Here is a 57,671-nt window from a genome sequence, read left to right as displayed (position 1 = left end):
TTTTGTATTTTTGAACATCAATCGTGTCAATGGTCTGTGGAATGTCCTTTTTCTTTAAACCATTCCGTGTGACACTGGCCTGATCATAGTCAATATAGCTTTTAACTGGGTCAAGCTCACTCATGGCTTCAATTTTGATGGTTGGCATAACAGCGGTTTGACTATTATTTTCGTCATTTGCAACAGCATACTGGGCCTGAAGCAGCATCATGCTGAGCAAGCTAAACTTAAAAATAGGTGTATGGCTTGCACCAAGGTTTAAAGATTTCATGGAATTTCCAAAAATAACTCAGATAAAAATTTAACAAAGCTTAAAAACAACAAATCAATATAAATTTTAATAAAAATAATTCTCATTTGCATCTTTTTTTACATATTTATTCTGATTTTCTGATCAAATAAATAAAAATAATTTAAATGTAAAAATTCAGGTCTTTCCCTGCTTAATATTCGATTTTTCTACACAATTTTACATTAGTCTATATTCAAAATAATTTGATCATCAATGTTTTGGGGTAATTTCAATGAAGCATCCATTCCGCTATGGAAAGCTGACCGTACTCAGCTCGGCTTTACTCAGCCTAAGTTCTTCAGTTTTAGCAAATGATGTTGAATCCACCACAGCGCCAGCCTCATCTCCTGCTGAACAGACAGCACAAGTGCTCCCTACACTGTCATTCAAGGCATCAGCAGAACCACAAAAACCAAAAGATGATGATATTAGTGCAGTGCCTAAAACCATCATTACCCGTGATGAAATGCTCCAGTATGGCGACCAGACTGTTATGGATGCCTTGCGTCGCGCCGCTGGTTTCCAGTTACCAGGTGGCCCAGGCCCACGTGGTGGAAATGGTGCTTCTGGCATGCGTTTCCGTGGTGGTGGCGCACCGACATTCCTGATCAATGGTGAACCTGTGCAAGGTGGCCCACGTGGCGGTATGTCCATTGTTGATACCATTACCCCAGACATGATCGAACGGATTGAGGTGGTCAAGCAGCCAAGTGTCGCTCAGGCATCTGTCGCATCTTCCGCAGTCATCAATATTATTTTAAAGGAACCGCTGGATACCCGTTTAAATGGTTCAGTAAAGCTCGGCTATGGTTTACGCGACAGTGGCAAGCAGGAAGCCGAACGCAAACAGGTCAGCGTACAGGCCGATGGTCGTGACAATCAGTGGGTTTACAGCCTGTCTGCCAACCAGATGTGGAATTACACCACCTCCATTACCAAGACAGAAACAGCCACAGACACACGTGAACAGCTACGCACCACCAACCGTACCAGCCAAATGTTCTCCCCTCGTCTGCAATATGAACTGGATGACCAGCAAAAACTCATCGCTGAACTGTTTTATCGCAATAATAAAAGCACAGGGGTACGTGGCGACCAGATTCAGGATGATAAAAATGACAGTATTCGCCTGAATACACGTTATGAACGTAAGGATAAAGACCTCAGTGACAAGGTTCGCTTAACAGTTGAACATCAGACTGAAACGCAATTGACCCGCTCTCCACTCAACAGCATTTATACTGATGAAACCGTGGACGAATATGGTTTGGCCTATGATGGTGTGCGTAAGTTTGATCAAACCCGCCAGATTAAGTTTGGGGTCAGTGCAAACAAAAGTCAGTTGGACAGCAATGTCAGCCAAAGTCTGGATGAACAACGCTATGCCCTCTACAGTGAGGGAAGCTGGCGCTTTACTGACCGCCAGACTGTCACCTTGGGGGCACGTCAGGAATGGCTGGACCGTTCAGGTCTGGTGGATTATCAGGACCATCATTTAAGCCCTGTACTTGCCTACCGTTTTGACCTCACCAACCAATGGTCGATTCAAACCAATTTAAGTCAGGCATTCCGCAGTCCAAACACTGATCGACTGATTCCAAACGTAACGGTTTCCACAGACAGCGATGCGGGTTCGCTCAACAATCCTGACCGTGGGGGTAATCCAAACCTAAAACCTGAAAAGATCAAGGCATTTGAGTCAACCTTGGCATTTGATTCTGCCAGTGGTGGCGTGAACTTAACCGCCTATCACCGTGAAATCAAGAACTATATTGAACGGGTGATTGCGCTTGAGGGTAGCCGTTATGTTGAACGTCCACAAAACCAGAATGAAGCCACCACCTACGGTGTGGAATTCTCTGGCCGTTATGCACTGAAACAGACTGAAGCTGGACATGCCTTTATGCTCAATGGGCAGGTCTCAACTGTACGGGCAACCATTGAAGATGCCCAACACAATGACCGTCTGGTTAGTGATGTTGCACCTTATACCGCGAGTTCAGGCATTTCATACAGCTACAAGCCTTGGCAGCTCTCCACCAGTATCAATGTCAATTACACACCTGAATTTACCCGTGCCCTGGATGGTCAGCCTTATAACCGTACCACCAACCAGCGTTTCAATGTTGACATTGCAGCAACCAAACGCTTTCCCAAAAACTGGTCAGCAAGCCTAAACCTGAACAACATTTTAAGCACTGACTATAAAGAGCGTTTAACCAACCAGTCTGATGGCAGCCTTTATCAGGCCCGTAATAACGAAGCTATTCCGAGTTTCCAGTTTACGCTTGAAAAGAAATTTTAATACTAATCTCTAATTTTAGACATTTAATTAAAATCAACAGTGGCTATCGTGGTAGGCGGCATGGATGCCGCCTGTTGGACTGCGGTAGCAAGGACGTACCGTCAGTCCAACAAATGGTTTTGCCTACTTTGTCCGAAAACAAAGTAGGAAATCGCCTATACAAAAAGCCTTGGCTGACTTTAAACTTATGAGGCTGTGCCATATTGATTGATCTATATATAGTTTTTAACTTAGTTAAAAGAATTCTATAATTCAAACACCTAAGTAAAAGACCATTAAGCTCAACCCTACCCGCTTCTTTCTTGGTCAATTTTTTAATAAACATCCCGTTGATAACGCTGCTCATGCTTCAACTGTTCAACCAGCTCATCACCTAGAATTTCTTTTAGAACCCGATCCACGCCACCAGCCATACCATTCAAGCTACCGCAAACATAAACTGCCGCACCTTGTTCGATCCATTGTTTTAAACGTGTAGACTGCTGTTTTAGAATATCCTGCACATAGATTTTTTCAGCTTGATCACGTGAGAATGCATAGTCAACATGCTGTAAAAAGCCATGCTGTTGCCAATACTGAATTTCCGCATGATATAAATGGTCAAACTGCTGCTGTCTTTCCCCAAAAATCAGCCAGTTTTGCCCATAGCCCCACTGTTCCCGTTGCTTTAAATGCGCAACCAGACCTGCAATCCCTGTCCCATTACCAATTAAAATTAAAGGCTGTGGACAATGTTGTAGATGGAAACTTGGGTTATTGCGCATATAAGCCTGAATAGGCTGGTTGTGCTGCAAACCTATCGTCAACCAGCCAGAACCCAGTCCAAGACCTGTTTCCGTCTGTTGCTGTCTCACCACCAGTTCAATCAAGCCATTTTCAGGCAAGCTGGCAATTGAATACTCACGCTTGGGTAATCGATCAAAATGTTCCAGCCATGCGGCAAATGAATAGTGCTCACGATTTGGCAATATTCTTAAATTCAGCGTTTTTAATGCATCTATATCATTAAAATCATCCTGCTGATGCGTAACCAGAAACTGTTGAATCTCAGTGATGTTGTTTTCACACTGAATTTCCAGAATATCACCTGATGACCAAACCAGTTCCTGCTCAGCAACCAACTGAATCTTGTAAATCAATTCGCCAGCACTGCCCACATTTAAACATTGACGATGGGCAAACTTGAGTTCAATATTTTCCCGCTCATTGTCCAGTGCTCTCAGCTTGGTTGCCGTCAACTGTTCTAACCCTGTTAGCCATTGTTCCAGATCACGGCTATTGAGTTGATCCACCAGAACTGTGGAAAATAAAGGCTGGGCTTGTTGCTGTAACAACCACTTTTCAATAGTTTGCCCAAACTGGCAGAAGTTTGTATAGCGTTTATCACCCAATGCCAAGATCGCAAAAGACAAATGTGATAAATCTACAGGCTGTGACAATATTTTATGCACAAAATGCTGGGCATCATCAGGTGCATCACCCTCGCCATAGGTACTGACCACCCACAAAATCCGTTGATACTGGGTCAAGTCAGTGGCTGTCAATTTTTGAATGTTCTTGAGCGTGACGTGCTGATGAATAAGCTGTAATTGCTCAGTGGTATGCTTTGCCCACGATTCAGCATGACCTGACTGGCTGGCATAAACCACTAAATAAGCATGATCAGTCTGAACCAACGATTTCTTACCATGCTGCTGCCATAGCAACCACACGATGATAAAAATATGCAGACTCAATAATATTGCGAGTATCACAATAATTGTCATGACAGCTTGAGTCATTGTTTCACCTTAGATGGCAGACCAAATGAGCAGAATGATTGCGAATAAACTGCATGCGGTTAACAGTAAATGTGTGACCAAACGCGTTTTGATGGTCAGGAAAAGGATATAACCTGCCAACGACAACAGGATGATGATGATGGCACTGACATCAATCAACCAGCTCCAGGCTCTACCCACATTTTTGCCACGGTGCAGGTCATTGAGCAGGGATACTGTGGTTGCAGGTTTTTGGGTGATCTCAACCTCACCTGTATCGAGCAACGCCCACACATCGGTTGAGCCTGCTGGACTTTCCAGACGAATCATCACCTCGCCATCCAGTACCTCACTACTCTTATAGCGACCAACCAGTGAATGTTTTTCACGAACATAGTCAAGGATACTTTGACTTGGGTTTTCCTGCTGTTGAACTGTCTCAACAAAACTTTCAGGCAAGCTAAGCTTGACTGTCTGTTCCTGATTGGAGGCACTAAACCACTCAGGATGGTTCAGCAGCAACCCCGTGGCGGCAAAAAAAAGCAGGACAATAAAGGCAAAGGCAGAAAGCCAGCCATGCACATAACGTGCATGGCGGTAAAAATCACGGCGTTGATACAAGAGACAAGCCTCTCATGGATTCAGGAAGAAATTAAATTAAGCACCACGTTGGAAGTTCAATTTAACAATACCAATTTCTGCCTGTGCAGGAAGCGTTTGGGTGGCGGCTTTTGGTGCAACATCCAATTCAATGGTTTGATAAGAGTGATCACCATGCTCACGTGAGGTTTCGATATGGATCAGATATTTACCCGCATTCACTGCCTTGCCCTCTTCATCCTTGCCATCCCAGGCCAATTTATATTGACCAGGTTGACGTGATGGCTTCGCCACTGCATCCAGATTTGGCATTTGACGGCCATAACGGCGCCACCAGACATAGTTGGAGTTGATCCATTTTTCATCCTTACCCCAAACCGCAATGGTACGGACCAGTTTCTTATTGGCATCTGTCACCCATACCGATACATACGGCGCACGATAGTTGTCTACCGCAATTTTTGGAATATTGACTTCAATCTGTGCCTGATAGCCTTTTGGCCATGCGGTTGCCGCTCCACCTGCCGCAACATGGCGCATGATGGCTGGCTGATTGGCATCTAACAGTGTTGACCAGCCAGAGCTTTGATACTGTGTTCCATCAGTGCTGACCAGTTGCGCCTCATATCCCACCAGTTGTTCAATCAACTGAATCCCCTCATGCGCAGGCATTGCAGTTAAAGCGGTTGCCAAGGCATCGGCATCGGCGGCGCATTGCCCCACAACCACACACTGTTCCACTGTTTGCACAGGCTTACCTGTATGTGGGTTAAGTAGATGAGATTGTCCCGCAAGATCACGATAACCCTGACCACTGAACGCCACAGCCTGATCCTTAACATTGAGGACCTGTGCTGGTGCCGCATTATCAAAACGTTCATTTGGGTTCTGGATACCAATTTTCCAGCCTGCCTGTTGTGGAGACTGTCCCCAAACACGCATATCACCACCAATATCAATCAGGACACCCTGCAAATGCGGAACAGCCTGCTGTGCCGCAACCAAGGCACGGTCAATCACATAGCCTTTTGCATAGGCATCTGGAGCAACCTTAATGGCTGGAGCCAGCGTAATTTGTTTGGTCTGTGGATTTAACTCAATACTTTGTGTTTTTAGCTGTTGTAGCAATGCTTCCTGAGTCTGATCATCCAGCTTTTGAACATGATTGCTGTTTTCCCACAGGCTGATCAGTTGACCTAAACGCGCGTCAAAGCCACCACAGGTTGCACTGCGCCATTGCTCACAGGCTGCAATCACATCATACAGCTCTGATGAAGCCGAAATTTTTTGTTCACGGTTCAGTTGGCTAATTTCACTGTCATCACGCCAAACCGATAAAATCTGGTCAAGTCGGGCAATTTCGGTCTGGATTGCCTGTAAGGCCTTTTCTGCATCTTTCTGGTTTGCTGTGGTCACCACAACATCTAAAGAGGTTCCTAAAACATGGTCCTGATGAAAACGATAGCTTGGTAACTGAACAGGTGCTTCCAGCTTATTTATAGTTGAGGTTGTTTCATTTGCTTGAACTGCCGTGATTGGCGAGATAAATACAGCCAAGGCTGCCATCAACGGTGATAAACGGAAGATTATCTGAACTGGGCGAAAAAGTTGAGTTGATGACATACGCAGGGTTCCATTCTCTAGGATTTGCCTAAATCAACGTACTGGAAAGATTTATGGCAAATGACTAACTTTATCTGAATTCCTGTTCAGGTTCACTATTTAAGGCTATGCAAAGAAATAATGGTGATTTTTAAGTAAAATCAATAATTTCTTCATAGTTTTAAATAATAATAAACAGGCGAAATATTTTTAAGTCAGAATGCCTGAGCAGGCGGCACAATGACTAAAAATTTATCGAAATAATATTGCAACTGATACTCGTTATCAAGTAAATTGTAGCAATTCTTTTGCATTTTGTTTAATTATTTAGGAAATCTTTATATGCGCCATTTGCTTAGCCTCGCCTTGCTTTCTGCCCTGCCGACCCTTGGCTTTGCCCATACCGCCAGCCCTTTTGTATTACCAGAAGTATTTGACAGCAAATCTGACAATGTAAGTTTCCAAAGTGGCATTACCGTAGAAAAATTTTTCGTTGCAAGCCGTAACTTTAAAACGACTTATCAAATCACAGCCCCTGATGGCAAGACTGAAACAGTCAACCCAGCGGCAGAGTTAAAAAAATTCAACATTGGTGAGTTTAATTTGGCGAATGAAGGGACTTACCGTATTCGTACTCAGGATGCGGCTGGTATGCCAAGCAAATATGCGTTGATTGATGGTCGCTGGTTACGTGTCCGTGCACCTCGTCCTGCAAATGCAAATCCAATGCCGCCACAAGCTGCCAACGCAGAGAAACGGGACAATCCAGAACAAAAGGCACCTCAGCAGGCGCCAGCAAATCAGCCACCACGCTTCATTGCTGAAGACCAGATTCCAGCCAATGCGAAAACGGCACAGACTATCAATACCTATATTGCTGAAAGTTTTGTGACCAAAGGCAAGCCAAGCCCTGTTCCAGCAGTGACCAATAAAGGTTTTGAGTTCAAGTTCCTGACCCATCCAAATGAGCTTTATTCTGGTGAATCATTAAAAGCCCAGGTTCTGCTCGATGGCAAACCAGTTCCAAACCTGGAAGTTGATGTATTTAAAGGTGCAAGCAGCTACCAGCCAAATGTAAAACGTGAACAGCCGCATGTAAAAACCAATGCCAAAGGTGAAGTTGAAGTTAAATTCAATGAAGCAGGTATCTATTTAATCACAACAGCTTATCCAGAAGCTGGCAATGACAATACCAAGCCACCTGTTGCTCAAAGCTATACCTACAGCGTTACCGTTGAAGTGACGGAGTAAGCCATTCAGGCACTTACATTTACATTTTTTGTAAGTGCCTTTGATTCCTTTATTCCAATTACAATCAGTTCCTATCATAAAAATAACATAGTATATTGTTTTAAAATCCATATTTATCCCGTTTTATGAGCTCAGAAAACACCAGTGATGCAGGCGTCTTTTTATGGATGGTGTACCAGACCATGCAAAAAATGAATCTTGATGCTGCCGCAATCTTTGCCAGTGTGCACTTACCCGACCAGCCACCAGACAAATTTGTTCGCCGTGATAATTCAACCCAGCAACGTTTTTGGTTGGCTGCTGAAGAAATTAGTCGGGATCAGGATATTGGCCTGCATGTCGGTGCAAATGTACCCCCATTTCGTGGTCAGGTGATTGAATATCTATTTCTCAGTAGCCCAACCTTTGGTGAGGGCCTGCAAAGGACAATGCGCTATCAAGCCCTACTCACCAACGCCATGTCTTTTACACTGAAACTTGATGGGAACACTGTTTCAATTTCTGGACTAAATCATTCTGTTCGGCATTATCTGGAATGTGCGATTGGCATCTTGCTAAATTTTTTTAAATATATCAGTGAAAACAATTTTGCTCCCACAGAAATCTGGCTGCCGTATCAGCATGGTGCAGAGCTGGAAGAATATAAAAAGATATGGGGATGTGATGTCAGGCTGGGACAAACGGATGGTTGTATTTGTTTTCATTCAACACTGCTATCTTACCCATCTCCTGCCCATGAGCCTGAATTGCTCAAAATCCATGAATCGCTTGCCGAAACACAACTTGAGCTGCTTAATAAACACCAGCTCATCCATGACATTGAAAAGATTCTGGCCAGTGGAATACTTGAGTCAGGTGAGTTCGACCAGAATATTGTGGCTAAACGTTTAAACCGTAGCGCACGCAGTTTAAGGGCCGATTTACAACTACTGAACACAACCTATGAAAAAGTGATTGCACATTATCGGGAACGCCTTGCCCGACGATTACTTTCACATACACAGGAATCGATTGACCAGATTGTCTATTTAACAGGCTTTTCAGAACCCTCCGCATTTTCCAGGGCATTCAAACGCTGGACTGGAGAAACACCAAGCGCCTATCGACAAAGAAAACAGGCTTGACTTGATTTTATAGGCAGGAAAAAACCTGCAATTCAGTCAAACAATTTCAGCCTATTGTTTTTAGACTCTAATTCATGTTTTAAGAGGTAATCTAGCATGATCGGTTTTCCAGCAGGTATTTTTGTTGCAAATGGCATGGAGTGGTATTTTCACAAGGTTTGGCTACATGAATTTCCAAGCAAGAATAGAAACAGCCCATTCTTTACCCATATCGCCCATCATAAACGTGCCCGTTTAAATGGCTTTCATGATGAGGGTTATGCTGAATCCATGTTTAAAAACGCTGAGATTTATAATGAGAAAACGGCTTTGATTGGCTTAACGGCAGCAGCCACCATTTTTCTTCCAGTTGCGCCTTTCTTTACTGCGGGTTTGTATTACGGCATCTGGAACTACTGGAAAGTTCATGCAAAGTCACACCTGGATCCCGAATACGCAAAGAAACGTATCCCCTGGCATTATGACCATCACATGACCAGCAACCAGAATGCTAATTGGTGTGTAACGAAACCCTGGTTTGACTACATTATGGGAACACGGGTAATGACCGATGTATCCGTGACAGAAACCAATCCTTTGGCAATAAAAATACCAAAATGGTTAGAAAAAAGAGTTAATCGAGCTGCACGCCGTTTATTACCCAAAGCCTATGCGAAGATTGATGCAAACACCCAGCTTGATCAGTTGAATCTACGTCAGGGAATTGAGGTGGCGTTATAAATTAAGATGTATTCGCTTGTATCATATCTTCTAAAACTAGGCTGGCACTTGGACTCGGTTTTAGAAGATTAGTGGGAACTTGTTTTCGACAACAAATTCAGGACAAGAACACCGCTCATAATCAATGCAATGCCAACAATTCCCCAGATATCCAGCTTCTGGCCAAATACAATCCACGCTATTGTCGTCACCAGAACAATACCTACCCCTGACCAAATGGCATAGGCAATCCCAACAGGAATAGTTTTCAGCGTAAGTGACAAACAATAAAATGCAATGATATAGCCCAGCACCACAATGATTGAGGCAATTGGTTTGGTAAAACCCTCACTACTTTTTAAAGCTGAGGTTGCAATGACTTCCGCTATAATTGCAACAAATAAAAATATCAAGTTTTTCATCTAAATATACCTAAGCCACATACTAAAGATTTAAATAAGCCAATAAAAAAACACCCTTTTCATTAAAGGGTGTTTTCAATATTGATCTTATATCGCTTATAGTCAGAAATTATGCTGACTTTTTCGCCATATTGTTTTTACGGATTGTAATCATCACCAACTGAACCGCGGCAGGTGTTACGCCAGGAATACGACTGGCCTGTGCCAACGTTTCTGGACGTACGGTTTTCAACTTCTGTGTAATTTCACGGGACAGACCTGAAACACCATCATATTCAAAATCATCAGGAATCCTGGTTTCCTCAAGACGCTTCATTTGTGCAACATCATCATGCTGACGGTTAATATAACCCTCATACTTCACCGCAATCTCGATTTGCTCACCCACCTGCTCAGACACTTCCGAACCCGTCAATTCAGCAATTTGACTGAAATTGATATTTGGACGTTTCAGCAAATCAATCGCACTACATTCCTTGCTCAGGTCAGCACCCGTCATTTCAACAAATTTTTTGCCCATTGGATTGTTTGGTGCAGCCCATAAATGCTGCAAACGGGAAGTTTCACGCTCAACCGCTTCCATTTTCTCGCTATAGGCAGCCCAACGCTCATCATCCACCAAGCCAAGTTCACGGCCAATTGGGGTTAAACGCTGATCGGCATTATCTTCACGCAACATCAAACGATATTCTGCACGAGAGGTAAACATACGATACGGTTCTTTGGTTCCCAACGTAATCAGGTCATCCACCAACACGCCCATATAGGCTTGATCACGTTTTGGTGTCCATTCTTCCTGCTCCCATGCACGGCGGGCAGCGTTCAGTCCAGCAAGCAAACCTTGGGCACCCGCTTCCTCATATCCTGTCGTACCATTAATCTGACCCGCAAAATACAGGTTTTGAATAGCTTTAGTTTCAAGCGTGAACTTCAATGCCTGTGGATTGAAATAGTCATATTCAATCGCATAGCCAGGACGCAAAATGTGCGCATTTTCCATACCACGAATTGAACGAACCAAGTTGAACTGAACATCAAACGGCAATGAAGTCGAAATACCATTTGGATAAAGCTCATGGGTATCCAGCCCCTCAGGCTCAAGAAATACCTGATGTGAGTCTTTATCAGCAAAACGATGAATTTTATCTTCAATTGATGGGCAATAACGTGGGCCAACACCCTCAATTACACCTGTATACATCGGTGAACGATCCAGACCACCACGAATAATATCATGGGTTTTTTCACTGGTATGCGTGATATAGCAATTCACCTGTTCAGGGTGCATCGACACATCCCCCATAAATGACATCACTGGCGATGGGAAATCACCTGGTTGAGGCGTCATTACTGAGAAATCAACGCTACGAGCATCAATACGGGGCGGTGTCCCTGTTTTTAGGCGACCCACTGGAAGTTTAAGTTCACGTAGGCGATGTGCTAAGGCAATCGATGGAGGATCGCCCGCACGGCCACCACTTGAGTTTTGCAAACCAATATGGATTACGCCACCAAGGAATGTTCCTGTTGTAAGCACCACCGTTTTGGTGTCAAAACGGATACCCATCTGTGTCACGACACCTTTTACGGTATCTCCCTCAACAATCAGGTCATCCGCCGCTTGCTGGAAAATATCAAGGTTTGCCTGATTTTCCAGCGTATAACGAATTGCAGCCTTATAACGGACACGGTCAGCCTGTGCACGTGTTGCACGTACAGCCGCACCCTTGCGCGAATTCAGAATACGGAACTGAATACCACCTTTATCCGCCGCAAGCGCCATTGCACCACCAAGCGCATCAATCTCACGAACAAGATGTGATTTACCAATACCACCAATCGCTGGGTTACAGCTCATCTGCCCCAAAGTTTCAATATTATGCGTCAACAATAAGGTTTGTCGTCCCATACGCGCAGCAGCCAGTGCCGCTTCCGTACCAGCGTGACCGCCACCAATCACGATAACGTCGTAAACTTTAGGATAGTGCATAGTGGTAAATGTGTATTCAAAAAATGACAGAGTATTATACAGGACTTTTCTAGTAAGTTGACAAAAACTGTCGATATTCTTGCCGCTCGCAAGAATTTGATATCGCTGTTAAATACACAAAAAGAAACGTTATGTTGCATTTTCATCGCACTTTTAACACATCGCCCCATAATTATTAACTTGATCACCACTGTTTTATTTGATGAATTTCTTATTCTAAAACATGCATAACAAATACTTAGGACAATGATATGAACACGAAGCTTATACTTTCATCACTGATTTGTGGTCTGTGTTTTACCGTTGCAGCTCAGGCGAATGCCAAAACCACTCAAGACCCACAAACACAGAAGTATCAACAGGTATGTAAAGGTAAAAAACAGGGCGATGCCGTTTCATTTGCCTATAAGGGTGTTGTTTTCAACGGTGTTTGTGAAAATGATGATGCTGGCAAACTAGCTTTCCAGCCACCTGCTCCACCAGCGGGTACAACGCCTGAAACCCAGAGCCGCATGTCGCAAACCCAGTCTGAGCCACGTCCTGTCAGTGCCCCTATGCCTGTAGATGTTCCTCCAATGCAACCAGCGCCGCCTGTTTCAGATTCAGATGTTGAACAGACTGCCCCTTAATTTAAAGCACTAGACTAAAGGATACCCATTTCGGGTATCCTTTAATTAGCTAAAAATATAAAAAACACAATAAAATAGGTAGAATTGGCCACGACATATTTCATCTTAAAATTGTAATCTGTTTATTTTATAATCCCTTTAACGGGTTTGAATCCATTACAATAACTGCAAATACATTAATTTAGGTTTTCCTGTGAACTGGCTACAAATTCATATTACTGTTGATCAACATCAAGTTGAACTTACCGAAACCCTGTTACTCTCTTTGGGAGCGGTCAGCGTAACGCTGGATGATGCAGAAGATCAGGCATTGCTTGAGCCTTTACCAGGAGAAACCCCTCTCTGGAATAAAGTTATTGTAACGGGTATTTATCAACAGGAAGAAGATGATCCAATTGATGTTGATACCCTGGAGGCTTTTCTCAGGGCCCAACTTCCAGATGTGCCAATGCGCCATGAATATCTGGAAAATCAGGTCTGGGAACGTGCCTGGATGGATTACTATGAACCAATTCAGATTGGTGAGAAATATTGGATTGTGCCTGAATGGCTGGAACCACCTGAAGCGGATGCCACTAACATTAAGCTGGACCCAGGTTTAGCGTTTGGTACAGGCAACCACGCCAGTACCTTTTTATGCTTACAGTGGTTGGGCAAAACCGATGTAAAAGATAAAGTTGTAATCGACTATGGCTGTGGTTCAGGCATTTTAGGGGTTGCGGCATTGTTACTGGGTGCAAAAAAGGTTTATGCAACAGATATTGACCCTCAGGCTGTTTTGGCAACCAAACAAAACGCTGAACTGAATGGTGTACTGGAACGTCTTTATGTGGGCTTGCCAGAAGAGTTTGATCAGGAATTCAAACCACAACAGGCAGACGTCCTGGTTGCGAATATTCTGGCTGCACCGCTCATGGCACTCGCGCCTGAATTCGCAACTTTGCTTAAAAATGAGGGTGAGTTCGCACTTGCTGGTGTAATCGAAGAGCAAGTTGCTGATGTTTCTAGTGTTTACTCTGAGTTTTTTGATATATTAGAGATCGAAAAGCGTGAAGAGAACTGGTGCCGCATTTCTGGAAAACGTAAAACAACAATTTGAGAATATTGTTACTTATGAGTGAAAAACAAACCCGCTGCCCTAAATGTTCGACCGTGTACAAAGTGACCCTTTCACAGCTCAGTGTTGCACAGGGTATGGTTTGTTGTCCAAAATGCGTGATTAACTTTAACGCACTGACGAATTTACTGGAATCCGAGACAAGCGAAGTTGTGCCAACACCCAGTAGCCGCTCACTGTTTTCGTCGATTCAGCCAGACAGTTCATTTGCAGAAAAGCAAATGCAGATTTTAAGTATTTTTGACCAGAAAATTGAAAACTCCAATATTGATCTGCTCACCTATCTCAACAACCTAAATTATTTCAATACAGAGCCAGTGACCGCCTTGCCTAACTTGAATTTGTCTGAAGATGTTTTACTTAATAATAATGATGATCACAGCACCAAACAGCATGGGTGGCTTTATTACACGCTTTGGGGAATTGGCAATATCGCGCTGATTCTGGTGTTTGCGTTCCAGATTTTATGGTTCAATCCAAAACTGATGCACGATAGCCCTGCCTTAAACAAAATGTTTAACTATGCCTGCGGCATGCTGACCTGCAAAACCCAGAATGACCAATATAAATATCTCAGTTTTGAAAAGGTTAAACTCAAACAAACCAGCAAGAATGAAACCCAGTTTGCAGGGGTGCTGATCAACCGCCACGAAAACAGCATATTGCTCCCTTCAATCAAGGTGGTTCTGAAAGATCAGGGAGAAGTGACGACAGACATCACACTCAAGCCACAGGATTATCTGGTTGAAAGTTTAAAAACCATTCAACGCATTCCATCAAATAGTCCTTTTAGATTTGAATTTAGCATTCCAAAAAGTAAAAATAGCTTCGATGACTATAGTTTAGAAATTGTACAGCCCTAAAAGCATAAAAAAATGACAAAAAAATAAAAAAAAGTGCAGTTAATTTGCTCACTTTTTCGCTGACAGTGGTATGATACGCGCCACGAATGCTTTGACCTACATACTCCTCGTTATTTACAGACAATAAAATCGTTAAACGAACTGTGCTTTTATCTCCTAAGCGCACTGTTGGTTTTTTTGTTTTTAAAAGTGGGTTGTAACAAATATTTAACCATTGTTACGCTTATTTTTTACACAATTCGAGGATTTGTGGCAAGCTAATAGTTCTTTTGTTTTAGAGTTGCTGAGATCTAAAATAGGATTCAGTAATTTAGACCACATTTATATATTACTTTACCCAAGTGATATTTGATTTTTCGGATTAACACGCATGAATAGCAAATCTCCTATTTTTACGGCTCAATCTGATGTCGCTCTCCGCATCCATGTAGATCGCGCAGTTCGTCATTATTTTGCACAGTTGCAAGGTGAGCAACCATCTCAAGTGTATGACATGGTTTTAGCAGAAATGGAGAAACCTCTTTTATCTGTGGTCTTGGAATATACCCGTGGCAACCAGACGCGTGCCGCTGAAATTTTAGGCCTTAACCGTGGAACTTTGCGTAAAAAGTTAAAAGCTCACGGTTTAATGAGTGAATAATTGATAAAATGCTCACGTTCTCGTGGGCATTTTTTTATGCTTAATTGTTTTAATCTGTAGACTTCAAAACTGTTGACCAAAATCATGACTATCAAACGTGCTTTAATCTCTGTTTCCGACAAAACTGGAATCGTTGAATTTGCTCAAAACCTTGCAGCGCTAGGGGTGGAAATTCTATCTACGGGCGGTACATACAAGTTGCTTAAAGACAACAGCATTGCCGTTGTGGAAGTTTCTGAACATACAGGCTTTCCTGAAATGATGGATGGCCGTGTTAAGACACTGCATCCAAAAATTCATGGGGGCATTCTGGCTCGTCGTGGTCTGGACGAAGTAGTGATGCAGGAACACAACATTGATCCGATTGATCTAGTTGTGGTCAACCTTTATCCATTTGCTGCGACTGTGGCTAAACCAGATTGTTCACTTGCTGATGCGATTGAAAACATCGACATCGGTGGTCCAACCATGGTTCGTGCAGCGGCAAAAAACCATGCTTCAGTCGGTATCATCGTCAATGCTGCTGACTACGATGCAGTTGTTGCTGAGTTAAAAGCGAATGGTGGACTTTCCCACGAAACTCGTTTCGACCTGGCGGTAAAAGCATTTGAGCATACCGCACAATATGATGGCATGATTGCTTCTTATCTGGGTGCGCGTGTAGGTAAGGCTGAGGGTGAAGCAGATTTGTTCCCCCGCACTTTCAATACGCAACTGAACAAAGCGCAAGATTTACGTTATGGTGAAAATCCTCATCAAAACGCGGCTTTCTATGTAGAAGCAAATGCCAAGGAAGCATCTGTTTCAACAGCAAAACAATTACAGGGTAAAGAGCTTTCTTATAATAATATTGCAGATACGGATGCAGCACTTGAATGTGTGAAATCATTTGTCAAACCAGCGTGTGTCATTGTTAAACATGCGAATCCTTGTGGTGTAGCTGTGTCACTAGATGGCATCAAAGCGGCTTATGACCTTGCTTATGCAACTGATCCTGAATCTGCTTTTGGTGGCATCATTGCATTCAACCGTGAGTTGGATGTAGAAACTGCTCAGGCAATTGTAGATCGTCAATTCGTTGAAGTGATTATTGCACCAAGCATTGCTGACGGTGTACTTAAAGTTACTGGTGCGAAAAAGAATGTTCGTGTCCTAGTGTGTGGTGAGCTTCCAGCCATTGATGCGCGCGCAGCACAGCTTGACTATAAACGTGTAAACGGTGGTTTGCTGGTTCAAGACCAAGATTTAGGTATGATCACCAAGGATGACCTTAAGGTTGTGACCAAACGTGCACCAACTGAACAAGAAATTGATGATCTCATCTTTGCCTGGAAAGTAGCGAAATACGTGAAATCGAATGCGATTGTGTATGCGAAAAACCGTCAAACCATTGGTGTGGGTGCAGGTCAGATGAGCCGTGTCAACTCAGCACGTATTGCAGCCATTAAAGCGGAACATGCGGGTTTGGTAGTTGAGGGTGCTGTGATGGCCTCTGACGCATTCTTCCCATTCCGTGATGGTATTGATAATGCGGCTAAAGCTGGCATTAAATGTATTATCCAGCCAGGTGGTTCAATGCGTGACGAAGAAACCATCGCCGCTGCCGACGAAGCAGGTATTGCAATGGTCTTTACGGGTATGCGTCACTTCCGTCACTAAATGCTACTTTAAAATTTCCATCTTATTTACCTCCCTCTAAATCTCCCTCCTAAAAGGAGGGAGACTACACCAATATCAATAATATAGGTTCCCTCTCCTCTTAGGAGAGGGTTAGGGAGAGGTTGAGAGGGACTTTTTTATTTTTAACAGGTATATTCTTAAATACTGAAAAAGGGAATAACTTTAAAATGAATATTTTAGTTTTGGGTAGCGGTGGCCGTGAACATGCACTTGCATGGAAAATCGCACAAGATGCAAAAGTCACTCAGGTTTTTGTTGCACCAGGTAATGCGGGCACAGCAACAGAAGATAAATGTAAAAACGTTGAGCTGGACATCTTGGACAACCCAGCCATTATTCGTTTTGCACAGGAAAATCAGGTTGAACTGATTATTGTTGGACCAGAAGCCCCTTTGGTCAACGGTGTGGTTGATGCCTGCCGTGCCGCAGACTTGAAAATCTGGGGACCTACCCAGTATGCTGCCCAGCTTGAAGGTTCAAAAGCATTTGCCAAACATTTCCTGAAGCGTCATGACATCCCAACCGCATTTTATGATGTCTTTACCGAAGTGGGCGCTGCAAAAGCATATATTGAACAACATGGCGCGCCAATCGTAATCAAAGCGGATGGTCTAGCTGCGGGCAAAGGCGTAATCGTTGCCATGAGCAACGAAGAAGCATTTGCCGCAATTGATGACATGCTGGCAGGCAACAAGTTTGGTGATGCAGGTTCACGTGTTGTCATTGAGCAATTCCTTGATGGTGAAGAAGCAAGCTTCATTTGCATGATTGATGGTACCAACATTTTACCAATGGCAACCTCACAGGATCACAAGCGTATTTTCGAGGGTGACCAAGGCCCGAACACGGGTGGTATGGGCGCCTACTCTCCTGCTCCAGTTGTAACTGCTGATGTATTTGAACGTGTGATGACGGAAATCATGCGTCCAACCGTAGAAGGTATGGCGAATGATGGACATACCTATACTGGCTTCCTATATGCTGGCTTAATGATTGATGAACAGGGTCAACCTCGTGTGATCGAGTTCAACTGCCGTTTTGGCGACCCAGAAACCCAGCCAATCATGATGCGTCTGAAATCCTCATTGGTTGATCTGGTTGAGACAGGTATTGCAGGCAACCTACCAAAAGAAGCTGAGTGGGATGAACGCAAGTCAATTGGTATCGTCCTTGCTGCTGAGGGTTATCCTGAAACCGTGCGTAAAGGTGATGTGATTTCTGGTCTTGGGCAATCGCCTGAAGACACCAAGATTTTCCATGCAGGTACAGCCACCACTGAAGATGGCCATATCATTACCGCAGGCGGCCGTGTGCTATGTGTAACCGCACTCGGTGACACAGTACTGGAAGCGCAAATTAATGCACTGGAAGTATGTGGTCAGGTCACATTTACAGGTATGCAATACCGTAGCGATATTGGTTACCGTGCCATTGCGCGTGAAAAGGCAGAATAAGCCAGTCTAATTGATAAAAAAGCTTTCCTTGGAAAGCTTTTTTATTCTTTAATAGGCAATAAATCAAACTTCTATATTCATTACTTAAATATAAAATTCAGAAAAACATATATTTATTTTCCCGTAAATCACTCAACCCCAGATTTAAAAAAAATTTATAAAACTATCATCAATTTATATTTACTTTGAACACAATTTCCCTCAGATAATCATATGCTTATATATCCAAATACAAATACTTCCCCTGTATCAGTTGGTAAATTATTGCTATGATTGCTAAAATTTTGAATACAGCTCAATTGTTGTTTTAGATTATTCATGATTATTTTCAATCATTTAATAAAATAAAACATCAATATTCAATCGTATTCAGCTCCCAATTTAACTTAAGGAATAATTGAATAGAGATTTTCCAGACACGGGATAGACCAACTGGAATTTGAATATTCATCTATTTCTTCTGTTGTTGCAAATAGTCTTCTGGATTAAAACTTAAAAACAATTCACGTGATTGTTGAATGAGGATGCCAATTTGCAACATACAAACCCATTGCAATGATTGATGCTTGAGAAATCATAATGTTCTCGGCATTCTTCCGATTAGGATTTATACATGAAAAAGCTGATTAGCCTTTTTTTAAGTGTATCGGTGCTATTACTTGCGGCATGCAGTAAACAGCCAGATACCGCATCGAGTGAACAAAAAAATGATGCTGCGGGCCTCCAGACTGTTGTCATCGCATCTACAGGTTCAGACGCTGATATTTGGCGCCATATTGCCAGCCTGCCAGAAACCAAGGCTGCTGGTATTAAACTGGAAGTGAAAAACTTCACGGATTATGTGGCAATGAACACGGCGGTCGCCAATAAGGAAGTTGATCTCAATGCATTCCAGTCTTATGCTTATCTGGTTGCTTTCAACGCAGCCAACAAAGACAAGATCGCGCCTGTTTCAACCACTTATTTAGAACCTATGGGGATTTATTCAAATAAGGTAAAGAAAGTTGAAGAGTTTGCCCAGGGTGCAACCATTGCCATTCCAAATGATGGTGCCAATGAATCCCGTGCACTATTACTTTTACAAAGCGCTGGCTTGATCAAGTTAAAACCTGACTTTGACCCAGTGAAAGGTACGCCTGCCGACATCATTGAAAACAGCAAGAAAATTGTAATCAAGCCGATTCAGATGGCAACTGCTGTACGTGTAAAAGACGAGGTTGATGCAATCCTGTTGGGTAATACCCTTGCGATGGAAGGTGGTTTGAACGTTCTTAAAGATGCAATCTTCTATGAACCAATTGACCAGAGCACCAAGTTAAACGTCAATATTTTGGCAACTGCCGAATCACGTAAAGATGATCCAGTATTGCAAAAGGTCGGCGCGCTTTATCATACCGAAGCAGTCAAGCAATATGTGCAGGAACACTTTGCTGGCACTAAAGTTGACGTAAACAAGCCAACAAGCTATCTCACAGAAGCAAATCCGTAATATAATCGTAGGGTCTGTTGACATTTCACAGATGCTTGCGACAGAGGATATTTTTTAGACGGTACAAGACGTGACTTACGAAATTTAGTCATTCTAAATGAGTAAGGCATAACGCAGTAACGGCAAAAAATATCCCTGTCCCAAAGGGTTATGGCTAAAACTGCCCCAAACTTCGTTATGAAACTTGGTAAGGGTCTCTCCATTACCTGCGTTTCATGCCTCGTTTGTGTGGTTTTAGCCGATAACGCAATGCATGGCTGAAATATCAACAAACCCTAAATAAAACAGGCAAAATAATTTTGCCTGTTTTGCTTTTTTGCCTAGTATTGACGAACATGATCCAATTTAAAAATATTTCAAAACGCTATCAACTAAAAGGTCAAATGATCAACGCGCTGGATCAAATCAATTTAGAGATTCCAGCGGGGAGTATCTTTGGCGTTATTGGCTATAGTGGCGCAGGTAAAAGTACCTTAATCCGACTGATTAACTTGCTTGAACACCCATCCGAAGGGCAAGTCATCATTAATCAAAAAGATTTTACTGCAATGGATGCACGCACTCTTCGTCAAGAACGTGCAAATATTGGCATGATTTTTCAGCACTTTAATTTATTACAAACCAAAACGGTGTCTGAAAACATTGAAATGCCACTTAGGTTACTTGGCCATAGTAAGGCGGAACGAGAAAAGCGTTTAGCTGAACTACTAGATTTTATTGATCTCAAACATAAAAAAGATGCCTACCCTGACGAACTTTCAGGTGGACAAAAACAGCGTGTAGGGATTGCACGTGCGCTTGCCAATCACCCCAAGATTCTGCTGTGTGATGAGGCGACTTCCGCACTTGATCCACAAACCACCCAATCCGTGCTGGCACTGTTAAAGAAGATCAATCAGGAACAAAACATCACCATTGTGATGGTCACCCATGAAATGGATGTGATTGAGACTGTTTGCGATTATGTGGCAGTAATGGAAGCTGGCAAGGTGATTGAAACAGGGCCTACGCTGAATATTTTTAGTCAACCACAACACCCCACCACAAAAACCTTTATTCAAACGGTATTACAGCAACAGTTGCCAGTAAATATCTTAAACAACCTTGAACACAGACATCACAATAGTATTTATAGTTTGCAGTTTCTGGGTACATCTGCACAGGAAACGCTAATTCAGGCAGTCATCCAGCAGTTTGACATCAGTTTAAATATTCTGTTTGCCAATATGACTGAAATCAATGGTACCGTGATTGGGCAAATGTTTATTCAACTGCTCGGTGATGAAAGCATTATTCAGGAAGCAATCCAATTTCTGGAGCAGCATGGCGTTAAAGTTGAACAGTCTGGAGTCAGCCAATGAGAGATTTAATTGTACAATGGCTGACTGAAGTCACGGCACCTTTTTGGCATAGTGCCCTCAGCATTGACCAGTTTGTGACAGCCTTGCAGGAAACCTTTCAAATGGTTTTCTTCTCATTACTATTTGGCTGTATCTGGGGATTGGTTCAGGGTATTACTCTGGTGGTTACCCGTACAGGTGGCATCCTACAAAATCGGGTGATTTACTATTTCCTCAATCCTATTGTCAATGCCCTACGTTCACTCCCATTTATCATTTTATTGATTGCGGTGATTCCACTAACCAAACTGCTGGTGGGAACATCCATTGGGACATGGGCTGCAATTGTGCCTTTAACCATCTATGTGGGTCCATACCTAGGCCGTCTAATTGAAACTTCTCTGCTTGAAGTGAATGAGGGAATTATTGAATCAGCTCAGGCAATGGGTGCAACCCCTTGGCAAATTATCTTTAAGTTTATTATCCCTGAAGCGCGTAGCTCACTGATCCTGAACCTAACCACAGGAACGATTACTCTAATTGGTGCCACAGCAATGGCGGGCGCTGTTGGCGCAGGTGGTATCGGTGATTTAGCCATTTCTTATGGTTATCAGCGTTTTGATACCAGTGTGGTTATCCTCACTGTCATCGTGCTTCTGCTGCTTGTCCAGTTGGTGCAAATGTTGGGCGATTGGTTGGCAAAATTGCGTTAAACGATATAATTAATAAAAAGACAGCCCTCATTTTGAGGGCTGTTTCATTGCATGACCAAATCATTTCCTGAAGTAATCCGATGTCCAGCATCACATTCCTCCGCTGTTGCATAACGAAGCTCTGAAAAACCAATGCCTAGAAAATAGTCATCCTCATTCCAGACATCACAACATTCTTGTACATTAAAGTTAGCTACTTCAAGTACCAAATCATAGCCTTTTTTTAAGACCACAAGATCACCTAAATGGAACATACCGTCTATCCTTTTCTAAAGAAGATAATTAAAGTTTAAGAGTATTTTTTTTCATTTTTATGACAGAGTCACTTTAATCATTTAACTACTGAGTCATTTAATTTTCATTGAAAACGCAAAATTAATCACAATAGTTAAATTTAATGTATATTATTTACACTAAAAACTATCACATATTTCCTCCCTATTACAAGCTATCAATAACCGTATAACCAGTATTCTTTACCTGCATAATGACGAATCCTTATAAATTTATATGAGGAAAATAAACCTCATTTGCAGCCTTAAATGTATTTACATGCAAAGGCGCTAGATCTTCAAGTGCCTGATAGCCACCCGCCAACACGAACAGTATGGGAATTTTCATTTTTCTTGCCATATCAAACACCAAACGGTCACGTTCAAACAACAGCTCTGTGGTCAACCACTTCGAGCCATATTTATCATGTTGATGACAATCCATCCCTGCCTGATAAATAACCAGATCGGCCTCCCAACGTGAAGCATATTGAAATGCCTCAAAAATGGATTCCCGATATAAATCAAAATTGCCTTGCTTGGGGTGGATATAACGGGTCAGGCTGCGCTCACCTGCCTTACAACCAAAACGAATCCCAAAAATTCCAAAATTAACCAGATTGGTGAGTCGGTTGGTAAATATCGCAGTGCCATCTCCACCATGCTGATCACAATCCAGCACAAAGATTCGTTTTTCAGGATATTGCTTTGCGACCAAGGCCAAACCATTAAAGGTACAATACGCCGCACCAGACTCATAACTGGCATGATGAAAGCCCTGTGCGATATTCGCGGCAATACCCTCTTTAAACGCAATATCAGCACCAACCAACTGCCCTGCCTGTACTGATAAAATCGCATCCCGCAATTGTTCATTCCAAGGTTTAAAGCCTTGTATGGTTGCAAATGCGGACTCGCCTGCCAGAAAGGCCTCAACATATTGCGGATTATGGAGTTTCTTTAGAATTTCAACATCAATCAAACCAGGATCAATCAGTTCAACCATTTTATGCTTACACAACACATCCGCCACCGCGGTGAGCTTTTCCATGCTATTGGTATGCGTTCGGGCATAATAGCGTGGAGAGTAACAGGCTTTTAGCATGGATGTCCTACGTAAATTTGATCTTGAGCAATTTCCATAAGTTGGCTCAATTCAGTCGTATCAGGTCGAAATAGTCCATTATCTACCTGTTGTTTAAAGTGATAGTTAAATGCGCGGGCACGGTTTTTAGGCGACACTGCCAAAGTGGTCAAACGCAAAAACCAAAAACCATTCATTTCAGAGATGGGAATCACATAGCCTTTATATTGTTTATTTTTATGTTTTTCCAGTTGCGCAATGTCATAGTTTGCAGAAAACAGGCTACCTGCGGGTAAACGCACCCCATTCATCATCAATGGCACCAGACTAATACAGGAATGATTGTCCCCCATATTCAACTTTTCCATCATAATCGGCTGATCATTTTCATCTACAAAAATATTAATTTCACCCTGTCTCAATAAACGATGGTGTGCGATGCGTAGAAAGAATTTCTCTGCCATTGGACAAGACCCAACTTTGGGTTTTTCTTCCAACGCATGGCATTCAATCATCTCAATCGTCCGTGCATCCTGTGGCAGAATTATATCGGCAAGCAACTGGCAAATCAGGATACTTTCCTCAAGTTCAGCATATTGATGGATATTTCTTAATTTGGCCTGAAAATCCACTTCCTGCCTTAAATTCTGGGCAAACGTTTCTTCTGAATTCAAACGTTGTAGACACTGCTGCACATCGGCATGAATATCCAGATTGCGCCAAGTGACAAGTTCTAGGCCATAGGAAGAGCTCTGGTTTAAAATATTTCTCAGCCCCTTGGTCTCATAATCATCAAAGATTCGTAAATCCTGAAAACCAAGCGCATCACGGGGTTGTGAAACAAATTCAGCAATCACACGTGTTGCCTGAGTATAACCACAACCACGGCGTTCGGTTTGATGACTAAAGTGCTCATTCAGCATTTCAGTAAGTTTGGCAGACAAGGGATGCAAATATTTTTTAAAAATCACCACCACTTCGTGATCAACCAAATCAGACATAACTTCCTCTCTTATTGTTATGATTTATTTGCATTTCATCCTGAAAAATTGCCCTGTACTTATGTTGTTAAGCAATCTTTTTAAATTATTTTCACATTTATTCCATATATTTAAAGATGAATATAAATCATTAACTTATAAAACTTTTATACCATATTTATTTAAAATACTACACTTGTCAACTATAAAGATTTTCTGCTCTTAAGCCTGTCACAATCTGCCCTAAAACGTCATCCGCATGGCACACTATTTTGCACTCTTTACTATTTCCACTTACACTAGACACAGGTGATGGTCTTTATCATCAACCCAGCAATAACCACATGAAACAAAGATTTAGGACTCGGCTATGCATTATAAGATTCATGCAATTGACGTAAAAAATGCCTTAAAAAACTATATTTGGTTATTGGAAGATACCATCACAAAAGAAGTTGTTGCGATTGATCCCACTGAAGCAGATTTGGTGACTGCATTTTGCGAACAGCATCAACTGCACCTGAAACAGATTTGGCTGACCCACTGGCATCGTGATCATACCGACGGGGTGCAGGGATTATTGGCAAAGCAAAATATTCTGGTGTATGGTCCACGTGATGAATTAACGAAAATCGCTTTTATTTCAAACCCGCTGCAACATAATGATCATTTCCTTTTTCATAACCTAAAAGTTGAGATTATTGCCACACCTGGTCATACCCTCGGTCATATCGTCTACTTTATTGAGGAAATTGATACCCTGTTCTGTGGTGATACCCTGTTTGCAATGGGTTGCGGTCGCCTGTTTGAGGGTACGGCTGAGCAGATGTATCATTCACTGAATCGGCTTGCCGCCTTGCCAATCCAAACCAAGGTTTACTGCACCCATGAATATACGCTTGCCAATGGTGAGTTTGCACTAACCATTGAACCTCATAATGTTGCACTGCACGAGCGTATGCAACAGGTCAAGGCATTAAGGGAGGCTGATCAGATTACCCTGCCAAGCACCATTGAACTGGAACTTGCAACCAATCCATTTTTGCGTACCGAAAGTGCGGAGGAATTTGCCCATATCCGCAGCCTAAAAGACCAATTTTAGTCTGGCAATCCGATATAAATCCATGCATTTTCCGCTTTTGCATTAAAGTGGAAAATGAAATTATTTTTTACATTTAGGATTAAATGGATTTTTACACATTTTTTTAAGCATAGCCAATAAAAAATATTTTTGATAATAAATACAATCAATTAAAAAACACACAGATAAACTTTACTTTATAAAAATTACGCTATTTTTACATAATTTACATGCAGAAAAATAAAAGTTTTCATTTGCCCTTTAAAAAATTTTCACTGACCCTTATTAATAAACACAGGTTCACAAGGAGTTCTGGTATGAAAAATAGAGTTGTTAAAGCAAAAAATTTATTGGCCTTTCGTATTTGGTTAGAAAAATTAGGATATTCCGTTAAGAATCTGGCAGATAACCGTGGATTTACCTTTAGCTTTAAAAAAGAATATGGATTGGTCACAGGTGACCTATCTGGTAACGCTTTAGCAATGCAACTGGGCGAAGAATTCGAAGACCACTTAAAAGCATAATCATGATCTTATCTTTACATAAACAAGGATTTCATATGGACATGAAATCCTATGATATGAAAAACTGACCTGTTTTTTAATTTTCCCCACCTCACTAATTTCTCACTTTCTAACCAACTGTCATTAAAATAACGTTGGAACAATTGTAATTTCCAAGTATCATAATGCCCTAGTCGAGGGATGCTGCGACAATTGATGGGTACTAAAGATCAATTTGCCAGGCTCGACGATCGGTTGAACACTCGCTTTAACCAACAACGGCATCCGCGAACAGAATGATCCATACTATTTTTTCTAGGAGATCCTGATGAACGCGGTGAATGCTTCATTTACAGATTATAAAGTTGCCGATATTTCCCTTGCTGACTACGGTCGTAAAGAAATCAAGCTTGCTGAAGCAGAAATGCCAGCCCTGATTGGTTTACGCAAACGTTATTCAGCGTCAAAACCACTGGCTGGTGCAAAAATTCTCGGTTGTATCCACATGACCATCCAGACTGCGGTTCTAATTGAAACCCTAGTTGAGTTAGGTGCTGAAGTCCGCTGGACATCTTGCAACATCTTCTCTACCCAGGACCATGCTGCCGCTGCGATTGCTGCCCGTGGTATCCCAGTTTTTGCCTGGAAAGGTGAAACTGAAGAAGAATATGTGTGGTGTCTGGAACAACAGATCAATGTCAATGGTCAGCCTTGGGATGCCAACATGATTCTGGATGATGGCGGCGACTTAACCGCACTTGTTCATGACAAATATCCTGCGCTTTTAGAACGCATCCACGGCATTACTGAAGAAACCACCACAGGTGTGCAACGCCTGTTGGAAATGTGGAAAGATGGTTCTCTTAAAGTTCCTGCAATCAACGTGAATGACTCGATTACCAAGTCAAAAAATGACAATAAATACGGTTGCCGTCACTCACTCAATGATGCCATCAAACGTGCAACAGACATGCTACTTTCTGGCCGTCGTGCGCTGGTAATTGGCTATGGTGACGTAGGTAAAGGTTCTGCGCAGTCTTTACGTCAGGAAGGCATGATCGTTCGTGTAACTGAAGTTGACCCAATCTGTGCAATGCAGGCCTGCATGGACGGTTACGAAGTTGTGTCTCCATACAAAAATGGTGTACAGACTGGTAAAAAAGAAGACATCAACCAGGATTTATTAGGCAACACTGACCTTGTTGTCACCACAACGGGTAATTACCACGTATGTGATTCAGCAATGCTGGATAGCTTAAAGGCAGGTGCTGTGGTATGTAACATCGGTCACTTTGACACTGAAATTGATACAGCTTACCTACGTGGTTACAAGTGGGTTGAAGTTAAGCCACAGGTACATCAGGTTTATCGTTCAGAAGATGAAAGCAACTATTTAATTCTTCTTTCTGAAGGCCGTTTAGTGAACCTTGGCAATGCAACAGGCCACCCATCACGTGTTATGGATGGTTCATTTGCCAATCAGGTACTCGGTCAAATCCACTTATACAATGAAAAATTTGCTGATTTACCTGCTGACCAAAAACAGGCTGCGATCCGTGTGGAAGTGCTTCCTAAGAAACTGGATGAGGAAGTTGCCGCAGCAATGGTTGCTGGTTTTGGTGGTGTCTTGACACAACTGACGCAAGTACAGGCAGATTATCTCGGCGTTGCTGTTGAAGGCCCGTTCAAGTCTGACGCTTATAAATATTAAGTTTTAATTCCCTCTCCCTAACCCTCTCCCTTAGGGAGAGGGAATATTCATTACCCGAATGAATATCAAAAAGTCCTCTCCTCTCAGGAGAGGATTTAGGAGAGGTGAAAAGAAATAAAAAGGATTTGAAATGACCAAACGTGTTCCTATTTCTTTTGAGTTTTTCCCACCAAAAACCGATGCGGGTGCAGAAAAATTACGGGTTGTTCACCAAGAACTACAACTGTTAAATCCAGAGTTTTTTTCAATTACTTATGGTGCTGGTGGTTCCACCCGTGAACGTACCTTAGCGGCGATTAATGACTTTAATGGCAAAGGTACGCCTGTTGCACCGCACCTTTCCTGTATTGGTGATGACAAAGCACGTATTGCTGAACTTTTGGATTTATACAAATCCCAAGGTATTGATCGTATCGTTGCTTTACGTGGTGACTTGCCCTCAGGTCAAGTGGGCCTGGGTGAATTGCCTTATGCACAGGACCTGGTTCGCTTTATCCGTGAACATTCAGGTGAGCATTTTCACATTGAAGTGGCGGCCTATCCTGAAATGCATCCGCAGGCAGAAAGTTTTGACGCGGACATCCAGCGCTTTGTCGAGAAAGTGAATGCTGGTGCCAATGCGGGTATCACCCAATTCTTCTTTAATCCAGATGCATATTTCTACTTCATTGAACGAATTGCCAAGGCAGGTGTGGATGTACCCGTTGCGCCAGGCATCATGCCAATTATCAACGCAAGCAACCTGATCCGCTTTGCCGATGGCACAGGTGCGGAAATCCCACGCTGGATTCGCAAGCAACTTGCCGCCTATGGTGATGACAGTGAAAGTATCAAGGCATTTGGTCATGAAGTGATTGTGAAACTTTGTGAACGTTTAATTGCGGGTGGTGCGCCAACACTGCATTTCTATTCGATGAACCAAACCGAACCAACTCGACAACTCGTTGTTGACCTTGGCTTAAACTAAATTTGCATGAGCATTCCCCAGACATGAACCGTTTTTACATCGAAGCCGAATTAAACACTGGCAATACCATTGAATTGACAGAATCGGTGTTTCATCATTGGGTGCGTGTGCTCCGTGCAAAAGAGCAGGAACAGGCCATCTTCTTCAATGGAAAAGGTGGTGAATATAACGTGACGCTCACTGAAATCAACAAGAAAAATGCGTTTGTGTCAGTTGATCATTTTGAGCCAGCTGATCGGACACCACCCTTTAAAGTGGTTTTAGGCCAGGTGATGAGCAAGGGGGATCGCATGGATTATGCGATTCAGAAAGCCACTGAACTTGGTGTGACCACTATTCAACTGTTGACCAGCGAACGTTGCGAAATGCGCCTGAAATATGACCGTGATCAAAAGAAGATTGATCATTGGCAGTCTGTGGCGATTGCAGCATGTGAACAATGTGGCATGAACATTGTTCCAGAAATCCTTGCTCCCATTGCCTTGACAGACTGGGTCAGCTCGGAACTGCCACAGGCCCGTTTCGTTTTGGCACCGAATAAAGACCAGAACAATGTATTGCAAAATAGTGAACCTGATTTAGCGCTACTGATTGGTCCAGAAGGTGGTTTGAGTGAGGCAGAAATTGAAACTGCAAACCAGAACCATTTTCAAAGCTGGTGCATTGGAGACCGTGTTTTAAGGACTGAAACCGCTCCAGTTGTCGCCTTATCCATTTTAAATTATCACTTTTCAGCCAAATAATGGTTTTGGATTGCTTTCCAATGGCTTTAGCGGTAATTTAAAATAAAACACGATGATGTTGATATACAGCAACGTCTGTAGGCCCAACACAGATAAAAATGAAAAGGATTATTCTTTATATGTCAGGGGTTCAAGAAAAAAAATTTCCGCAGTTTATTTATACGGATCAGATCAACTATCCTAACCACGTACGCCTATTCGTTTTAAGTGTATTTTTTATTGCGCTTCTGGATTATCTTTTATTTGCTTCTTTCTATTCCTTTAGTGCGAATATTTTTACCACATGGATGACCCTTACCCTTACGCTATTACTCAGTTTTTACGCAATCTGCCACTTTTCATTAAGATATTACTCATCAAGTCGCTTTGCTGGAAAAACCAACATTACCTTTCAGGTGATCTGCTTTTTCACGGGATTATTGCTGGGGATCAGCACCATTGTGATCAATTACCTATTGATTAAGGATGTCCCGAATCTTTCCGCATCACACATCCTGACCTTGACGGCCTTGCTGCTCACCTCTTCACACATTATTGCGCTGACTTTTTTAACCCAGCATATCCGTTACTTCTTCCTGTTCTTCATTCCAAGCATCAGCCCCTTGGTGATTTCTCAGATTATAAATAGAGATCAAGAACATACCCTATTTTACATTGCCTATTACCTGTCTTTTTTTGCAACCCTACTGTGTGCACAGGCCACCTTTAAAATTCACCAGCGCCTGTCACAGGTTCTGGACAAGAACAAGCAACTGATTGATGTGGCGGAACAACACAATCAGTGGACAGAGGAACTCTGCCAACAATTGCAGCGTGAAGTCAACAAATCCAAGGACATAGAAGCACAACTACAGTTCAATAATCATTTACTCGAACAAAAGGTCCGTGAGCGTACTTTCGATCTTACCCAGATGAATGAGAGTCTGGAGGAACACCGCCAGAATTTGGCTTTTGCCCATGAAACTGCGGGTATTCGTCCCTGGGAATGGAATCTGGAAACCCATACGGTTGGTGTCACCAATGCCCATAGTCAGGCGGTTACACGCAAGTCTGAAAACCACTACACCCTGCTGCATAAAATCGTACACCCAGATGATGTGGATCGGGTTAAAAATACCCTCTATAGCCACTTGTGCGGACAAACACAACGCTATGAAGAAACTTTCCGCATCAAACGCCATAATGGTGAATGGGCATGGATTCATGATGTTGGACAGGTCATTCTAAGAAATCCCAAAGATGGAACGCCGTTGCGTATGGTGGGCATACACCGTGATATTAACCAGGAGAAAAAGCATCAGGAACGTTTAAAACTGGCTGCCAGCGTTTTTGAACAGGCCTCTGAAGGCATTTTTATTCTGGATGAAAATTTCTGCTATATCGAGGTCAATCCAAAATACGAACAACTGACTGGACTTGATAAGCAAATTATTCTAAACAAAGAACTTTTTGAAATTACCAAACAGAATAAACAGCATCACCATAATTTCCACCTCTCGATTCTGGACACCTTATATGAAGAACAGGAATATGAGGGTGAATTTCAGGAAACCTATCTTTCTGAGAAGTCCTGTTTTTTATGGATGCATATTAATGCGGTAAAAGATGAAGCGGATCGGGTCATTAACTATATTGGCATTGTGTCTGACCAGACTGAACGAAAACATCAGGAACAGCGTCTTTCCTATCTCACCAACTACGACACCCTGACGGATTTACCAAATCGTTTCTATTACCACCAGCAATTGCATCAATATCTGGTCAATGAGGCATCTATCCAGCATCTTGCGGTAATTCGATTGAATATCGATAGATTCCGCGCCTTGAATGAATTACTGAGTAATCAGGCAGGTAATGAGCTGCTTAAACAGGCTGCACAACGTTTAAGGATTAGCAATATTGATGCGCTTTTGGTGGCCCATTTAAGCGCGGATGATTTCGCCATTATTTACGAGATGTCACCACTCCATCCACAAATACATCAACTGTGCAACAATATTGTCGAGGCATTTAGTAAGCCATTCTATATTGCGGAACAGGAATATGTGGTCAGCATCTCCATCGGTGTCGCCATTTACCCAGAGCACGGCCGTCAGGTTGACAACCTCAATACCCATGCTGAACAGGCACTTACGGAAGCCAAACGCTTGGGTGGCAATACCATTCGTTATTATTCGAGTGAACGCACCAACTTTGTGGCGAGACACACTGACTTGGAACTCGATCTAAGAAAAGCGATTCAGAACAATGAACTGGTTGTTTATTATCAACCCAAGATTACTGCCACTAATTACCAGATTAATGGCTTTGAAGCCCTGATTCGTTGGAAACACCCAACCAAAGGCCTGATCATGCCAAATATCTTTATTCCTTTGGCGGAAAGCACCAGCCTTATTTCAGATATCGGGCGCTTCGTCCTGTATGAGGCGGCAAAACAAATCCAGATTTGGCAAAAACTGGGGTTCTCCAACATTCATATCGCTGTAAACATTGTGGCACAGCAAATCCTGCGTGGTCAGTTGTTGCATGATATTGATGCGGTTCTGGACACCTATGCAATTTCAGGCAAAGATCTTGAGCTGGAAATTACCGAATCCGCTTTCCTGGAAAATACGGAAAGTGTCAAGACAGTTTTATGTGCACTTAAAGAACGCAATATTTCCATTGCACTGGATGATTTTGGAACTGGCTACTCCTCCCTCGCCTACCTCACCGAATATCCAATTGACATCTTAAAAATTGATCGGGCATTTATTTCAAAAATTGGTGATGCCAAACAGGATGCGATTGTTAATGCCATGATTGCCATGGGCAAAACCATTGGCCTAAAAGTCGTGGCGGAAGGGGTTGAGACCGAACAACAGCGCGACTATTTGAAACGCCAAAACTGTGACATATTGCAGGGTTACCTGTTTGCCAAACCATTAACGGCAGCCCATGCAACCGAATATCTACAACAGCACACCCAGCTGTCAACCGCAAGATATTCCATTTAAAATGAATTTTGGGCTTTTTGAGCGTTGATTTTATCATCATTATCAATTGTCAATAAGCCTCATCGTTCATGAAAATAAGCTTTTTTGACTGGGCTAAACCATGAACTAGTGCTATATTCTTGTGCACTTATCTTAATATCATAATCAGTCCTAGCTATGACTGGTTGTTGTATTGAAACAACTATCGAAACAATCGAGACTCAGATGGACGATCAATCTTTAAAACAAGCCGCTTTGTATTACCATGAATTTCCTACACCTGGAAAAATCAGTGTGACACCTAGCAAGCAGCTCGTTAACCAACGAGATTTAGCGCTTGCATATTCTCCTGGTGTCGCAGCTCCATGTCTGGAAATTGAACGTGACCCTTCTGCCGCCGCTAAATATACAGCCCGTGGCAATCTGGTCGCCGTCGTGAGTAATGGTACAGCCGTGCTTGGTTTAGGGAACATTGGTCCCCTTGCCTCCAAACCTGTAATGGAAGGTAAAGGTGTGCTGTTCAAGAAGTTCGCTGGTGTTGACGTATTCGATATTGAAATTGCTGAAAACGATCCAGACAAGATCGTGGATATCGTTGCCGCATTGGAACCAACGTTTGGTGGTATCAACCTGGAAGACATCAAGGCACCTGAATGTTTCTATATTGAGAAGAAACTTCGTGAACGCATGAAGATTCCTGTGTTCCATGATGATCAACATGGTACCAGTATCATTGTAGGTTCAGCATTGTTGAATGCCTTGCAGATCGTGAACAAGAAAATTGATGAAATCAAGATCGTGGCTTCTGGTGCTGGTGCTGCCGCCCTTTCCTGCCTCGACTTGCTTTGCGCTTTGGGCGTGAACAAGGCAAACATCGTTGTTGCGGATTCCCGTGGTCTTCTCACAACATCACGTGAGGGGCTGGACGAGTCTAAAAAACGCTATGTTCAGGACATTGCAGCAACCCAGTTGCATGAAGTCATGGCTGGCGCAGATATGTTCCTTGGTCTTTCAGCAGCGGGAATCTTAACCAAGGAAATGGTTAAGGAAATGGCTGAAAACCCAATTATCTTTGCATTGGCAAACCCAGACCCAGAGATTTTGCCTGAACATGCGCATGAAGTTCGTCCTGATGCAATTATGGCGACAGGTCGTTCAGACTACCCGAACCAGGTAAACAACGCACTGTGCTTCCCTTATATCTTCCGTGGTGCGCTGGATGTAGGTGCAACCACCATTAATGAAGACATGAAGATTGCCTGTGTCCATGCGATTGCGCGTATGGCACACGTTGAGGCGGATGCAGCAACCTATGGTGAAAAATCTGCATCATTTGGTCGTGACTACCTTATCCCTCGCCCATTGGACCAGCGCCTGATTCTGGAAATTGCTCCAGCAGTGGCAAAAGCGGCAATGGACTCAGGAGTGGCAACACGTCCAATCGAGGATTTCTCTGCTTACCGTCAAAGACTGTCTGAGTTCGTATACAACTCTGCATTCCTGATGAAGCCGATTTTCTCTCAGGCAAAAACCGATCCTAAACGTATTGCGTATGCTGAAGGCGAAGACCAGCGCGTATTACGTGCAATCCAGATTGTGGTTGATGAGGGCTTGGCTAAACCAATCCTTATAGGTCGTACCGCTGTCATTGAAGAAAATATCAAGAAACTTGGTTTGCGTCTGCAAAATGGTGTAAACATCGAAATCGTTGATCAGGAAAAGAATTCCCTGTATGACGATTTCTGGAAAGATTATTACCAGACCATGCAGCGTAAAGGCGTGACTGTTGAATACGCGCAGCGCGAAGCACGCCGCCGTTCAACCTTGATTGCAGCATTATTGGTTAAGTTCGGCAAGGCTGATGGTATGCTTTGTGGTACTTATTCAAGTTACGACATCCATTTAGACTTTGTTAAAAATGTGATTGGCCTGAAAGAGGGTCGCAGCACATTCTTTACATTGAATGCATTGATGCTTGAAGACCGTAACCTGTTTATTGCCGATACCTACGTCAACACCAACCCAACTGCTGAACAGCTTGCTGAAATGACCATTTTGGCAGCGGAAGAAGTTCGTCGTTTTGGTATTACACCACGTGTTGCCCTACTTTCACATTCAAGTTTCGGTAGCGATCAATTTGATCCGAGCGCACAAAAAATGCGTGAAGTTTACCGTTTGTTGACAAAGCAGGCGCCAGAACTTGAGGTTGAAGGTGAAATGCATGGTGATGCAGCTTTGGACGAAACAATTCGTCACTTTGCTTTCCCAAATTCCCGCTTCAAAGGTTCGGCAAACCTGTTGATTATGCCTAACCTCGATGCTGCGAATATTTCATTCAACTTATTGAAGGCAACTTCTGGCAACAATGTAACCATTGGTCCTATTTTACTAGGTGCAGCAAAACCAGTTCATATCCTGACTCCAACGACGACCACTCGCCGTTTGGTCAACATGACTGCGTTAACTGTTGCTGAAATCCAGCAAAGTCAAAACTAATCGCTAAGCCAGGCTTTTCGAGAAAAGCTTTGCTTAACGCTTGAGAAAACCTCTATTCTGTTGCATGATTGTGTGAAGAATAGAGGTTTTTTCATGCAAGTTTATTTAGTAGGCGGTGCAGTTCGAGATCACTTACTCGGGCATCCCTATCACGAAAAAGATTATGTGGTGGTCGGAGCAACACCAGAACAACTCCTCGCTGAAGGTTATCAACCTGTTGGTAAAGATTTTCCTGTATTCCTACATCCAAAAACAAAAGAAGAATATGCACTTGCCCGCACAGAGCGCAAGTCTGGTGTGGGTTATCATGGTTTCCAGTTTTTTACCGATACAACCGTCAAGTTAGAAGAAGACCTGATTCGCCGTGATTTAACCATCAATGCCATGGCAATGGATGAGGATGGTACAGTCTACGACCCTTATGGCGGACAAAAGGACTTAAACCAGAAAGTCCTTCGCCATGTTTCAAATGCTTTTACCGAGGACCCTTTGCGTGTGCTTCGGGTTGCCCGATTTGCCGCACGTTATGCCAACTACGGTTTTAAAATCGCAGATGAAACGCTGCAACTCATGAGTGAAATTGCGAAATCAGGTGAGCTTGATGCATTGACTCCTGAACGTGTCTGGAAAGAAACATCACGGGCCTTAATGGAGGATCATGCATATATCTATTTCCAGACACTACAGGATTGTGGGGCGTTAAAAGTTCTGTTCCCAGAAATTGATGCCTTATTTGGTGTACCACAGCGCCCTGAATACCATCCAGAAGTGGATTGTGGGGTTCATACCCTCATGGCCCTAAAACAGGCGTGTCAATCCAATTATGCACTGGATGTACGCTTCGCTGTTCTGGTCCATGATTTAGGCAAGGCATTGACCCCTGTTGAAGAGCTGCCACGCCACATCATGCATGAGGAACGTGGTTTACAGCCCGTAACAGATGTGTGTGACCGCTTAAAGGTTCCCTCTCAGCTCAAGAGTCTGGCCCTGACCGTCTGTAAAGAGCATTTAAAGTGCCATCAGGCCAAGAGTTTAAAACCAGGTACTTTATGGCGTTTACTACAACGTTTGGACGTTCTACGGAAACCAGAAAAGGTTGAGGCATTTGTACAGGCATGTGAATGTGACGCAAAAGGCCGTCTGGGTCTGGAAGACCGTCCTTACCCACAGGCTCAATATATTCTGGATGCAATGCAAATTGTACGGAATATTCGGGCACAGGATTTACCTGAACACATCACAGGGCCTGAGATTGGTGAAATGCTGATTCAATACCGAATTGAGGCATTGGCACAGTTCAAACAGCAACACGATGAGTCATAATTTGGGTATGTAAAAACAGAACCAATAAAAAAACCCAGTCACAAGACTGGGCTTTTTGAAAAGATACGAATTACTTCGCAGCTTCAGCCTGAGCAGCAGCAACTTCTTCTGCAAAGCTCATTTCAGCTTTCTTCTCAATACCTTCACCCACTTCGAAACGAACGAATTGAGCTACATTGGTACCAGTTGCTTTCAATACATCAGCAACTTTCTTGTCGTTGTCGATTACATACATTTGACGGTCAAGTGCAACTTCGTTCAAGTATTTGTCAACTGAACCACTTACCATTTTCTCAACGATGTTCGCTGGCTTACCAGATTCCAACGCTTTCGCTTCAGCAATTTCTTTCTCTTTCGCGATCAAGTCAGCTGGAACAGCTTCTGCATTTACAGCAACTGGGTTGAACGCAGCAACGTGCATTGCAATACCTTTACCAGTGTCAGCATCACCTGTGTAAGATACAACCACACCGATTTTTAAACCGTGCTTGTAAACAGCCAAGTTTTCGCCTTCAACGATTTGAGCACGACGAACCTGGATGTTTTCACCGATTTTTTGAACAAGCGCAACACGAGCTTCTTCTACAGTCGCACCGTCTTCAAGCTTAAGTTCAGCAATTTTTGCAGCATCAGTTTCATTTGCAGCAAGCGCAGCAGCAGCAACCTTATCAGAGAAGTTTTTGAAGTTTTCGTCTTTTGCAACGAAGTCAGTCTGACAGTTAACTTCAACAAGAATTGCTTTGTTACCGTCTTGAATAATTGTGATCGCACCATCAGCAGCAATGTTACCTGCTTTTTTAGCAGCTTTTGCCTGACCTGATTTACGAAGGTTATCAATTGCAAGTTCGATGTCACCGCCTGCTTCTGTTAATGCTTTTTTGCATTCCATCATTGCAAGACCAGTACGGTCACGTAATTCTTTTACCATGCTCGCAGTAACTGCAGTCATGTTGTTCTCCTAAAATCGGTAGAAAATAAATCTGTTCAACAAAAACGGCCCAAAGAATCTCTGGGCCGTTTGCAATCTCGACGCTTTAATCTGCCACCATTACATGTCGCAAAAATGACAAGCTTGCGTCAAAACGCATTAAGCCTCAGAAGCGTCTTTAGCAGCGTCATCGCCTTTCGCTTGTGCATTTGCTTGTGATTGAGCATATTCTTTACCAGCAAGAATCGCATCAGCCATAGCAGAAGCATATAAAGTTACTGCACGGATCGCATCGTCGTTACCAGGAATAACGTAGTCTACGTTGTCTGGGTTAGAGTTTGTATCAACGATACCGATTACAGGAATACCTAGGTTTTTCGCTTCTTTGATTGCAATCGCTTCGTGATCAACGTCGATTACAAATAATGCGTCAGGTAAACCACCCATGTTCTTAACGCCGCCTAAAGCACGTTCAAGCTTGTCCATCTCACGAGTACGCTCTAAAGCTTCACGTTTAGTAAGCTTGGCAAAAGTACCGTCTTGAGATTGAGTTTGAAGATCTTTTAAACGGTTGATAGATTGGCGAAGTGTTTTCCAGTTCGTCAACATACCACCTAACCAACGGTGATCCACATATGGTTGACCAGCACGTTGAGCTTGTTCACGGATGATGTTAGAAGCAGCTCGTTTTGTACCAACGAATAATACTTTGTTCTTTTTGCTCGCAAGGTTGTTTACAAAGTTCAAGGCATCATTTAACGCAGGAACAGTGTGCTCAAGGTTGATGATGTGAATTTTGTTACGCGCACCAAAAATGTATTGACGCATTTTTGGGTTCCAGAAACGAGTTTGGTGACCAAAGTGTGCGCCTGCTTGAAGAAGGTCGCGCATGCTTACGTTGTAATCTGCCATTTTCTTTACCTTAAAGTTTGGGTTAGGCCTCCATATATCCGCATTCTCCACCTATTGCTAGGCACCCAGAGTAATGTGACGATATATGTGCGGATTTTTTTACGACTATTGTTATCGGCTACTTTCGTAAATATATTCACGAAAAGCATTTGATAAAATAGGCGGCTATTTATACCATATACGCTTGCAAATTACCAAAAGTTTTTAGAGATCATGAATACAACTTATACAGCCCCTCGTCGATTAATCAAAACACCTCAAGAAATTGAAAAGATGCGTGTTGCAGGCAAATTGGCGGCTGAAGTTCTAGACATGATTAAGCCGCACATTAAAGCGGGTGTAAGCACTTTAGAACTCGACACCATCTGCCGCAATCATATTGAAAATGTACAGCAGGCCATTCCTGCCTGTGTGGGCTATGGTGCCGCGCCAGGCCGCCCTGCTTTCCAGCATTCTATCTGTACTTCTGTCAACCATGTGGTTTGTCACGGTATCCCATCTGAAAATAAAATCCTAAAAAATGGCGATATCCTGAATATTGATGTCACGGTGATTAAAGATGGTTATCACGGCGACACCAACATGATGTACATCGTGGGTGGTGAAACCTCCATTCTTGCAAACCGTTTGTGTCAGGTGGCTCAGGAAGCCATGTATCGTGGTATGGCAACGGTTAAAGATGGTTCCTATCTGGGTGATGTTGGATATGCCATCCAGCAGTATGTGGAATCGCAACGTTTTAGTGTGGTGCGTGAATATTGTGGTCATGGTATTGGCAAGGTGTTCCATGATGAGCCACAGGTTCTGCATTATGGCCAGAAAGGCACAGGCATGATTCTTGAAGCTGGAATGACCTTTACCATTGAGCCAATGGTCAACGCTGGTGTTTGGCAAACCAAGCTTTTAGGTGATAAATGGACGGTGGTGACTAAAGACCATAAGTTGTCTGCCCAATACGAACATACGATTCTTGTGACTAAAACAGGAATTGACGTGTTAACGGCACGTCCTGAAGAAGATTTATCACGTTTTATGTAATTTAGCTGAGTTCGACAAGAAATATGATACTCGGGAACGTCATCCGCAATTGTTCGAGACAGGACTTCATTAATAAAGTGCTGTTTCTGCGATTTATTAAACTGGCTGACGGTAGTCAACGAGTTTTGCGGATGACAATGCTTTTGCTTACTTTGGGCAAAACCAAAGTAAGGCGAGCCGCAGGCTGATCCTGAAATTGGATGAGGACTCGGCAAGACTCCGCCAAGATATTTTTCAAACAGTTAGACAAATATTATTGCCGAACTAAGCTTAGTACATTCTTTTTATTTCCCAGAATCAAATCATCATTAGAAAGTAATCCAGCAGGCTATCTTGCCTCTCCCCCCAATTCATTCTTAAAAGCTCAAGAACAGAACCATCAACAATAAATAAAAATATCGCGGCATCCTCTATTGTCGCGGTGCTTTTCATTCTTAAAAGTAAAGACCGAATTTGCCTGATTAGCCATTTTCTGTATTCCACAGCGATTCGATAAGCCTTGGGATATAACTTTTCAAGCTCAAAAATAGCCTTAAACAGCAAATGATACGGGCCATTTAAATCGACATGGAGCAGATAAATTTTCCTCAACTTATCAACCACATTTGAATGACGGCAACAGGTCCTGATTCTCCTGATTTTTTCTTTTAGCGTATCTTTTTGAAAAACAAGGCACAGCTCTATAAGTTTTTCTTTAGACTGAAAATAACGATAAAATGTTGCTTTCGCTACATTTGTTTCACGAATAATCCGATCCACACCTACCTGCTGAAATCCATATAAGTTAAAAAGATTTCTTGAGTAATCAAGCACGGACAAGGCTCGCGAGGAAATTTGTAAATTTGGCATAAACACACCACTGAACATAAGTTTTTTTGTTGTATATGCATGAGATCAGAATGCCACTGCCTCTTTAGGAATAGCAAAAAATAGGCATGACACGGCCACACACGACTGTGCCTTGGCTCATCTCAGATGCTTTATTGTCGATATGATTTTTTAGTCGGTTTGATCTAAAGTTTGTAAAACCTATAGGCGATCAAACAGTATTAAAGGTCTGCTGGAATGTATGGGAATAAAGGCTTTGGCAATGATTGCCGATGAAAAAACAGAAATGTCGCGCATAGTAAACTCCTAGATGAAATAGAAGTCCTACCAAATCACTGCTAAATGATGGTGGCAGAACGAAAAAGGGTTAGCAGACCAGTCATCTAGGAACTGGCACGCACAAGGCGTCCCTCTTCCGTCCTACCGCTACGAAAGGGGACGAACGAGTTCATCACCAAAAAATTACTTTTTTGATGTTCTAGATGACAAAAACGGTCTGCTAAAACCGACTGGCAATGAGCCAGCAGGGAAAGAATAGTGCGCAAGGTTTGGCGTGTCAATATTCTATAGGGGTATGTGATCAAACAGTGTTAAAGCACTGTTGGTGATTGAAAGTCTTTGTAATAGCCAATCTATGTTCGATATAAAATCCTCATAAAATATGATACTCGGAAACGTCATCCGCAATTGTTCGAGACAGGACTTCATTAATCAAGCACTGTTTCTGCGATTTATTAAACTGGCTGACGGTAGTCAACGAGTTTTGCGGATGACAATGCCTTTGCTTACTTTGGGCGAAACCAAAGTAAGGCGAGCCGCAGGCTGATCCTGAAATTGGATGAGAACTCGGCAAGACTCCGCCAAGATTATTTTATCAATAAGTTAGAGCAATATTTTAGTCAGACTCAGACTCAGACTCAGACTCAGACTCAGACTCAGACTCAGACTCAGACTCAGACTCAGACTCAGACTCAGACTCAGACTCAGACTCAGACTCAGACTCACTATTTTTATTTATCAATTTATCCAAACTCAACAAAAATTTTCATAAGCATAACAATTATAAATTTTAACTAAACAAACCTTTTAGTAAAAAACGTTATTTTTGTCTGGATAAAAAGTTTCTATAAATCGGACATGGAGTCCTCACCATGAAAAAGCATGTGCTTTACATTGCTATGGGTTTAGCTACCACCACCTTACCTACCCTCAGTTTTGCGGATTCACCGTATTTCAGTTTAAAAGATGGAGATGGATTCAAACGTTTTTCCGTTTCAGCAGGTTGGCTGCATGCCATGCCGCAGGGATCGGCAAACCCAGTCAATATCAATACCAGTGTGGCTGAGGGAACCTCATCTAAAGTGGGTTCAGTCTCCAAACAGGCCGTATTGAATGCAGCGGATCGTGATTCCAATGTACTCTTGTATGAAGCCATCAAGATACTTCCAACCGACACCTTGCCTGCACTCCTAACAGGAACAGCAACGGTCAATGGACTGTCCAACTGGCAAAGTCAGGGAACAGGACTAGAAGCGGATGATGTCGATACTGTCGGAATTATGGCGAATTATCATTTTACCGATAACCTTTCTTTAGAAGTAAAAGCAGGTATTCCCCCTAAAGTAGACATTAAAGGTAAAGGCGACATTTATGCACCATTGAGAGGTAAAGCAGATACTTCTTTAGGTGGAATTGATCTAAAGCAGGACATTCATATTACTGACCTGACTCAGGGAGATAAGGCCGCCTCTGCCCGTGCCTGGTTGCCCGCAGTCGAACTGCATTATCAGTTTGGCAAATCTGGGGTAAATAAATTCCGCCCCTATGTAGGCGCTGGTGTGATGTACGCCTACTTTAATGACTTAAAAATGAATTCTGGCATTGAGGCAGACCTTATTGCGGCAGGCCACATGATCCAGAATATCCATGATGGTCAGGCAGGTGCCGCTTTGGACGGCAAAACCTCCTCTGCCGATCCAGCGGTTAAGCTCAAGGCAACCGACACTTTTGCACCGATTGTCACGGTTGGCGCAACCTATGACTTTAAACCAAACTGGTTTGCAGTGGGTTCAGTCTCCTATTCAAAAATGAATAATGAGGCTCAAATTTATGTGACTGACCGCAATACAGGTAAAGAGTTGATCCGCGCCAATACAAAAATTGATATTGACCCACTCATTACCTATGTGGGTGTGGGCTATCGTTTCTAAACCCAGCATGATGTTTAAAAGCAGCTTCGGCTGCTTTTTTTCACTGTTCTGCTTAGCGCCATCTTTTAACTCAAAATGCATGAAAACCATGCACCAATTGCAATCAATTTGCCCATTACTATCTAGCATGATTTTAAATAATGCATATACATTTCATTGATGGATCATGATTAAAACTCAATCAATAAAAATAATTCATCAATTAAATATTTATAAATAACAGCTTATATTTTTCACTTGGTTAAATATATGTTTTGGCACGACACTTGCTTTATATCCAGCATGCTGAATCAAAGATGATTCACAAAGAATTTGTTGACGGTCAATGAAGCCCGTTCTGTTCGGATTGCTGATGTCAAAGACATCGCAAAAATAAATGACGTTCAGTTCAGGAGAAGGCCATGTCTTCAAAAATGAATTTAGATGCGAAAAAAGCGACTGAAATAAAACTATTCAGCTTTTCCACTCCTGCCATGCGTGCCTTTCATATGACATGGCTTGCATTCTTCGTTTGTTTCTTTGCATGGTTTGCATGCGCACCGTTGATGCCAGTCATCTCTGGGGAATTTCACTTAACCAAGGAACAAATTGCAAATATCAATATTGCGGCAGTGGCCATTACCATTATTGTCCGCCTAATTGTTGGACCATTGTGCGACAAGTTTGGACCACGTAAAACCTATACCGCACTTTTACTGATCGGCAGTATTCCTGTATTTGGTGTGGCTGCGGCCAACACCTATGAGTCTTTCCTGTTCTTCCGCCTGTTAATTGGTGCGATTGGTGCAAGTTTCGTCATTACGCAATATCATACCAGTGTGATGTTTGCACCAAATGTGGTGGGAACCGCCAATGCTGCTTCGGCTGGCTGGGGCAATGCAGGTGGTGGTGCCACTCAAGCCATCATGCCACTTCTTCTGGGTGCGCTGGTGATGTTTGGTGTTGAACAGGCTATGGGCTGGAGAATTGCCCTGCTTGTACCTGGCATCATGATGGTGATTGTTGGTGTACTCTACTGGAAACTGACTCAGGACTGCCCACAAGGTGATTTCAAGGAACTACGTGAAAATGGTGTAAATGTTGGTAGCGGCAAAAAAGGTGGCACAGCCATCCTGCTACAAGCTGCAAGCAACTACCGTGTCTGGATTTTATTCATCTCCTATGCTGCATGCTTCGGTATTGAAATCTTCATCCATAATGTTGCCGCAATGTACTATGTTGACCATTTCAATATGGGACTCAAGGAAGCAGGTTTAACTGCGGGTATCTTTGGTTTGCTTGCCCTGTTCGCCCGTGCTTTAGGCGGCATCATCTCTGACAAGGTTGCATTGGCTAAAGGTCTGGATGGTCGTACCAAAATCCTGTTTATCCTGATTCTATGTGAAGGCCTGTTCCTGATCCTGTTCTCACAAATGAATACAGTTGGCCTTGCCATTCTTAGCATGACCATCTTTGCCCTGTTTACCCACATGGCATGTGGCGCAACCTATGCGCTGGTTCCATTTATCGACCGTGATGCACTGGGAGGTGTTGCAGGCATTATCGGTGCAGGTGGTAACGTTGGCGCGGTTGCGGCAGGTTTCTTACTTAAAGGTTTACTGGATATCCAAACCTGCCTGATGGTGTTAGGCACACTGGTCATGGTATCTGCCTTTGGTGTCATCCTCATTCGCTTCTCAGCGGAACACAAAACTAAAGAAAAACAATTGTTTGAACAAGCAGTTCTTGAACGCAACTCTATTGCCTAAACATCCTCTGTGTGAGGTCTCCCCCTCACACATTTAAAAATCAAATTTATCTTTCTTAGGGGTCTCAATATGAAATTGAATCTTCTTGGCTTTGCCATGCTCAGCATTTTTAGCAGTACAACTTTCGCAGCAGCACCAACCATTTACGGTGAGATTGATGCCAGTGTTGACTATTTACCAGAAAAAAATGCGACCAAGGCCAACAAGGATGTTTGGGAAATTAGCTCAAACAGCTCATTTATTGGTGTTAAGGGCGATGAAAAACTTACAGACCGTTTAAGTGCCGTTTATGCCATCGAATGGGGCTTCAGCGCGGATGGCGACAGCTCAGACTGGTCACAGCGTAACCGTTTTGTCGGTTTGAAGGATGCCCAGTTGGGTACAGTAAAAATTGGTGTGCATGACACCCCAGTTAAACAGTTGTCAAGTGTTGTCGATACCTTTAACAACTATGTTGCCAACAAGGCCGACATTGGTGGAATCTTTGCGGGCGAAACCCGTGTCAGCAACGCGGTGGTTTATGAGTCTCCAGCGGTCAAGGTGCCTGTTCTGAATGGTGCAGTCAAGGTAAACGCATTGCTGGCAACAGGTGAGGCAACGGGCGTTTCTGGAACTGCTGGCAATGCCAAGGTTGAGGGGCGTGGTCTGGGCGATGCATGGTCAGCTTCGGCAAGCTTTGAAAGCCCATTGTTAGTTGCGGGTATTGGCTATGACAGCGCGATTCCTAGCACATTCCTTGGCCGTGGCTTTTTAAATGCCTCTGACAAGGCGATTTCATCAACGGCTGCTCCAGCGATATTTGCCGCGGCAAATACCATCCGTGCCATTGGCCGTATCAACCCAGTGAATGGTTTGGCTTTGAAAGCACTGTTCCAAAGCTCCGAGGTTGAGAATGTGGCTGGCAATACCGCAGGCGCAGACAAGATTGATGATGCCAAGGGCTGGTTGCTTGGTGCGGAATACACCATTCCACAGGCAAAGAACTGGACAATGAAAGGTCAGTACAGCCAAAACACCACTAGCTTTAAGGACACCACAGTTGATTTTGAGGCCAAACAGATCATTGGTGGCGTGGACTATGCATTTAACAAGCAGGTGAAAACTTATGGTTATGCAGGCTATTTAACGCTTGAGCAAGCCAGTAAAAAGGATAAACAGCCTGTTGCTGGTTTAGGTCTGGAATTTAAGTTCTAAAGTAATAAACGAGACCTTTAGATTCAACAGGGCAATTTAGGTTGCCCTGTTGCCATATAATAACCATCCTAACAATTATGTCCCTAAAGAATCGAAATAATAGCCCAAGTCATTTAGAATAATTTTCACTTATTTCCCAGATTAAAAACAACAATGCCAAATCAGCAATTTTCCAAGCAACTCATTTATATGCTTATTGGGAGTGCCATTATACTTGCGCTTTCCCTTGGTGTTCGTCATGGCTTTGGGCTTTATCTGGTTCCGATGAGTGAATCTTTTGGCTGGGGTCATCATATTTTTAGCTTAGCGATTGCTATGCAAAACCTGATCTGGGGCGCAGCCCAACCATTTACAGGTGCAATTGCGGATAAATACGGCACCAAAAAAGTGGTAATTGCTGGCGGCATGCTTTATAGCATTGGCTTGGTCCTAATGGCATTCAGCTCTACAAGTCTGTTGCTGAACCTAAGTATGGGATTGATTATTGGTTTAGCACTCTCCGCGACCTCATTTACCGTTTTACTGTCCGCTGTTGGCCGTGCCGCCCCACCAGAAAAACGCAGCATGGTCATGGGGATCGCCAGTGCCGCTGGTTCATTTGGGCAGTTCATTATGCTGCCCTCAACCTTGCTGCTACTCAAAAATATTGGGTGGTCATCTGCATTGCTGGTCAGCGCCTTTGCGGTTGCATTTATCATTCCACTTGCCTGGTTGCTCAAGACACCAAGTTGCACAATACCCAAAGCACTTGATCAGCAAAACCTGACATTCAAGCAGGTTTTGACAATTGCGAAAAACCACAAACCTTTTTGGTGGCTGTCCCTCGGTTTTTTAGTCTGCGGATTTCAGGTGGTATTTTTAGGCGTGCATCTTCCAGGCTACTTGATTGATCATGGCTTTGATGCCACCGCAGGAACCATCTTTTTAGCACTTGTGGGCTTATTCAATATTGTCGGAACCTATGGCGCGGGGTGGCTGGGTGATCGTTTTTCCAAACCAAGACTGCTGATGCTGCTTTATGGCTTACGTGGTATCGCCATTATTGCCTTTCTGCTATTACCGCTCAGCATTTTCACGGTTTACAGTTTTGGCATTATCATGGGACTGCTCTGGCTCTCAACCGTACCACTAACCAATGGTATTGTTGCCAATATGTTTGGGGTAAAATATCTATCCATGCTCAGTGGGATTGTGTTTTTTACCCATCAAATTGGTTCATTCTTCGGTGGATGGCTGGGTGGTGTAAACCATGACTTGGCGGGTAACTACAACATGATTTGGCTGGCTTGCCTGCTCTTGAGTGTCTTTGGAGTGCTTATTCATCTTTTCGTCAATGAAGAGGCTGTTATTCATGACTAGTGTTGCACGGAACCTTAAAATCACACTTATCCTCTGCATGATTGGCTTAATGGGTGCCTCAATCCTCATCTGGTTTCAAACACCTGATTTATTTGAGTACTTTAATCAGGCATTTTGCGCTCATTAAAAATTTTTAAAAGTGTTTCAGTGATTCATATTTGTCATTTAATCATCAAGAAACTGTCATCAAACCATCAAATTTTACTGTTTTAATAAAAAATAAAAAGCCTATAAACAATCAAAAAGCTTGCTGAGTGACCTTGATCAGCAAGCTTTTTTTTATTGCCCAAAAAAGGGCTGCCCTTAAGCAACCCTTTTTCATTAAAAACAATCAATTATTTATTGTCGTTTAGGCAATGGAATATATTGCGACTGGGCATTTTGCTGCACTTTACGCTCGCCTACTTTGACCTGCAAGGTTTGCTGCTTGCCATCACGTTCAACCACCACATCAATCACACTTGCAGGGGCTTGCAACGCCACATAATTGATCAGGTGTGACGCTGAGCCAATTTGCTCATTATTGACCTGAATGATTTTATCGCCACGCTTCACTCCCGCAGCATCGGCTGGACCGTCACGCAATACATCTGCAACAATGACACCAACTGGTTTTGAGGCCAGTACATCTTCATCCAGCGTATTTGGAATCAGGCTAATGCCCAACCAGCCACGTACAACACGGCCATCTTTTAAAATCGAGTTGAGGACTTGCTGGCAAACCTGTGCAGGAATCGCAAAACCAATTCCCAGTGAACCGCCAGACTGCGAGAAGATTGCAGTATTCACACCAATCAGGTTACCCGCAACATCAATCAATGCACCACCAGAGTTACCTGGGTTGATTGCAGCATCGGTCTGAATAAAGTCTTCATAGGTGTTAATGCCTAAATCTGAACGGCCTGTGGCGGAAATAATCCCCTGCGTGACGGTCTGGCCCACACCAAATGGATTACCAATCGCAAGCACAACATCCCCAACTTCATTACCACTCAGTTTAAATGGTAGAACTGGAAGCTTGTCCAGTTCAATCTTAATGACAGCCAAATCGGTATCAGGGTCAGTTCCGATCACCTTAGCTTCAGCACGGCGACCATCATGCAACGCCACTACAATATGTTCAGCCTGAGCAATCACATGGTTATTGGTTAGAATATAACCATCTGCACGAACAATAACGCCCGAACCTAGACTATTTTCATTTTGAGGTTGCTGAGGAATCTGGTTGCCAAAAAACTCACGAAACACAGGATCATTCAACAATGGATGATTCATCTGCTTCACTTTCTGCGTGGTAAAAATATTTACCACTGCTGGAGCTGCAACCTTTACCGCAGCACTATAGGAAACCACGCCACCCGTTCGGGTTGTATCAATCAGTGGCTCCACTTTTTCGGCAGGCATTTTAACGCCATCGGCAGCGACTGTTGGCTTCGGCTGATGCAATTTTTGCCAGCTTAGGAAACTAATGATAACAAGAATGAGTAATACCCAAGGTAACCATGTAAATGCACGGCGCACGTTTATTATCCTCTAGGCGAACAATGGAGTTAATATATTGAAGAACAGGAATTTTCCACTATTGTAAAGTAAATTGCCTAAAATCAATGCAAAAGTTAAAAAAGTTTTGTCTAGCTTTAGTTACATTCAAAAATATGGTTTTATGGATACTTATATATAGATGTAAAGCATTTGAGGAATCGCATGGCAAATTTGCATGACATTGTGCAGTGGTGTAATCAGACATTAAAGGCAAATGAGTTTAAGGACTATGCACCAAACGGGCTACAAATTGAGGGCAAGCCTGAAGTCAACAAGATTGTCTGTGCTGTCACAGCCTCTGAAGATGCCATTGATGCAGCAATTGCTCAACAGGCGGATGCCTTGCTAGTTCATCATGGCTATTTCTGGAAAGGTGAACCCTACCCAATCACAGGGATGCGTGGCAATCGCATTAAAAAACTCATTCAAAACAACATTTCACTGATCGCCTATCACCTACCCTTGGATGCCCATCCTGTGCTGGGAAATAATGCAGCCATTGCGGAGTTAATTGCCCTACAAGATTTGGAAGCGCTGGACCCAACCGAAAAATATCCCATTGGCAATATTGGCTATCTGGATCAAGCACTGAGTCCTGAACAATTTAAGGAAAAATTGCAGGCTATCTTTGACTTTAATGTCATTCATTTACCAAGTGAAAAAACATTTATCCAAAGAGTTGGCTTTTGTACTGGCGGAGCACAGGACTTTATTGGCAAGGCTGCTGAGCAAAACTGTGATGCCTATATTTCGGGTGAGGTCAGCGAACGAACCTTTTATGAGGCAAAAGAGCTTGGCGTTCATTATTTTGCCTGTGGGCATCATGCAACAGAACGCTATGGTGTACAGCGTTTGGCTCAGGCAATTGCCAAGCAGTTTTCCATAGATGCCGAATATTTTGAATTAAACAACCCAATCTAAGCCGATTAAAACTTTGATTAAATTAAAAAATCCTCTTACATATCACAACTTCATACACGTTGCGTAATGTTTAATTCACAGCAGAAATAAGTCACATAATACTGTCAGCAAAAATTGACTTATCTCTAGCTGTGAGCAGTTTAAACAACCTGTTCAATTCCCTATCACATACGATAAATATAAAATTTCTAACTCATTTTAATCTTAAAAGCAAATTAAAAACATATTGATTCTCATTTGCATTTAAGTAAATAATAAGCGTGCTTAATTTCATTTCAATAAAACCCGTTTGATTAAAAAAGGAATCAAATACATGGCTTATTCTTTACCAGCACTTCCTTATGCTTACGATGCACTTGAACCCAATATTGATGCTAAAACCATGGAAATTCACCATAGTAAGCACCATCAAACCTATATCAACAACATTAATGGCGCAATTGAAGGCACGGAATGGGAAAACCTTTCAGTGGAAGAGTTGGTTGCCAAAGTCAATGAAGTCCCTGCTGAGCTTAAAAACATGGTGATGAACAATGGTGGAGGACACGCCAATCATTCCCTGTTTTGGACAGTCATGAGTCCACAAGGTGGAGGACAGCCAACTGGAGCTGTTGCAGAAGCCATTGATCAACAACTAGATGGTTTTGATGCCTTTAAAGATGCGTTTACCAAGGCAGCCATCAGCCGTTTTGGCAGTGGTTGGGCATGGCTCAGTGTGACACCTGAACATAAACTGGTTGTGGAAAGTAGCGCAAATCAGGATTCTCCCCTGATGCATGGCAATACACCTATTCTAGGCCTGGATGTATGGGAACATGCCTATTACCTGAAATATCAAAACCGCCGTCCTGAATATATTGCTGCATTTTATAATGTGGTGGACTGGGATGAAGTGAACCGTCGTTATGATGCTGCGCTGCAAACAAAAGCACAGTGATTCTGAGATAGATTGAAATGGATCATCATTCCCATTAGCAGGCTGGCTAGGGTCTTTTGCAACGTTGCTATCATTCGCTAAAGACTCTAGCCCCATGTTGTATCGCATATGTCTCATATAGAAATTTTTTGCATATTTTGTGTATTAAAAGACTGCCCTATTGTCTATAGAATCATTTACAATAAAGGCACTTAGTAAAACCCAGCAATTTGCAAGGAATGAAACATGACAACCATTACTTTACCTGCACTTCCATATGGCTATGATGATTTAGCGCCGCACATTACCCGCGAAACTTTAGAATACCATCACGACAAACACCACAATACTTATGTTGTTAACCTTAACAACCTCATTAAAGGTACTGACCTTGAAGGCAAAACTTTAGAGGAAATCATTCAGGCTTCTGCTGGTGATGCTTCTAAAGCAGGTATCTTTAACAATGCTGCCCAAGTATGGAACCACACATTCTACTGGAACAGCATGAAACCAAATGGTGGTGGCAAGCCTACTGGCGCAATCGCAGCTAAAATCGAAGAAGCTTTTGGTAGCTATGAAAAATTTGCAGAAGAATTTACTGCTGCTGCAACTACTCAGTTCGGTTCAGGTTGGGCTTGGTTGGTTGCTGATGAAATCAACGGTAAATTATCCATTACCAAAACTTCGAATGCAGATACTCCGCTTGCTCACGGTCAAATTGCGGTATTGACCATTGACGTTTGGGAACATGCCTACTACATCGACTTCCGTAACCTACGTCCAAAATACATTGCAACTTTCTTGGAAAGCCTAGTGAACTGGGATTATGCAAATGCAAAACTTGCAGGTCAACCAGCAGGTGTTGAGAAATAATTTTTATTTCACCCCTAAAAACTGCCTACTTTAGGCAGTTTTTTTATGCCTAAAATCTGAAAAGAATATTTATCAAGCAAACAATTCATTTTATTTACTATTCTTGTTGACGCATACGTTTTTCATGCCTAAAATGCGCATCAGATTCTCCAATAGCTCAGTCGGTAGAGCGACGGACTGTTAATCCGCAGGTCCCTGGTTCGAGCCCAGGTTGGAGAGCCAATCTACTAATCTCCCATAGCTCAGTCGGTAGAGCGACGGACTGTTAATCCGCAGGTCCCTGGTTCGAGCCCAGGTGGGAGAGCCAAGATTCTAAAAAGCCCATATCATTGATATGGGCTTTTTTTATGATCAAAGTTTTAATTAATTATCATCCGTGGTGTAACACTATTTATTTTTTATGTTGCATCACGTTTATATTTTAAATCCTTTGCCCTTTTCGACCCTATAATAAAAAACGATTGTCATGTTAAGGAAAACCATAATGAAAAAACTACTTCTCAGTTTATTATTCTTATGCAGTCCAGTCATGGCCGCACAAACAACCTGGTATGCAGGCTCGACTTATAAAGGTACTGTGACCGTCCCTATCGAAAATGGGCCAAATGTGGTCTGGAAATGTAATGGCAAAGTTTGCAGCATGTCTGGGCCTTGGGGCAACGACTTGTCTCTGGACTCCTGCCAAAGCCTGGTTCTACGTATTGGCAAGATTAGCTATTATAAAAATTCAGCGGGAGCAACCTGGCAAGCAAGTTCTTCCCAATTAGCCCAATGCAACCAGGTTGCACGTTAATATAAATATTTTAGGTACTTAACAGTTTATTATTTATACTGATTTTACTTGACTATAAACGTCTTGCCACCTAAAATTCGTTCCAGATTCTCCCATAGCTCAGTCGGTAGAGCGACGGACTGTTAATCCGCAGGTCCCTGGTTCGAGCCCAGGTGGGAGAGCCAGAATTCAAAAAGCCCATATCATTGATATGGGCTTTTTTTATGAATTGATTCTTAAAATTCCTGGGATTTTTTAGGATGGCGAAATGAAGTTTTTAAATCAAAACCATGTGCGGTAATTTTATTATTATTACTTTGAAGCGATTCTTCCTCAATCACAATCTCAAGAATAAAGTTTTCAATATTTTGATAGACCTCAACCATATCAAAGAAAATTTGATGTTGCTGAATTGCCAAAAATGGAAAAAACATAGGATTTGGAACCGTTATTCCCTGATCATTTAACATCACAAAATAAGGCATTTTATGGGTTCGGGAAAACTGAATCAATTTTTGCGGTGCGATATTGGTGATCGGTTGATCACGTTCAAATTCGCATAACATATAAATTTTATGGTGATAAACACTTTGAATCGTCTTTTCATTAATCGGAATAGGTTGATTATGCTGATCAAACTGTTTTTTATAGTATAAGCAATACAATTTTTCATTATAATACAATATGATAAAATCAAAGTCCTCATTATACCCATAGCCAGCACGACGAATTTGATTCACTAATTTTCTATACTGCTCATGAGCTGATAAATTCTTTTTGTCCTGCAAACGCCAAAAACCATAATCATGCGGAAATTTAAAACCAATCCCTTTTAAATCAAGCTAGGCAAATGTTCTCCCATGGTAAATGGTACGATCAAGGACAATTCCCTCATCTACCCCATAGCTATAAATCATTTGATCGAAAAAGTCTTTATAACGATTTTCACCTATAATTTTCATCGCTCTTTCTACCTTTATTTCCCCCCTAATCAATTTCATGTGGGTGAGAGCTTCTCTCACATGGGTATCATTTCATCAGATTAAGCCTCAACCTTTGCAGGCACACCACTATGGAAACGGAAAGTATCATCTGGAGTTAAAATCAGGTTCTTTTCCACTTCACGGATATGTTTAATCCGCTGCTGAATATTTTCTTCTGGATCTTTAAATTTGGCAGTTTTTGCAACATCCAAGGCCAGTGCCAGATAATCCTCAAAATGACGCGATTCCGATTTAAGCAAGTAACGATAGTAACGCCCAAGTTCATCATCAACAATTGGCGCAAGCGCATAGAAACGCTCACACGAGCGTGCTTCGACAAATGCACCAATAATCATGACATCAATCAATGCCTCAGGTTCGTAAGTGCGGATTTCTTTACGTAAGCCACCAGCATAACGCCCTGCACTCAGACCTTTCCATTCCTGACCACGTTTGGTCATGAATTCCAAAACCTGCTCATAATGCAGCATTTCTTCACGAACCAATTGTGCCAGCTTCACCTGTAAATCGGTAAAAAAGCTATAGCGGAACATCAGGTTCATCGCTGTACCCGCCGCTTTCTTTTCACAATTGGCATGGTCTTGCATCAGGACGTCGAGGTTATTCACCGCTTCATCCAGCCATGCCTGAGGAGTGGTACAACCTAAAAATGCAATGACAGGTTGCATTAACTCATTATAATTCACACTACTCATCAATTTATCTCGCAGCCGCCTGAATCGCTGCTTTCATATCTTTCACTGCCTGAGCCAGACCAACGAATACACTATCGGCAATAATTGAATGACCAATATTAAGCTCATTCATTTGTGGAATTGCAGCAATAGCAGCAACATTATTTAAGTTTAAACCATGTCCTGCATTCACCACCAAACCTTTGGCAGCAGCATATTCTGTACCCTTGATAATACGTGCCAGCTCTGCTTGCTGTTGCTCATCGGTTTCCGCATCTGCGTAGGCACCCGTATGAATCTCGATGGTTGGCGCGCCACAGGCAACCGCCGCATCAATCTGTGCAAGATCAGCATCAATAAATAAAGATACATCACTACCAATGGCTGTCAGGGCTTCTGTTGCAGCTTTCACTTTTTCAAAGTTACCTACAACATCCAGACCACCCTCTGTAGTCACTTCCTGACGACGTTCAGGAACAAAACAGACATGCTGAGGCTGGATTTCCTTGGCAAACGCAACCATTTCATCCGTCACTGCCAATTCAAGATTCATGCGTGTTTTTAACAACGGACGCATACGACGAACATCATCATCCTGTATATGGCGGCGATCTTCGCGCAAATGCAGAGTAATCCCCTCTGCACCCGCTTGCTCACAAACCAAAGCGGCCTGAACAGGATCAGGGTAAGTTGTACCACGTGCCTGTCTTAATGTTGCAACATGATCAATGTTTACACCCAAGATTACAGCCATAAAAATATCCTATCGTTTTGCCCTGAATCGTTATTTTAAATACATCAGGAAAATCAAGTTTGTGTATTTTGAATCCACAGTTGACGGCTTTTCAGGGGTCGATCCCCCAACAAAGCGCTAATCATTTGACGGTATAGTTTACCCAATAATTGTAGTTGTTCGTGAGAAAAATCCTGCCCATCTTCATAACTTTTCATGGTGACAATCAAAGCGCCTGCAAGTGTAGAACGTGAGGCTTGGGCAACAGGCAAAAAACCATCATTGAGCTGAAATTGATACTGTTGAAATGGCAAAATTTCCTGCTGGTTTGCATCTACCGAAAAATCAATCGCATAGCCCAACTCCTGCAATAATACATGTTCAAACTGGCGTAAAATCTGCCGCAGAAATAAAGAGGCTTGTTTATGCGATGCCAATTGCTGTAATTGCAACAGGGTCAGTTGGTATTGTTCAAATGTCTGTGGCATTGCCTCTTCAAGTGGGCATAAACGCAACACGATTTCATTTAAATAGAAACCAGCAAAAAATGCATCACCATGAAAAAACACAGGTTGATTCAAGATTTCAAGTTTAGTGAAATTTTTAAGCTCGGATTTGCCAGTCGCCTGTAGACCTATCGGCTGATATTGCGGTGGTGGAATCTGTCTTAAGATTCCATCCACCCGACCATATTCCTGTGTAAACAAATGCACAATATGGCTTTTTTCACGATATTTACGATGGTGAATCAAATAGCCGTGCAGGACTTCATTACGCATCATGGAACGATACTAGTCCTTTGCTTTTTCATCCTTTTTATCTTCATCATCCCCATCAGGGATCACAGCGCCTACAACCGCAGCCGTTCCCTTAACAACACCTTTGGTGGTCTTATAGGCAACCTTAACAGGTACAGTCACAAGCTTATGGATACACCCTTGCAGCATGAAAATACATGTCACGATTGCGAATACACGAATTGTTGTTTTCATACCTGTTTCCATTGTCTTCAAACCAGTTAAATATCGCTATAACCCAGGCTTTTTAAGGCACGTTCATCATCAGACCAGCCACCTTTGACTTTCACCCAAAGCGTCAGCATGATTTTTTGCTCAAACATTTTTTCCATGTCTGCACGTGCATCCATCCCGATGCTTTTCAGCTTGGCACCTTTATCACCAATCACAATGGCTTTTTGCCCCTGACGTTCCACAAAGATCGTTGCATCAATATAGGTGCAAGGTGGTTTTAAGCGGCCTGTTTTTTCATTCACAGTCGCTTCTTCGGTTTTAAAAGATTCAATCTGTACAGTTAAATCATACGGAAGTTCTTCACCCAGCTGACGCATAATTTTCTCACGAATGATTTCACTCGCAAGGAAACGTTCAGAACGGTCGGTAATTTGATCCAATGAATACAATGGCGGCTGATAAGGTAGATACTTTTCAATCGTGTCACGCAGATGCTCAAGATTCGCACCACGCAATGCTGACACAGGTACAATCTCAGCGAAATTCATCAGTTTTGAGCGCTGTTGAATGAGGGGCAATGCCTCATTCTTGTTTTCAAAAGTATCCAGTTTATTAATCACCAGAATCACAGGCATATCAGCATTTTTAAGCTTTTCCAAAACCAGTTCATCGTTTTGGGTCCACTTCTGCGCATCCACCACGAATAAAACCAAGTTCACATCACGCAATGCTGAATGTGCAGCACGATTCATCATTTTATTGATGGCACGGACTTCTTTTTTATGCATTCCTGGGGTATCCACAAATACCGCCTGTGATTTCTCACGCGAGTCAATGCCCACAATCTTGTGGCGTGTGGTTTGTGGCTTACGTGAAGTAATCGATAGCTTTTGACCTAACAAATGGTTCATCAGGGTCGATTTACCTACGTTAGGACGGCCCACAATCGCAACAAAACCGCTTTTAAAATCTGATGGAATCGTGGTTCCCTGAACACTAAAAAATTGATCAATCAGGTTATTACCATCTTGCTGTACAGCCGCTTCTGAAAGGTTTTCATTTGAATGAGACATCAGGTTATTGCTCCAATAATTTTAAAATCTCGGCCGCTGCCGTTTGTTCAGCAAAACGGCGACTTGAGCCCTCGCCCTGAATTTTTGGCAATCCATCCACCAGACATTCCACCTTGAAATGCTGATTCGGCGCATCGCCCTGAATATCTACAACCTCGTAAACTGGGAGAGGTTTTTTACGTGCTTGTAAATACTCTTGCAAACGTGATTTTGGATCTTTGAGTTGATCAGTCGGTTCGATATAATCCAGATAGGGTTCATACCATTTTAGCACAATGCGTTCCAACAGGTTGAGATCATTGCTGTCCAAATAAATGGCACCAATAATTGCCTCTACGGTATCAGCAAGAATGGACTCTCGGTGATGTCCACCCGATTTTAACTCACCCGTGCTTAAAATAAGTGACCGACTGAGTTGCAAGTCATTGGCAATTTTCCCTAAAGCCTCCTGACGAACCAGGGTCGCACGCATACGTGTTAAACGGCCTTCATTTTCAAGTGGGTAGGTATGGTAAAGATAATTGGCAACAATCATCCCTAATAATGAATCGCCTAGAAATTCTAGGCGTTCATAATTGTGCTTATGGCTCACAGAACGATGGGTCAATGCCAGTTTTAACAAATCAAGCTGTTTAAACTGGTGACCAATTCGCCCTTGCAGACGTGCATCATTGAGCTTGTTTGGCAGATTTTTGGTCAAAAGTCTTCTCAAAATTCATTACTAAACTAATATTCAGCATAAAAGGCTTACGCACTTCATACTTTTTCTTTACGATTAGATCATCTTTATAGGTGACTTGTGCAATATCTTTAAAATGAATATCCCGCACATTATTCATATCCAGACGTTGATCCATCTGTTGAATAAACTTGGATGGCACAATATTCTCAGGGCTATCTTTTAACAACCCCTCAATTTGAGAGTCAATAATTCGATCATCCCAATATGCTGGCCAGATTGCGATGGTCGCTTTTACAGCAATCGCAAATAAAACCACCCCAAATAAAATTGCAATATACGAAGCGCCTTGTTGAGATTTACGCATCTTTGTATTCCTTATATGTTTTTATTTATTAATCAATTTTACCATTTCGGCCGAAACTTGGAAGATTGAAACCAGGTTCTTTATGCATCCATACATAAAAAGCACGGCCTGTTAGGTTTGCTTCTGGTACAAACCCCCAAAAACGGCTATCTGCGCTTTGGTCACGATTATCTCCCATTGCAAAATACTGGCCTTGTGGTACAGTCACTTCCCAATCCTGTCCATTACTTTTAATAAAGACATCATTGGCTTTTGCCACAAATGGCACCAAAGCTTCAGCACCCTTTAACTGTGCGAACTGGAACTGTTCAGCCAAAGGATTACGCCCATCCAGATAACGGATCAGATGCTGATGCTCACCCAAAGTTTCTTTAAAGTAATATACGGTTGGAGTTTCAAGTTGATCCTTTTCACGTTTAACTTCAGTGGCAACTTTTGCAATTTGCTGACCATTAATGATTAGCTGCCCATCTTTAAACTGAATGTGGTCACCAGGCAAACCCACTACACGCTTGATATAGCTAATCGTTGGTTGTGGTGGATAACGGAACACGATGACTTCACCACGCTTTGGTTCACCAACATTGATAACCTTACTATTCACAATTGGTAAACGCACACCATAATCAAACTTATTCACCAAAATAAAGTCACCTGTTTCCAGGGTAGGTACCATAGAGTCAGATGGGATATTAAACGGCTCATAAAGAAAAGAACGTAGCACCAACACAACTGCCAATACTGGCCAGAAATCATATGCCCATGTGATCATAAAGTTTTCCTGATCACGCCCCTTGTTTGCACGTTGTTTCAGTACCAACTTG

The 57,671-nt window shown here is 42.6% G+C and carries 52 protein-coding genes and 3 tRNA genes (2 of these 55 running past the window's edge); 33 read left to right on the top strand and 22 right to left on the bottom strand.

Annotated elements, in window-relative coordinates; genetic code table 11:
* A protein-coding gene (locus QLH32_RS17205; RefSeq protein WP_283267250.1) for a TonB-dependent receptor crosses the window boundary here: on the bottom strand, positions 1 to 271 show its beginning. The gene continues 1,922 nt to the left of window position 1, outside the view; the window shows 271 of its 2,193 coding nt (coding positions 1-271); its start codon is at positions 269 to 271; its stop codon lies off the left edge, out of view.
* 253 nt (positions 272 to 524) lie between these two features.
* Between QLH32_RS17205 and QLH32_RS17200 the strand changes: the two genes are divergently transcribed.
* Positions 525 to 2,597 carry a TonB-dependent receptor plug domain-containing protein gene (locus QLH32_RS17200; protein WP_283267249.1) on the top strand — a complete coding sequence of 691 codons (2,073 nt, stop codon included), beginning with the start codon at positions 525 to 527 and terminating at the stop codon, positions 2,595 to 2,597.
* 314 nt (positions 2,598 to 2,911) lie between these two features.
* Here the strand turns inward: QLH32_RS17200 and QLH32_RS17195 are convergent, their stop codons facing one another.
* Genes QLH32_RS17195 through QLH32_RS17185 form a run of 3 tightly spaced genes read right to left on the bottom strand, consistent with a single transcriptional unit; the run spans position 2,912 to position 6,580 of the window.
* Positions 2,912 to 4,378 (bottom strand): sulfite reductase subunit alpha, encoded by a 1,467-nt coding sequence (locus QLH32_RS17195; protein ID WP_283267247.1) that lies wholly within the window; start codon positions 4,376 to 4,378, stop codon positions 2,912 to 2,914.
* 9 nt (positions 4,379 to 4,387) lie between these two features.
* Positions 4,388 to 4,978: a PepSY-associated TM helix domain-containing protein gene (locus tag QLH32_RS17190; protein WP_283267246.1), complete on the bottom strand. Its 591-nt coding sequence runs from the start codon at positions 4,976 to 4,978 to the stop codon at positions 4,388 to 4,390.
* Positions 4,979 to 5,014: 36 nt separating this feature from the next.
* Positions 5,015 to 6,580 carry a DUF2271 domain-containing protein gene (locus QLH32_RS17185; RefSeq protein ID WP_283267245.1) on the bottom strand — a complete coding sequence of 522 codons (1,566 nt, stop codon included), beginning with the start codon at positions 6,578 to 6,580 and terminating at the stop codon, positions 5,015 to 5,017.
* Between the two features lie 321 nt (positions 6,581 to 6,901).
* Between QLH32_RS17185 and QLH32_RS17180 the strand changes: the two genes are divergently transcribed.
* From QLH32_RS17180 to QLH32_RS17170, 3 genes are all read left to right on the top strand, one after another.
* Entirely contained in the window at positions 6,902 to 7,810 is a 909-nt protein-coding gene (locus QLH32_RS17180; protein ID WP_283267244.1) for a DUF4198 domain-containing protein, read from the top strand.
* 125 nt (positions 7,811 to 7,935) lie between these two features.
* Positions 7,936 to 8,934 carry an AraC family transcriptional regulator gene (locus tag QLH32_RS17175; RefSeq protein ID WP_283267243.1) on the top strand — a complete coding sequence of 333 codons (999 nt, stop codon included), beginning with the start codon at positions 7,936 to 7,938 and terminating at the stop codon, positions 8,932 to 8,934.
* A 96-nt stretch (positions 8,935 to 9,030) separates the two neighbouring features.
* Positions 9,031 to 9,654, top strand: coding sequence for a sterol desaturase family protein (locus QLH32_RS17170; protein ID WP_283267242.1), 624 nt, complete (start codon positions 9,031 to 9,033; stop codon positions 9,652 to 9,654).
* Positions 9,655 to 9,722: 68 nt separating this feature from the next.
* Here QLH32_RS17170 and QLH32_RS17165 read toward each other — a convergent pair whose 3' ends face one another.
* A complete protein-coding gene (locus tag QLH32_RS17165; protein WP_283267241.1) occupies positions 9,723 to 10,055 on the bottom strand; it encodes a DMT family transporter in 333 nt (110 codons plus the stop codon).
* A 109-nt stretch (positions 10,056 to 10,164) separates the two neighbouring features.
* The gene (mnmG, locus tag QLH32_RS17160; protein ID WP_283267240.1) at positions 10,165 to 12,045 is read right to left on the bottom strand and encodes a tRNA uridine-5-carboxymethylaminomethyl(34) synthesis enzyme MnmG; all 1,881 of its coding nucleotides are present in this window, start codon (positions 12,043 to 12,045) and stop codon (positions 10,165 to 10,167) included.
* 251 nt (positions 12,046 to 12,296) lie between these two features.
* On the opposite strand from mnmG, the gene QLH32_RS17155 reads away from it, so the two are divergent.
* The 9 genes from QLH32_RS17155 to QLH32_RS17115 all read left to right on the top strand — a co-directional run bounded on the left by QLH32_RS17155 (position 12,297) and on the right by QLH32_RS17115 (position 21,970).
* Positions 12,297 to 12,674, top strand: coding sequence for a hypothetical protein (locus QLH32_RS17155; RefSeq protein ID WP_267979007.1), 378 nt, complete (start codon positions 12,297 to 12,299; stop codon positions 12,672 to 12,674).
* A gap of 193 nt (positions 12,675 to 12,867) precedes the next feature.
* Positions 12,868 to 13,773: a 50S ribosomal protein L11 methyltransferase gene (gene prmA / locus QLH32_RS17150; protein ID WP_283267239.1), complete on the top strand. Its 906-nt coding sequence runs from the start codon at positions 12,868 to 12,870 to the stop codon at positions 13,771 to 13,773.
* Positions 13,774 to 13,787: 14 nt separating this feature from the next.
* The gene (locus QLH32_RS17145; RefSeq protein ID WP_283267238.1) at positions 13,788 to 14,654 is read left to right on the top strand and encodes a DUF3426 domain-containing protein; all 867 of its coding nucleotides are present in this window, start codon (positions 13,788 to 13,790) and stop codon (positions 14,652 to 14,654) included.
* 370 nt (positions 14,655 to 15,024) lie between these two features.
* Positions 15,025 to 15,294: a DNA-binding transcriptional regulator Fis gene (fis, locus tag QLH32_RS17140; RefSeq protein WP_001086304.1), complete on the top strand. Its 270-nt coding sequence runs from the start codon at positions 15,025 to 15,027 to the stop codon at positions 15,292 to 15,294.
* Positions 15,295 to 15,378: 84 nt separating this feature from the next.
* Complete coding sequence (gene purH / locus QLH32_RS17135; protein ID WP_283267236.1) at positions 15,379 to 16,953, top strand: bifunctional phosphoribosylaminoimidazolecarboxamide formyltransferase/IMP cyclohydrolase; 1,575 nt, start codon at positions 15,379 to 15,381, stop codon at positions 16,951 to 16,953.
* 188 nt (positions 16,954 to 17,141) lie between these two features.
* Complete coding sequence (gene purD / locus QLH32_RS17130) at positions 17,142 to 18,428, top strand: phosphoribosylamine--glycine ligase (RefSeq protein ID WP_283267235.1); 1,287 nt, start codon at positions 17,142 to 17,144, stop codon at positions 18,426 to 18,428.
* 613 nt (positions 18,429 to 19,041) lie between these two features.
* Positions 19,042 to 19,917 carry a MetQ/NlpA family ABC transporter substrate-binding protein gene (locus tag QLH32_RS17125; protein WP_283267234.1) on the top strand — a complete coding sequence of 292 codons (876 nt, stop codon included), beginning with the start codon at positions 19,042 to 19,044 and terminating at the stop codon, positions 19,915 to 19,917.
* Between the two features lie 335 nt (positions 19,918 to 20,252).
* A complete protein-coding gene (locus QLH32_RS17120; RefSeq protein ID WP_283267233.1) occupies positions 20,253 to 21,278 on the top strand; it encodes a methionine ABC transporter ATP-binding protein in 1,026 nt (341 codons plus the stop codon).
* Positions 21,275 to 21,970, top strand: a complete 696-nt coding sequence (locus QLH32_RS17115) for a methionine ABC transporter permease (protein WP_283267232.1) — start codon at positions 21,275 to 21,277, stop codon at positions 21,968 to 21,970. The genes QLH32_RS17120 and QLH32_RS17115 overlap by 4 nt, the downstream gene beginning before the upstream one ends.
* 44 nt (positions 21,971 to 22,014) lie before the next feature.
* Here QLH32_RS17115 and QLH32_RS17110 read toward each other — a convergent pair whose 3' ends face one another.
* The 3 genes from QLH32_RS17110 to QLH32_RS17100 form a co-directional block, all read right to left on the bottom strand.
* On the bottom strand, positions 22,015 to 22,224 hold the full coding sequence (locus QLH32_RS17110) for a hypothetical protein (RefSeq protein WP_283267231.1): 210 nt from the start codon (positions 22,222 to 22,224) through the stop codon (positions 22,015 to 22,017).
* 244 nt (positions 22,225 to 22,468) lie between these two features.
* Positions 22,469 to 23,347: an arginase family protein gene (locus QLH32_RS17105; RefSeq protein ID WP_283267229.1), complete on the bottom strand. Its 879-nt coding sequence runs from the start codon at positions 23,345 to 23,347 to the stop codon at positions 22,469 to 22,471.
* The gene (locus QLH32_RS17100) at positions 23,341 to 24,327 is read right to left on the bottom strand and encodes a hypothetical protein (RefSeq protein WP_283267228.1); all 987 of its coding nucleotides are present in this window, start codon (positions 24,325 to 24,327) and stop codon (positions 23,341 to 23,343) included. Before QLH32_RS17100 ends, QLH32_RS17105 begins: the two co-directional genes overlap by 7 nt.
* Before the next feature lie 349 nt (positions 24,328 to 24,676).
* Here QLH32_RS17100 and gloB point away from each other — a divergent pair, with 349 nt between their 5' ends.
* The 8 genes from gloB (at position 24,677) to QLH32_RS17060 (ending at position 36,105) form a co-directional block, all read left to right on the top strand.
* Positions 24,677 to 25,408 (top strand): hydroxyacylglutathione hydrolase, encoded by a 732-nt coding sequence (gene gloB / locus QLH32_RS17095; RefSeq protein ID WP_283267227.1) that lies wholly within the window; start codon positions 24,677 to 24,679, stop codon positions 25,406 to 25,408.
* A gap of 296 nt (positions 25,409 to 25,704) precedes the next feature.
* On the top strand, positions 25,705 to 25,911 hold the full coding sequence (locus QLH32_RS17090; RefSeq protein WP_004676939.1) for a hypothetical protein: 207 nt from the start codon (positions 25,705 to 25,707) through the stop codon (positions 25,909 to 25,911).
* Positions 25,912 to 26,218: 307 nt separating this feature from the next.
* Positions 26,219 to 27,601 (top strand): adenosylhomocysteinase, encoded by a 1,383-nt coding sequence (ahcY, locus tag QLH32_RS17085; RefSeq protein WP_267978995.1) that lies wholly within the window; start codon positions 26,219 to 26,221, stop codon positions 27,599 to 27,601.
* A 130-nt stretch (positions 27,602 to 27,731) separates the two neighbouring features.
* Positions 27,732 to 28,568, top strand: coding sequence for a methylenetetrahydrofolate reductase [NAD(P)H] (metF, locus tag QLH32_RS17080; protein WP_283267226.1), 837 nt, complete (start codon positions 27,732 to 27,734; stop codon positions 28,566 to 28,568).
* Positions 28,569 to 28,591: 23 nt separating this feature from the next.
* A complete protein-coding gene (locus QLH32_RS17075; RefSeq protein ID WP_283267225.1) occupies positions 28,592 to 29,311 on the top strand; it encodes a 16S rRNA (uracil(1498)-N(3))-methyltransferase in 720 nt (239 codons plus the stop codon).
* 119 nt (positions 29,312 to 29,430) lie between these two features.
* Positions 29,431 to 32,307: a bifunctional diguanylate cyclase/phosphodiesterase gene (locus QLH32_RS17070; protein WP_283267224.1), complete on the top strand. Its 2,877-nt coding sequence runs from the start codon at positions 29,431 to 29,433 to the stop codon at positions 32,305 to 32,307.
* A gap of 204 nt (positions 32,308 to 32,511) precedes the next feature.
* Complete coding sequence (locus tag QLH32_RS17065; RefSeq protein WP_283267223.1) at positions 32,512 to 34,782, top strand: NADP-dependent malic enzyme; 2,271 nt, start codon at positions 32,512 to 32,514, stop codon at positions 34,780 to 34,782.
* A gap of 93 nt (positions 34,783 to 34,875) precedes the next feature.
* Positions 34,876 to 36,105, top strand: a complete 1,230-nt coding sequence (locus tag QLH32_RS17060) for a multifunctional CCA addition/repair protein (protein ID WP_283267222.1) — start codon at positions 34,876 to 34,878, stop codon at positions 36,103 to 36,105.
* Positions 36,106 to 36,175: 70 nt separating this feature from the next.
* Here the strand turns inward: QLH32_RS17060 and tsf are convergent, their stop codons facing one another.
* Both tsf and rpsB read right to left on the bottom strand, forming a co-directional pair.
* Positions 36,176 to 37,054, bottom strand: a complete 879-nt coding sequence (gene tsf / locus QLH32_RS17055) for a translation elongation factor Ts (RefSeq protein ID WP_267978989.1) — start codon at positions 37,052 to 37,054, stop codon at positions 36,176 to 36,178.
* Positions 37,055 to 37,192: 138 nt separating this feature from the next.
* Positions 37,193 to 37,945 carry a 30S ribosomal protein S2 gene (gene rpsB / locus QLH32_RS17050; protein WP_004878543.1) on the bottom strand — a complete coding sequence of 251 codons (753 nt, stop codon included), beginning with the start codon at positions 37,943 to 37,945 and terminating at the stop codon, positions 37,193 to 37,195.
* 213 nt (positions 37,946 to 38,158) lie between these two features.
* Here rpsB and map point away from each other — a divergent pair, with 213 nt between their 5' ends.
* Complete coding sequence (gene map, locus QLH32_RS17045; RefSeq protein WP_283267221.1) at positions 38,159 to 38,983, top strand: type I methionyl aminopeptidase; 825 nt, start codon at positions 38,159 to 38,161, stop codon at positions 38,981 to 38,983.
* Between the two features lie 297 nt (positions 38,984 to 39,280).
* Here map and QLH32_RS17040 read toward each other — a convergent pair whose 3' ends face one another.
* Entirely contained in the window at positions 39,281 to 39,832 is a 552-nt protein-coding gene (locus tag QLH32_RS17040; RefSeq protein ID WP_283267219.1) for a TetR/AcrR family transcriptional regulator, read from the bottom strand.
* 1,130 nt (positions 39,833 to 40,962) lie between these two features.
* Here QLH32_RS17040 and QLH32_RS17035 point away from each other — a divergent pair.
* The 4 genes from QLH32_RS17035 to QLH32_RS17020 all read left to right on the top strand — a co-directional run bounded on the left by QLH32_RS17035 (position 40,963) and on the right by QLH32_RS17020 (position 46,322).
* Positions 40,963 to 42,021 carry an OmpW/AlkL family protein gene (locus QLH32_RS17035; protein ID WP_283267218.1) on the top strand — a complete coding sequence of 353 codons (1,059 nt, stop codon included), beginning with the start codon at positions 40,963 to 40,965 and terminating at the stop codon, positions 42,019 to 42,021.
* Between the two features lie 401 nt (positions 42,022 to 42,422).
* Positions 42,423 to 43,769, top strand: a complete 1,347-nt coding sequence (locus QLH32_RS17030) for an MFS transporter (RefSeq protein ID WP_267978986.1) — start codon at positions 42,423 to 42,425, stop codon at positions 43,767 to 43,769.
* 69 nt (positions 43,770 to 43,838) lie between these two features.
* Positions 43,839 to 44,963: a porin gene (locus QLH32_RS17025; protein WP_283267217.1), complete on the top strand. Its 1,125-nt coding sequence runs from the start codon at positions 43,839 to 43,841 to the stop codon at positions 44,961 to 44,963.
* Positions 44,964 to 45,116: 153 nt separating this feature from the next.
* Entirely contained in the window at positions 45,117 to 46,322 is a 1,206-nt protein-coding gene (locus QLH32_RS17020) for an MFS transporter (protein WP_283267216.1), read from the top strand.
* A 339-nt stretch (positions 46,323 to 46,661) separates the two neighbouring features.
* Here QLH32_RS17020 and QLH32_RS17015 read toward each other — a convergent pair whose 3' ends face one another.
* The gene (locus tag QLH32_RS17015; protein ID WP_283267215.1) at positions 46,662 to 47,843 is read right to left on the bottom strand and encodes a trypsin-like peptidase domain-containing protein; all 1,182 of its coding nucleotides are present in this window, start codon (positions 47,841 to 47,843) and stop codon (positions 46,662 to 46,664) included.
* Positions 47,844 to 48,026: 183 nt separating this feature from the next.
* On the opposite strand from QLH32_RS17015, the gene QLH32_RS17010 reads away from it, so the two are divergent.
* The 7 genes from QLH32_RS17010 to QLH32_RS16980 all read left to right on the top strand — a co-directional run bounded on the left by QLH32_RS17010 (position 48,027) and on the right by QLH32_RS16980 (position 51,531).
* A complete protein-coding gene (locus tag QLH32_RS17010) occupies positions 48,027 to 48,785 on the top strand; it encodes a Nif3-like dinuclear metal center hexameric protein (protein WP_283267214.1) in 759 nt (252 codons plus the stop codon).
* A gap of 313 nt (positions 48,786 to 49,098) precedes the next feature.
* Entirely contained in the window at positions 49,099 to 49,722 is a 624-nt protein-coding gene (locus tag QLH32_RS17005) for a superoxide dismutase (protein WP_283267213.1), read from the top strand.
* A gap of 225 nt (positions 49,723 to 49,947) precedes the next feature.
* The gene (gene sodB / locus QLH32_RS17000; protein ID WP_004761574.1) at positions 49,948 to 50,574 is read left to right on the top strand and encodes a superoxide dismutase SodB; all 627 of its coding nucleotides are present in this window, start codon (positions 49,948 to 49,950) and stop codon (positions 50,572 to 50,574) included.
* A 146-nt stretch (positions 50,575 to 50,720) separates the two neighbouring features.
* A tRNA-Asn gene (locus QLH32_RS16995) sits at positions 50,721 to 50,796 on the top strand.
* 9 nt (positions 50,797 to 50,805) lie between these two features.
* A tRNA-Asn gene (locus tag QLH32_RS16990) sits at positions 50,806 to 50,881 on the top strand.
* A 177-nt stretch (positions 50,882 to 51,058) separates the two neighbouring features.
* Positions 51,059 to 51,367, top strand: coding sequence for a DUF8200 family protein (locus tag QLH32_RS16985; protein WP_279959911.1), 309 nt, complete (start codon positions 51,059 to 51,061; stop codon positions 51,365 to 51,367).
* An 88-nt stretch (positions 51,368 to 51,455) separates the two neighbouring features.
* A tRNA-Asn gene (locus QLH32_RS16980) sits at positions 51,456 to 51,531 on the top strand.
* A gap of 51 nt (positions 51,532 to 51,582) precedes the next feature.
* On the opposite strand, the gene QLH32_RS16975 is transcribed toward QLH32_RS16980, so the two are convergent.
* The 9 genes from QLH32_RS16975 to lepB all read right to left on the bottom strand — a co-directional run.
* Positions 51,583 to 52,086 carry a hypothetical protein gene (locus QLH32_RS16975; protein ID WP_283267211.1) on the bottom strand — a complete coding sequence of 168 codons (504 nt, stop codon included), beginning with the start codon at positions 52,084 to 52,086 and terminating at the stop codon, positions 51,583 to 51,585.
* A 302-nt stretch (positions 52,087 to 52,388) separates the two neighbouring features.
* Positions 52,389 to 53,045 (bottom strand): MiaE family protein, encoded by a 657-nt coding sequence (locus tag QLH32_RS16970; protein WP_283267210.1) that lies wholly within the window; start codon positions 53,043 to 53,045, stop codon positions 52,389 to 52,391.
* A 4-nt stretch (positions 53,046 to 53,049) separates the two neighbouring features.
* Positions 53,050 to 53,778: a pyridoxine 5'-phosphate synthase gene (gene pdxJ, locus QLH32_RS16965; protein WP_283267209.1), complete on the bottom strand. Its 729-nt coding sequence runs from the start codon at positions 53,776 to 53,778 to the stop codon at positions 53,050 to 53,052.
* A 53-nt stretch (positions 53,779 to 53,831) separates the two neighbouring features.
* Entirely contained in the window at positions 53,832 to 54,539 is a 708-nt protein-coding gene (gene recO, locus QLH32_RS16960) for a DNA repair protein RecO (protein ID WP_279959906.1), read from the bottom strand.
* Positions 54,540 to 54,548: 9 nt separating this feature from the next.
* Complete coding sequence (locus tag QLH32_RS16955) at positions 54,549 to 54,749, bottom strand: NF038104 family lipoprotein (RefSeq protein WP_267978975.1); 201 nt, start codon at positions 54,747 to 54,749, stop codon at positions 54,549 to 54,551.
* Positions 54,750 to 54,775: 26 nt separating this feature from the next.
* Complete coding sequence (gene era / locus QLH32_RS16950; RefSeq protein WP_283267208.1) at positions 54,776 to 55,801, bottom strand: GTPase Era; 1,026 nt, start codon at positions 55,799 to 55,801, stop codon at positions 54,776 to 54,778.
* 4 nt (positions 55,802 to 55,805) lie between these two features.
* On the bottom strand, positions 55,806 to 56,501 hold the full coding sequence (rnc, locus tag QLH32_RS16945; RefSeq protein WP_283267207.1) for a ribonuclease III: 696 nt from the start codon (positions 56,499 to 56,501) through the stop codon (positions 55,806 to 55,808).
* Positions 56,470 to 56,847, bottom strand: a complete 378-nt coding sequence (locus tag QLH32_RS16940) for a DUF4845 domain-containing protein (protein WP_283267206.1) — start codon at positions 56,845 to 56,847, stop codon at positions 56,470 to 56,472. Before QLH32_RS16940 ends, rnc begins: the two co-directional genes overlap by 32 nt.
* Positions 56,848 to 56,875: 28 nt before the next feature.
* Positions 56,876 to 57,671, bottom strand: partial view of a signal peptidase I gene (lepB, locus tag QLH32_RS16935; protein WP_283267205.1) — the 3' portion only. It continues 68 nt past the right edge of the window; 796 of the gene's 864 nt are visible here — the last part of the coding sequence; the start codon falls outside the window, past its right edge; its stop codon occupies positions 56,876 to 56,878.

It is taken from the genome of Acinetobacter corruptisaponis, from assembly GCF_030053775.1.
In the GTDB taxonomy this organism is placed as follows: Bacteria; Pseudomonadota; Gammaproteobacteria; order Pseudomonadales; family Moraxellaceae; genus Acinetobacter; species Acinetobacter corruptisaponis.
Note: the sequence above shows the minus strand (reverse complement) of the source record. Positions and strands in the feature narration are given on the sequence as shown.

Excerpts from the sequence above, each read along its gene's own strand:
- QLH32_RS17025 (WP_283267217.1), top strand. The coding sequence starts at position 43,839 with ATGAAATTGAATCTTCTTGGCTTTGCCATGCTCAGCATTTTTAGCAGT.
- QLH32_RS17040 (WP_283267219.1), bottom strand. The coding sequence starts at position 39,832 with ATGCCAAATTTACAAATTTCCTCGCGAGCCTTGTCCGTGCTTGATTAC.
- QLH32_RS16970 (WP_283267210.1), bottom strand. The coding sequence starts at position 53,045 with ATGAGTAGTGTGAATTATAATGAGTTAATGCAACCTGTCATTGCATTT.
- QLH32_RS17170 (WP_283267242.1), top strand. The coding sequence starts at position 9,031 with ATGATCGGTTTTCCAGCAGGTATTTTTGTTGCAAATGGCATGGAGTGG.
- QLH32_RS17030 (WP_267978986.1), top strand. The coding sequence starts at position 42,423 with ATGTCTTCAAAAATGAATTTAGATGCGAAAAAAGCGACTGAAATAAAA.
- QLH32_RS17115 (WP_283267232.1), top strand. The coding sequence starts at position 21,275 with ATGAGAGATTTAATTGTACAATGGCTGACTGAAGTCACGGCACCTTTT.
- QLH32_RS17175 (WP_283267243.1), top strand. The coding sequence starts at position 7,936 with ATGAGCTCAGAAAACACCAGTGATGCAGGCGTCTTTTTATGGATGGTG.
- purD (WP_283267235.1), top strand. The coding sequence starts at position 17,142 with ATGAATATTTTAGTTTTGGGTAGCGGTGGCCGTGAACATGCACTTGCA.
- QLH32_RS17075 (WP_283267225.1), top strand. The coding sequence starts at position 28,592 with ATGAACCGTTTTTACATCGAAGCCGAATTAAACACTGGCAATACCATT.
- QLH32_RS17110 (WP_283267231.1), bottom strand. The coding sequence starts at position 22,224 with ATGTTCCATTTAGGTGATCTTGTGGTCTTAAAAAAAGGCTATGATTTG.
- QLH32_RS17185 (WP_283267245.1), bottom strand. The coding sequence starts at position 6,580 with ATGTCATCAACTCAACTTTTTCGCCCAGTTCAGATAATCTTCCGTTTA.
- QLH32_RS17065 (WP_283267223.1), top strand. The coding sequence starts at position 32,512 with ATGGACGATCAATCTTTAAAACAAGCCGCTTTGTATTACCATGAATTT.
- gloB (WP_283267227.1), top strand. The coding sequence starts at position 24,677 with ATGCATTATAAGATTCATGCAATTGACGTAAAAAATGCCTTAAAAAAC.
- QLH32_RS17145 (WP_283267238.1), top strand. The coding sequence starts at position 13,788 with ATGAGTGAAAAACAAACCCGCTGCCCTAAATGTTCGACCGTGTACAAA.
- QLH32_RS17195 (WP_283267247.1), bottom strand. The coding sequence starts at position 4,378 with ATGACTCAAGCTGTCATGACAATTATTGTGATACTCGCAATATTATTG.
- map (WP_283267221.1), top strand. The coding sequence starts at position 38,159 with ATGAATACAACTTATACAGCCCCTCGTCGATTAATCAAAACACCTCAA.
- tsf (WP_267978989.1), bottom strand. The coding sequence starts at position 37,054 with ATGACTGCAGTTACTGCGAGCATGGTAAAAGAATTACGTGACCGTACT.
- QLH32_RS17010 (WP_283267214.1), top strand. The coding sequence starts at position 48,027 with ATGGCAAATTTGCATGACATTGTGCAGTGGTGTAATCAGACATTAAAG.
- purH (WP_283267236.1), top strand. The coding sequence starts at position 15,379 with ATGACTATCAAACGTGCTTTAATCTCTGTTTCCGACAAAACTGGAATC.
- ahcY (WP_267978995.1), top strand. The coding sequence starts at position 26,219 with ATGAACGCGGTGAATGCTTCATTTACAGATTATAAAGTTGCCGATATT.
- pdxJ (WP_283267209.1), bottom strand. The coding sequence starts at position 53,778 with ATGGCTGTAATCTTGGGTGTAAACATTGATCATGTTGCAACATTAAGA.
- QLH32_RS17070 (WP_283267224.1), top strand. The coding sequence starts at position 29,431 with ATGTCAGGGGTTCAAGAAAAAAAATTTCCGCAGTTTATTTATACGGAT.
- QLH32_RS17200 (WP_283267249.1), top strand. The coding sequence starts at position 525 with ATGAAGCATCCATTCCGCTATGGAAAGCTGACCGTACTCAGCTCGGCT.
- QLH32_RS17060 (WP_283267222.1), top strand. The coding sequence starts at position 34,876 with ATGCAAGTTTATTTAGTAGGCGGTGCAGTTCGAGATCACTTACTCGGG.
- QLH32_RS16940 (WP_283267206.1), bottom strand. The coding sequence starts at position 56,847 with ATGCGTAAATCTCAACAAGGCGCTTCGTATATTGCAATTTTATTTGGG.
- QLH32_RS17090 (WP_004676939.1), top strand. The coding sequence starts at position 25,705 with ATGAAAAATAGAGTTGTTAAAGCAAAAAATTTATTGGCCTTTCGTATT.
- metF (WP_283267226.1), top strand. The coding sequence starts at position 27,732 with ATGACCAAACGTGTTCCTATTTCTTTTGAGTTTTTCCCACCAAAAACC.
- mnmG (WP_283267240.1), bottom strand. The coding sequence starts at position 12,045 with ATGCACTATCCTAAAGTTTACGACGTTATCGTGATTGGTGGCGGTCAC.
- QLH32_RS17100 (WP_283267228.1), bottom strand. The coding sequence starts at position 24,327 with ATGTCTGATTTGGTTGATCACGAAGTGGTGGTGATTTTTAAAAAATAT.
- QLH32_RS17020 (WP_283267216.1), top strand. The coding sequence starts at position 45,117 with ATGCCAAATCAGCAATTTTCCAAGCAACTCATTTATATGCTTATTGGG.
- QLH32_RS17120 (WP_283267233.1), top strand. The coding sequence starts at position 20,253 with ATGATCCAATTTAAAAATATTTCAAAACGCTATCAACTAAAAGGTCAA.
- QLH32_RS17035 (WP_283267218.1), top strand. The coding sequence starts at position 40,963 with ATGAAAAAGCATGTGCTTTACATTGCTATGGGTTTAGCTACCACCACC.
- QLH32_RS16955 (WP_267978975.1), bottom strand. The coding sequence starts at position 54,749 with ATGAAAACAACAATTCGTGTATTCGCAATCGTGACATGTATTTTCATG.
- QLH32_RS17165 (WP_283267241.1), bottom strand. The coding sequence starts at position 10,055 with ATGAAAAACTTGATATTTTTATTTGTTGCAATTATAGCGGAAGTCATT.
- QLH32_RS17125 (WP_283267234.1), top strand. The coding sequence starts at position 19,042 with ATGAAAAAGCTGATTAGCCTTTTTTTAAGTGTATCGGTGCTATTACTT.
- rpsB (WP_004878543.1), bottom strand. The coding sequence starts at position 37,945 with ATGGCAGATTACAACGTAAGCATGCGCGACCTTCTTCAAGCAGGCGCA.
- QLH32_RS17155 (WP_267979007.1), top strand. The coding sequence starts at position 12,297 with ATGAACACGAAGCTTATACTTTCATCACTGATTTGTGGTCTGTGTTTT.
- QLH32_RS17005 (WP_283267213.1), top strand. The coding sequence starts at position 49,099 with ATGGCTTATTCTTTACCAGCACTTCCTTATGCTTACGATGCACTTGAA.
- QLH32_RS16985 (WP_279959911.1), top strand. The coding sequence starts at position 51,059 with ATGAAAAAACTACTTCTCAGTTTATTATTCTTATGCAGTCCAGTCATG.
- fis (WP_001086304.1), top strand. The coding sequence starts at position 15,025 with ATGAATAGCAAATCTCCTATTTTTACGGCTCAATCTGATGTCGCTCTC.
- recO (WP_279959906.1), bottom strand. The coding sequence starts at position 54,539 with ATGATGCGTAATGAAGTCCTGCACGGCTATTTGATTCACCATCGTAAA.
- QLH32_RS17180 (WP_283267244.1), top strand. The coding sequence starts at position 6,902 with ATGCGCCATTTGCTTAGCCTCGCCTTGCTTTCTGCCCTGCCGACCCTT.
- era (WP_283267208.1), bottom strand. The coding sequence starts at position 55,801 with ATGTCTCATTCAAATGAAAACCTTTCAGAAGCGGCTGTACAGCAAGAT.
- QLH32_RS17105 (WP_283267229.1), bottom strand. The coding sequence starts at position 23,347 with ATGCTAAAAGCCTGTTACTCTCCACGCTATTATGCCCGAACGCATACC.
- sodB (WP_004761574.1), top strand. The coding sequence starts at position 49,948 with ATGACAACCATTACTTTACCTGCACTTCCATATGGCTATGATGATTTA.